This is a genomic window from Bacillus cereus group sp. N24 (genome assembly GCF_016483345.1).
In the GTDB taxonomy this organism is placed as follows: Bacteria; Bacillota; Bacilli; order Bacillales; family Bacillaceae_G; genus Bacillus_A; species Bacillus_A toyonensis.
Genome location: NZ_JAEHCA010000020.1, coordinates 1 through 57,671 on the forward strand (window position 1 = coordinate 1; position 57,671 = coordinate 57,671).

Below are 57,671 nucleotides of genomic sequence, written 5' to 3' on the forward strand. Positions count from 1 at the left end.
GAGGTTGAAAATCATCTATTAGCACATGATGCAGTACATGATGTAGCAATTGTATCTATGCCTGACGATTATTTAGGAGAACGTACTTGCGCTTTTGTAATAGCGCGCGGACAAGCTCCAACTGTAAGTGAATTAAAAACGTTTTTAAGAGAACGTGGTATAGCGGCTTATAAAATTCCAGATCGAATTGAATTTATTGAATCTTTCCCGCAAACAGGTGTTGGAAAAGTAAGCAAAAAAGAATTACGTAAAGTCATTGCTGAAAAACTTATTACAGTAAAACGATAAAACCTATTAAGATTCGAAAGAAAGTGATTAGATGGCAATCCCATCTATTTCAGTATATAAAACGCCAATGGAACCAGAACTACCAAAAAATAAAGTGCATTGGACACCATATCTGAAACGTGCAGTTCTTCTAATCCATGACATGCAAGAATATTTTCTCGATGCATATAGCGATAAAAAATCGCCAAAAGTAGAACTCATTTCAAATATTAAGGTGATTAGAGAAAGATGTAAAGAACTTGGTATACCAGTTGTTTATACAGCGTAACCTGGTGGGAAAACATTAGAACAACGAGAGTTATTACAAGATTTTTGGGGTGATGGTATTCCTGTTGGACCAGACAAAAAGAAAATTGTCGATGAACTTACTCCTGATGAAGATGATATATTCCTGACAAAATGGAGATATAGTGCATTTGAAAAGACAAATCTATTAGAAATTTTAAATAAACAGGGAAGAGATCAACTTATTATTTGCGGTATTTATGCGCATGTTGGTTGCCTTTTAACAGCTTGTGAAGTATTTATGGATGGTATAGAGCCATTTTTTGTAGCAGATGCAGTTGCTGATTTTCACTAGACCATCATAAACAAGCATTGGAGTATGCATCTAATAGATGTGCAGTAACTAAAACAAAAGACTTACTATTGAAGGATTTATATAAATTGAAGAAGGATAGTTCAGAATTCACATTACAAAATTTACGTCAATAAGTTGCTGACCTTCTTGAGGAATCGCCCTCTACTTTATTCGATGAGAAAATTTTATTAAATAGAGGATTGGATTCTATCAAAATTATGAGCTTTGTAGAAATGTTGCGCCGAAGAGGATTCGAAGTAACATTTATGGATTCAGCTGAAAGTCCAACTTTAAATGATTGGTTTTCTTAAAGTAGGTTAAAACCTTAATAGAAATTATTATTATATAGGTTATTAATAGTATCGGAATGTTATATTTTTTGAATTGCTAGCTGTAAAAAATATAACATTCTGAGTAGGCTTATGTGAGATAGTGTAAAAATTAGGATTAGTAATATCATATAAGTATAACTAAATTAAGCCCTAATATGGAAAAATGTCTGTAGGTAAATAACTGTATAGATTCATTTTTAGCTAAATTAAAGATAGGGTAAGTATATCAAAGGCGAGTTTAGCATTATTTTTCAATGCATTAAGAAAGTTTATAATCGTAAGCGTATTCAAGATAGAGTTACTTATAAAATCATCCATCAAGTTAAAAGAAAAGTGGATAAATAAAGTAGGTAAAATAATTTTTTATTATCATAGGATTTTAAATGAACCGTGATTTTATAAAAAACAAAAAAGTTAATATTTTTTTTAGATAATATTCTATTATCTAATGATAATCAATAAAGAGGAGTATGATATGAAGAATAATAAAAATAAAAGTGTTTTTGAATCAGATGTATTTAAGATTTATGGTTGGTTAATATCATATATAAAGCCATATAAATTTAATTTTATAATTCTGATCTTTTGTAGTTTGTTAATATCAATTAGTAGCCTTTTAATACCTAAAGCTATTCAATTTTTAATAGATAGCTCATTGGTAAATGAGAATTTAATGGAGTTTTATGTAATATTATTTGGGTGTATGTTAATTATTTTATTGATAAACTTTGTAATAATTCCGATTCAAAATACTAAACAACGTAAACTACAAGAGTATTGTTCTCGAGATTTACAATTACATATATTACAGCATTTAAGAAATTTAGATATATATTATTATGAAACTAATTCTTCTGGAAAACTTCTGTCAATTTTAAGTGCAGAGGTAAAAAATGTGCAAAAATTATATAGTTCGTTACTTCCCATGTTTATTAAGGAGCTATTATTTGCCATTATCTCTATAGGTTTTATGTTAATCACGAGTGTTAAATTAACATTAATCATAATTCCATTTCTATTATTATATTATTTATTTGGACCTTATTTTGAAAAAAAAGCATCTATTAGTGGGAAAAGCATGTCTAATGCTCGTATTGCATTAAATAAAAAGGCTTACGAGAGTATATCGGCCATTACAGAGTTAAAAGTTAATAATGTGCAGGAATGGGACTTGAATAATTTTTTGAATAAACATAATGATTTTAATAAAAGTCTAATAAGCATGTACTTTTTTTCTTTTTTAAGGGGTACGATTCGGAGAATTTCTTATTATTTAGGTGGAATTGCTTTAATTATAGTTGGGTATTTTTCAATTAGGAGTAATGATATTTCTTTGGGGATATTTGTAGCATTCTTTCTCTACTATTTTAACGCAATGCATAGAATTACAGCAGTAATAACATCTATGACCGAACAAAAAATATTAATTTACCAAGCTGAAAATTTATATAAATTTTTGGCTGAGAAGCCTAAAGTGAAAAATTTAGTTGTGTCATCTAATGAACTCGAGGATATTACCACAATAGAATTTAAAAATATAAAATTTGGTTATAATTCAAGTCAGCCTATATTAAATAACTTCAATTTAAAGATAACGAAAGGTGAGCGAGTTGTAATAGTGGGTAAGAGTGGTATAGGAAAAACCACTATTTTTAAATTGCTTTTGAGAGCATATGATTCAGAAAGTGGTTGTATTTACATAAATAGGAAAGATGGTAGTCAATTTTCACTATCAAGTATAAGAAATTCTATAGGATACGTACCTCAAGAAACATATTTATTTGGATCATCTGTTTTCGATAATATAAAATTTGCAAATCCAGAAGCTTCTGATGAACAAGTAATAGAAGCAGCGAAATTAGCTAATGCTCATGAGTTTATAAGCAAATTAAGTATGGGGTATAAAACGCTACTAGGTGAAAGAGGAATTAAATTATCCGGAGGACAGAAACAAAGAATTGCGTTAGCAAGAATGTTTGTGAAAAAATCAAATTTGATTTTATTAGACGAAGCAACTTCTTCGTTGGATAATAAAAATGAAGAAGAAATCTATTCTAAATTAAATAATCTATCAACAGAAACAACTGTTATTGCTATTGCTCATAGAATATCTTCTATAAAACATTTTAATCGTATTGTTGTTATTGATAATGGAGAAGTTGTAGAGTCCGGTACTTACGAGGAGCTAATCAGTAATCAGGGTTTTTTCACTAAATTAATAAATAGAGAAAATGAGTGTCTGGAGGTATAAATGAATAGTCTAGTTTGGATTTTTAAAAAAACACGTGGTAATAAATGGATTTATATATTTTCTATTCTATTGTTATTCTTAGAATCTGGCGCTTATATTTCCTCTACTGTTTTACAGCAAAGACTAATAGATAACGTATTTATAAATAAGGAGTATGATCAGTTTATATATGTCTTATCTTTAATTGCTATCTCATATATAAGCTATTCGCTACTTTTTACAATAAGTTCGTATGTCTTAGCCAAAAATATGTCCAACTTATTATTATCTTTATCAAGTAATTATTTTCAACATCTTTATAGTATAAAAACAGCGATTTTTCAAAAAAAGCGTACAGGGGAATATGTACATCACTTTACAGTTGATATAGGAAATGTAGGGCGTTTATTGGCATGGGATATTCCACGTTTACTTCAACAATTACTTAGCATAATACTATTAACTTTTATAATTGGTTCTACTAATATATATGTATTAATATTTATAATATTATTTAATCTTATTTATATATTATTTGCTAAACATTTAGCAAATAAATTTAAAAAGATGTCCAAAATAATTAATAAAAAAGAATCTAAAATTTTAGTTCGGTTAGAGGAATGTATATCTTCTACTAGAGAAGTACTTATTTTTAATAGGACAAAGTGGGAACAACAGACTTTAAATCGCTTATTTGAGCGTTATTATGTGCATGCTTTTAAAGAAGAAAATATTCGAAGCAAGCATTTATTTGCAAATGAATCACTAAAATGGGGAACAAGCCTAATCGTTCTCGCAATAGGTTCGTATAAAGTATATGTAGGGTCAATGTCAATAGGTACGTTGGTTATAATTTTTCAATTATCTTTACAATTAGCAGATGCAATAAAAGGGATATATGATTTAATCTATACGACAATGAGGCGTATAGCGTCTATTGATAATCTTAAGGAAGAATATAACAGAAATAATTGTCAAGAGAAAATTGAAAATAATATACTATTGCCCGAAGATAAAATCACTATAAGTCTAGAAGAAGCCTCTTATAAATATATCAATAATTCGAATTATTCAATAAGAAATTTATCTATGGAAATCCCTTATAGCAAAAAAATTGCACTTGTTGGATCAAGTGGATCAGGTAAATCAACTATAATTAATTTATTGTTAAAATTTGATTTCTTAAATTCAGGAGACATAAAAGCTAATAATTTATCAATAATGAAAATGGAAAATAATGAATGGTTTAAAAATATAGGTGTTGTTTTTCAAGAACCATATTTATTTTCAGATACTATACGAAACAATATACTTCTAGGGACTATTGTTTCGCCGCAGCGACTTGATGAGATTATCAAGGTTGTCTGTTTGGATGATTATATAAGGAGCTTGCCAGATGGTTATGAAACTGTTATAGGAGAAAGAGGTCTAACCCTTTCAGGAGGACAAAGGCAACGCTTAGCACTAGCTAGGGCATTAATAAAAAACCCTGATATATTAATTTTAGATGAAGCAACTTCAGCATTAGACATAAGTACTGAGGAGAAAATCGCGAAAAATATTGATAATATACGTAAAGATAAAACTACCATTATTGTTGCGCATAGGTTATCAACAATTGAAAACTCAGACATTATATATGTCTTGGAGAATGGGAAGCTTGTAGAAAAAGGGAATCACCAGGAACTGCTAAAAAATAATTCACTATATACAAAACTTATTCAAAAGGATATAACAACAAGTATAAATGCCTAAAAAACTCTAAAGAAATTGATTTAAATGTAGAAGACAAAAAAATACCATTACTTGATAAAGAACATCTTCTTATCTTTTTAAGTGAACACTTTTATAAAGAAGCAGTCTCTCATGGGTATTTTTTGCCCATCCCCCGAAAAGGGAGAATAAGACAAAAAATACCCAATAAAAAAAAGCCCCTATAGATTTGAAGTGCCCCTTGTCAATTAGACAGTATTTAAAAAGCACAACTAAGCAACCTGAGCCCTATATTTATATGGACTCAGGTTATTTAATTTCTTTTGAAATCTTTGGTAGTTATAAAAGTGCATATATTTGCGCACGGCAACTTTAACCTCATCAGCCTTGCGGAAAGAGTATAAATGGAAACACTCTGACTTGAAATGACTGAAGAAGATTTCTATACAAGTATTGTCCCAACAGTTTCCCTTTCGAGACATACTTGCCTTCATCTGATATTTTTTAAGTAATTGATTGTATTGACGGGATGTGTATTGAAACCCTTGATTACTATGTAAGAGGATCCATTTTACGTTTTGTTTTTTTCTTGCCTTTTTAAGTGTATCTAACACAAGTTTTAAGTCATTTCTACGACTGATTTCATAGGCAATAATTTCATTGTTGTACAAGTCTTTAATAGCGGATAAATATAATCTCTGTCCATTGAAATTTAAATAGGTAATGTCCGTTACCCATTTTTCATTCGTTTTTGAAGCTTGGAAATCCTTGTTCAGATGGTTATCTGAAATCACATAAGCTTCTTTCCGTAATAAGGTCGTTTTCTCCTAATAATGGATCTGATCCTTAATTCACTCATTAATCTCTGTACTCGCTTATGATTAATATGAAGATTATAGATGATTTTCAACCAGACTTGTACTTTTCTGTATCCATAAATTCCTCTAATCTTTTTATGACACTTTACTATCTTTTTCTTGATTTCGGCATTCTCCAATTGTTTTTCAGAAGGTGTTGCGTACCGCTTTATCCATTTGTAGTGTCCACTTCTAGTTACACTAGCAATATTGCATAGCATGGCAACAGTATAACCTTTTTTTGTCATCTCATGGATGACTTCAAATTTTTTCGTTTTGGGTACAATAACTAGTTACAATATTATTGATATCATTTTCATCAGTATGTATCCTCGCTTTCGAAAATTACTATTTATATTATTTTTTCGTATAACCTTTTATTTCCCTCTCATATCTTCTAACTACTCTGTAGAATGTAGAACTACTTAGTTATGTTAATCCTTCTCATAACAGCTGTAGCTGTGATTCTTCCTTCTTTCCATTCGTTATAAGCATCGATAAATACCTGGGGGGTGGGGGGAAGAGATCTTTTCCTAAGTGCTTTCCTTGTGACTTAACTAAAGCAATCCTTCAGCTTGACGTTGCCTAATGTCCTGGCGTTCTTTTTCAGCAAATGCTGAGAGAATGGTTGTGGTTGCCTTTTGAATAGTACTTTGAATGACATCATTTGTGGCATTACCGTTATAAGTTACGTTTATACATGGTTCTTTCAAGAACTCTAAATTTATTTTTTGTACCTTTTGACGTGTATTTTTCAACAGTTTTTCATATTCCTAAAAGATGTACATTATACAAGCTTTGATTCTTTAAGCAAACGTTTGATTAGTTTGATTAGTTTTATTTAAATATCTTATAAGTACGAATTAACATAGAAAATAATTTTGGCTGACTTTATAGTTAGATAAAAGCTGTAAAGTCAAAAAAGAGAATTTTATCAATTTATTACATAACATGTTCTAATAAAATACAAAAAACAAGCTGAAATTTATCTAGATGGATAATTAATTGAATATATGTAGAAAAAGATTTGTAAATATTATAAAATAATAATTGTTAGGACTTTCCATGATTGCTAAAATAAAGAATTATAAATAAGTATATGAATAGGAGGAAACATGAACTATATTCATCAGATACTTGATAATGTGGCAAGGAAATATAAAAAGAAAACGGCACTAATAACTAGAGACGAGGTTATTACATACCAGGAGGTACAAGAAAGAAGTTTTCAATTTGGTAATTTTTTATTACAACAAGGTATAGAAAAAGGGGATCGAATATTATTAAAACTACCAAATAGTATTGATTTAATCTGCTTATTAATGGGTATCTCTCGTGTTGGTGGTGTCTCTGTGATTATAAATTCGCAGACTACAAAATATAATTACGACTATATTGTTAGTGACTGTAATCCAAAATTAATAATTAGTGAAGAATATAATTCATCAAAAACATCTATAAATCCAATAATGTTGATGAATACTGTCAAAGAAGAAATAAAAAATTATGATAAACACAAATTGCTATCTGATGAGATTGAAGAAATGGACTTAGCATTATTGATTTATACTTCTGGAAGTACTGGGAGGCCCAAAGCCGTTGTTTCCCCCCATTCTAATGTTATATTTTGCACTAGAGCAATATCTGAAGTTTTAGAAATTAATGATTGTGATATAGTTGGTAATTTTTTACCCTTTTCCTTTGATTATGGCCTATACCAAATATTTTTAAGCTTTTATAATAAAGCGACTTTAGCATTGGGAGAAGTTAGTCTAGCTGGGGTCCAATTTGTAAAGTTCCTAAAGGAATGGAAAGTTACTATTTTACCTTCTGTTCCACATTTAACAGAGGGTCTAATTAAGCTGTTACCTAGATATTGTAACGATGTTCCGCTAAGAATTATTACTAATACTGGTGAGAGTTTGCCTTTATCATATATTTCAAAGCTTAAAGAGTTAATCCCTAATTGCAAAATTTATCCTATGTATGGTCTGACTGAATGTAAAAGGGTATCGATACTAAAACCACATGAAATTGCTATTAAACCCGGTTCGGTTGGAAAACCTTTACAAGGTGTTAAGTGCTATGTTGTTAATGAACAGGGTATTAGTTTAAAAATAGGAGAAATTGGTGAGTTAGTAGTAGAAGGTCCTAACGTCATGACAGGGTATTGGAACAATAACTCTCTTACTAATGAGAAATTTAAAAAGAACATCCATGGAGTAATTAATACCCTTTACACAGGAGATTCATTTAAAATAGATAACGATGGTTATCTCTATTTTATTGGAAGAACGGGTGACTATTATAAACAAAAAGGTTTTAGAATTAGTTCAAAAGAAATTGAAGATACAGTTTATAATCTCAATTTAGCAGAAATAGCTGTATTAATCCCGCCTGATGACCTGGTTAAAAAATCTATACTTTTTTTAAAAACAGATAAATCTATAAGTTATGTTAAGGAAATGCTTATGGAAAGAATAGAATCTTATAAAATACCAGATGAAATTTTAATTTTAAAAGAAATGCCTGTATCTGTAAATAAAAAAATTGATAAGTCAAAACTACGAGAGATTAGGAGTCAGATTTAGATGGTTGATTACAATTGTTTAGTTGAAGAATATGGTAGTCCATTGTACGTTTATAATTTAGCAGAATTAACTAAATCATATCAAAAATTAATAAATTCACTTCCTGATAAAAGTATAATTTATTACTCTCTAAAGGCAAATCCTAACCCTGAGATCACTAGACACTTAATCAATCTTGGATGTTATGCTGAAATCTCATCTATTGGTGAACTAGACACTGTATTGGATGTTGGTGGGTCTCCAGAGCATTGCTTATATACTGGTCCAGGAAAAACTAAAAAAGAGATACAATATGCACTTTCAAAGAATGTTAGTCATTTTTCTGTTGAATCATTCAATGAATTGGAAATAATTAATGATTTAACGAAGAATCATAGCAAATTAATAAATATTACTTTAAGAATAAATCCTTCGTTTAATGTTGGTAACGCTAGTATTAAAATGACCGGCATTCCCTCTCAATTCGGTTTTGATGAGGAGTGTCTTAATAGTGATATAATTAAATTGTTTAAGGGTAATAAAAATTTAAAGATAAATGGTTTTCATATTTATAATGGATCTAATTTTAATAATATAGATATACTGGTAGAGAATTATACTAATATATTGGAAACTATATTAAATTTGAAAAATAAATTATCTATTGATATTGAGTTTGTAGATTTTGGCGGGGGATTTGCAGCACCGTTTGGAAAAGATTTAGACCTACCAGATTATAAGGAATTGAAGGATAGTTTAGAGGCTTTATTAAATAAGCATTTTAAGGACAATCATAGGCCAACTATTGCGTTTGAATCAGGTAGATACTTAACAGCGACATGTGGTTGTTTAATAGGAACTGTGCAGTCTGTGAAGGAAAGCAAAGGTCGAAAATACTGTATCGTAGACTTTGGTATTAATCATCTTGGGGGAATGTCTGGATTAAGGAGAATACCTACCATAGAACTTAATATACTTAAATTAAATATATCTGTAGAAGATAACGCAAAAGTGGAAACTGTTACTATTGTTGGGCCATTATGTACACCGTTAGATTATTTGGCGAAAAATGTTAGTGTAAGTAAGTTACAACCAGGCGATGTTGTATTTGTACCTAATGTAGGAGCATATGGGTTGACTGCAAGCTTAATTGCCTTCTTAAGTAGAGAAATCCCCAAAGAAATAATAATTAAAAATCAAAGTGTGATATGTTCTCACACGTTAAAGATTGTTAGAGGAGTAGAGAATAATGGATAAAGTTTTTATAGAGATTATGAACACACACCTTCAAGAAGAATTAAATATTAATAATCAAAATAAAGATTTAAAAGAATTGGGATTAGATTCCTTAGCTTCTATTGAATTATTATTAGAAATTGAAGAAGCTTATGAAATAATCTTTCCTGATGAATTATTAACTGAAGACACATTTTCAAGTAGTCATAACTTATGGAGTATAGTCAGCAAGTTAAAAGGAGAGTGAGCGATTAGAAAAGTGGAAATTGATAAAAAAGAATATTTGATAGATAAAGCATGGAGAATAAGAGATTTATTAGTTAGTGAATCTGAAGAAGTTGATTTGTATAATAAATTCCCTGTTAATGGATTGAATTTTCTGAAAAAAAGTAACTTCATGAGCTTATTAATCCCTAAAGAATATAACGGGGATGAGATTAGTATAAAAGAGGCATCTGAGGTAGCTCAAATTTTAGGTAGCGGTTGTTTATCAACTTCAATGATATGGGGAATGCACTGTCAGCAGGTAATGACATTGGTTAAATATACAAATAATGAATCGAAAAAAGCGATACTTAATGAAATAGTTAAAGAACAGTTATACATAGCATCAGTAACATCTGAATATGGAAAAGGTGGGCATTTATTAACATCCCATTCTCCTTTAAATTGGATTTCAAAAGATAAATTTCATATTAATAGAGATGCACCTACAGTTACTGGTGGTGCCTATGCGGATGCTTATTTAATTACTACAAAAGCAGAAGAAGATGGTTTAGATTCTGAAGTTTCTTTAATTTATGCGCTTCGAACGGCATTGAAAATTAGTCAAGTTGGCAATTGGAATGCTATGGGAATGAAAGGAACTCAGAGTACGGCAATGCATATTAATGGTCTATTAAAGGATAAAAATATAGTGACTAAAGTTAAGTTTGAGGAAGTTGCTCAATATACATTAATACCAATGGCCCATATTATGTGGGTATCAAGTTGGTTAGGTGCTGCTAAAAATGGTTTTAAACAGCTAATAAAAATATTTAGAAAAAACAAGTCGATAAAGAAATATAATTCTGATATTATGATTTATCGTTTATCAGAGATCCGTTTATTGTTAGATACAGTTGATATATATCTAAATCATGTAGTTGACGTATATGAAGAAAATTACAATAGCAAACAATTAGATATATTGCGTACAAGGACTTTTAATATTCACTTAAATAATTTAAAAATTATAGGATCAGAAAACCTTTTTAAAGCAGTGGATAAATTAATTGAAGTAGCAGGTTTATATCATGGTTATTTGAAAAATTCAGAAACTACATTAGAGCGCACTTTTAGGGATTTAAGGGCAGCCTCTTTAATGTATCATAATGATCGTTTAAAGATTGCAAATGGAAAGATGTCGTTATTTGATTCGGATCTATTGCCCCGTAGATTAAGTTAGACAGTTAATCACTAAAAAATAAATTAAGTACCTAAGAATCCCTTGATTTTTAATAACAATATTTCAAGTGGTGCAATTTTCTTATCTTTAAATAGAAAAGAATTGAACATAATGACCTAGAGCGTGAAAAGGCTGCAAAGATTACTTAGAAAAGTACTTTGCAGCCCCATTATTTTACACCTATTAATATTAATGAAATATAGCAATACTTTTTTATTTCCGCATATGTTTTAGTGAACTATTCCAATTGCTTAAATAAATTCCTAAACTTGTTTTAAGCTTTAAATTAGCTACTGTATGCAGAGCTTCCCTACAATTAGGAACAGCAACTCCTAAACGACACTTTTCTAACATAGTTTTATCATTTTCTGCATCCCCAAAGGCAATTACATTATTTAGATTAATTCCCATAGGGTTAATTATTTTTTTTAAGCCCTCAGCTTTGCAAGAATTAGCTGGATATAATTTGATACCGCCAAGATACCGGATGTTATAACCGCTTAAATCAACGTTTTGAAATAAAATTTCTTCCATACTAATTTTATTAGTTTCATAGAATAGATGTATTTCTGTAACGTTATTAAGTTCGCTTAGTTCTTTAATATCTATGATTTTTATGGCATCCCTTGGAATCCTATAAATTAATTTATATTTCATTAGAGCTCTTTTAGAATTTGAATAAAGTAAACCATTAGATTCAATTACAAATGATGCATTAGCGTAATAATTATGTACTATAGATTTAACTGTTAAATTCGGTATGGATTTTAAAATCTTTATTTCATCTTTTAAGTAATTATAAATTACATTTCCATCATTAAGGACCAGGTTACTATTAAATAAGTTAAAGAAATTTTGAGAAACTCTCAAATTTTTAATCGATTGGACATTTCTCCCTGTAGCTATAAATAAACTTACACCGTTTAATTTAAGTAAAGTTAGCCCTTCCAAAACTCCTTCAAATAAAGTTTCATTTTTGTCAATTAGTGTACCATCTATATCAAAAACGGCTGTTTCATACTTATAATTCTCATTCATAGGATCTCCCTTTTATTTTTAAAATTGTTTTTAGTGAATAACAAATAATAGACAACTTAAAACTTTCCTCTAAATTACATTTTAGGGTTAATTAGTTCTTTATTTACCTTATAGATATCAAACATTCTTTCAATTAAGTTCCCATCACTGTAAACGAAAGCAAGATTATCACTATCATAGTGATAAACATTATTTAATAGTGTATCTTCTTTTACAATTAAGCTATTTAAAATCCAATCAAAAGAGGATGTATCAAATATTTTTTGAACATATCTAAGTGCAAAGAATATTTGGTTTTCAAAATTATATTTTTTTGCAAAAGCAAGTACCGAATTCCAATCTATTTCTTCTTTAGTAAGTAAATAATAGATGTCACATAATTTATATAAAAGCAAATCTTTATGCTTTTTAACATCCCTGTAACAAATAGCTTCTTTATAAAAGTGTTCTGCTAGAAATATTAGTAAACTTTCTTTATTCAACATAAATATCTTTTGACTATTTATCTCTACTTCAACTTTTTTTGCAAAAAGCTCATCAATAATATTGATGTTGTGATTTTTAGTCATCAAATTAACAGAAAAATGAAGATCAATTATGTGTTGAGTAAGAAAATGTTCACTATCCGCAACATTTTTTACAAGTGGAACTATCTCATGTGAACTAAGTTTTCTTACCAGTATTTTTTTACGATTGGGTTTTATTATTTTATTATGATGTATATATTCGCCTTGTTCATATCCAAGTGATAATATTATACTTTTAGCTCGCTCAATATCATTAGGATGAACCAAAATGTCATTATCATTAAAGTCACGAAGTCCAAAATCTTCATAAATATATTTAGATAAACTGATACCCTTTAATAGAACATATTCTATTTTGTTCTCCGTTAATGATTCACAGATTACAGATGTATATTTAAACTGTTCGTCTGCTCTGCATTTTTGTGAGGAATAAGCATTCTTAAGGTATTTGTATAATCTTGGGAAAGAGCATCGGTTACTATCTTCGTTAAAAAAGTATTGTTTTAAATTTAACCATGCTATTCCAGCCACACGATGCATTTCCAACATCCCAATAACTTTGTCCCACTCTAGGTTTTTATGAAGTAAATCCACTAAGTATTCTCTTTCATGTGAGTTTAGATCTTTTTTTGCTAATAATATAACCAATTTATATTCATCTCTTAAAGTTTTGTTATTCATGAATATCTCCTTTATTTTTTACATACTAAATACTTTATTGCTCATAATATTGGAATTTATTATTTGACCATTTTATGGTAATTTGTTTTTTTTACATTGTCAAACATTATTTTACTGAGTATAAAATGTCTCTTTATTACAACCAAAGCTTTCAAAAATTAATCTAATTAAGATGAAATTCTATAACTTTTTAAAGTTTAAAACAATCATTTCCATTTATTTACGTTAAAGATTATGATATAGATAAATTTGATTTTATATGAGAAGATTAATTTAAAATATATAATAATCTATATATTAAAATTAATTTGTTTGTTGACGATAGAAAAATTAATCTAAATGCCTTGGACTGCAAAATATATTTTCTTAAGTTGAACCATTTTTATCTTAGTATAATAATTTAACTAATTTGGTTTTGTTAATGTTTTCTAGAATGTTTTAAACAAAAAACTAACTAAATTAAGAAAGTTTTTAAAAAATTAACATTTGATATAATATGGAGCTCAAATTCAAAAATTAGATTAACTAAATTCACTATATTGAGGAGAAACAGCTATGTCAATTGATATTGAAATTAGTAAACTATTGAAGGACATAAGAGAAGAAATAATTAATAGAGGAAACTAAGCCTGAACAAATGAGATATTATGATAAAAAAGCAAGAAAATTTTTCTCTAAACCGTCATATGAAGGTTTAGACATCATTAACACTATGATTGATAGTGATAGCTATAATATCCCCGTACGGATATAAAAACCAATAATTCATGAGAACCTTCCACTGTTTGTATATTTTCACGGAGGGGGCTGGGATTTTAGTGATTTAGACAGCAGTGATTATATATGTAGCCATATATCTAGAGAGGTGAATTGCTTAGTATTATCGGTCTCTTATAGATTGGCCCCTGAATGTAACTACCCTATTCCATTAGAAGACTGTTATATGGTAGTTAAATGGTCATATAGAAATTTAAGCAAGTAACCTTTCATTTGGTGGGGAAAGCTCAGGTGCTAATTTAGCTGCAGCAGTTGCATTAAAACTAAGAGATAATAAGGATTTTAAACTAGCTTTTCAAATTCTCATAACTCCCGTGATAAAGTCTAACTACAATACTGAATCTTATAATATTAACTATAATTTTAATCTCACAAAAGAAAAGGTGGAGGTCTTTTGGAACCATTATTTAGAAGATGAGAGCCAAGGTCAAGAGTTGTACGCCTCCCCTTTATTAGCAAAAGCAAATGACCTCTCATTATCTCAGCTGAACTAGATCCGCTGAGAGATGATGGAAAGCTTTATGCATTACATCTAGAGAAAGCAAATATCCCAGTTGAATACCTTTGTTTTGATAGCTTAGTTCATAGCTTTATTCATATGGTAGAAAAGTCTAAACTTGCTAAGGAATCATTAGATAATATAATCGTTAAATTGAGAATTTTGATTTGCAATTAAAATTCTCAATTTTAAATTATGAAAATAAATTTTGAATCCTTATATTTATTTAAATATTTTTTTTAGAATTTTATTGAATAGTTGGTATTATAAGGATACAATGATTAAGTATGTTTATAATTTTTATATTCATATAAACCATAGCTTAGGGAGATAGACATTAATGAATACTTATAATATTACTTATCTCGATTGGGAAGTCTTCTTTCAAACTAAATATCCCTTATTAGTTGATTGGATAGAGGATTATTTTTCAAATGAAAAAATAATAAGAGATGTAGAGAGAGATAAATTAAAAGATAAGTGGATAATTACTTATGATGATACTCAAACTACATACGATTATTTGAGTGAAAATAATAAAGAGTACCACGAAGTAATAGTAGAAAATCAAGTGTTTTACGTATCTATAAGAAAAGGACAAAAAACTATAAATATAGTTTCAAATGACTATCTTTCTCATAATATGAATAATACTATTGATTATTTTGTTATGCGAATTATTAGAACACTAATACAAATTCTTGTTATAAAAGATGGGTATACATTCTTTCATTCAGCTTTTGCCGAAATAAATGGTAAAGGTATCGCAGTTACTGGAGATAAGTTTGCTGGAAAATCGACTACTTTGATTAACTTACTTCAAATGTTTACAGGTATTTTCGTATCTAACGACAAGGTGGCAATTAAAGGAAATGCGGAAAGTAGAATGAATGTTATCAGCTTTCCTATAGCAGCAGGGCTTCGTGTGGGAACAATATTGAAAAAATTTAATGGTGTTAGTTTAAAAACTAATAGAACAGATAACGAAGAATTCTTTTCTAAGTTTAACTCCCTTTCATTGGATGAAAAAACAATTAATGGGGGAATTGACAAATGTGATATTAAATTATATTTAAGTGTTAAAGAACTATCACAACTCTTAAATGTTAACTTTAAATTCGAGTCGAAAGTTGATATGATTATTAATCCATTTTACGATAAAAAATTAAAACATTTATCAATCAATGAACTAAAAGGCGAACAAAGAGATCAATTCCTTAATTCTCAAATTCTCGATACTATTTGTAACGAATATTTATTTTTAGAAAAAGAGCTATTAGGAACACCCAATAATAATTTGAAATTACAAAATAGTGTACCAGTATACAGATTAGGTTATAACGAATCATTAGAGAGTGAATTTCGGAATTTTATAGAAGGGAAATTATTAAACCATGGTTGTTGACAAGCAATTAAGTATAGGAGAACCCTCACCAGGCTCAATTTATGGAGATGAAGAAAGAGAAGCTATTTTGGAGGAATTAGAAAAGTTTTATTCTTGGAATCTACATGATTACAAAGATAAAATTTCAGAATTTGAAAATGCTTTTTCAAAATATATAGGGTGTAATTATTCAATTGCCATAAATGGAGGTGGTGCAGCCTTAGACTTGATATTAAAAGCTTTGGATTGTAAGCCCACCGACGAGATAGTTTCACCAGCAATTAATTTTCATGGAACACATTCTGCAATAATTAACACAGGAGCAAAATTAATTCTATGCGACTCTACTAATAATCTAAATATCTGCATAGATAGTTTGAAAAGAAAATTATCACCGAGAACTAAAGCTGTTGTTATAACTCATATGAATGGTCTAGGCTGTGATGAGAACGAGATACTGAAAGAATTAAATGATTATTCTTTGAAAACTGGTAAACAAATAAAATTAATTAGTGATTCCGCTCGATCTTGTGGAAGTGCAGTAAATGGTATAAAAACAGGAAATTTATCGTGGGCTACTTTCTTTAGTTTTCAAAGAAAAAAACAAATGAATACCTTGGGGGAAGGAGGAATGGTTACAACTAACGATTTAGATTTAGCAGAAAAAATTAAAGCGTACAGAAGTTTTGGTATGGGGAAAATATGGGGAAGTAATTTTAAAATGACTAACATTCAAGCTGCTATTGGAATAGAACAGTTAAAAAAGCTTGATTTTAATAACTCTTTAAGAAGAAATTTAGCTGTAAAAAGAACTGAAATTTTATCAAAAGAGTTTCCCGATTGGATTTTACCTGTAAATAATAATAAGTATTTTAATACCTACTATTTGTATTCTATAATACTCCCAAATTACATGAGTAAAGATGATAGGGATAATATTATGAATGTTCTATATGATAAATATGGCGTAGGAAGTTGCATAGCTAATAATGTTACATATAAAACAAATAATTTTATTAAACATAATGCAAGTTTCGATGGTTTGGAAAATTCTGAGGAAATAGCAGATAGACTTTTTTGTGTGATTATTCACCCTAACCTCACAGAAGAGCAGGAAATTTATATTACAGATTCTCTTATAAAGGTAGGTAAATTGTATGTCTAGGCAGCCCAAACAGGTTCTTGTTATTCCTTTTATCATAGATCAAGGGAATATAAAGTTTTGTATACTAAAAAGGGAGGATATGAATTGGTGGCAATTTGTATCAGGAGGCGCAGAGTTTGGGGAAAGCTTAGCAGAAAGTGCACTCAGAGAAGTCCAAGAGGAAATTGGAATTAGTTTCTCGAACAATGAATTAATGCACTTAGATACTTGCTGCAGCGTCCCTAAAAAATATTTTAAGGATAATGATAAATGGAATGATTTATATGTTGTATCTGAACATTCATTTGCAGTAAAACTATCAAATGAAGAAATTAGATTAAGTGATGAACACACTGAATTTAAGTGGGTTGCCTACGATGAAGCCGTGGAATTATTACAGTTTGATAGTAATAAAACTGCATTATGGGAGTTAAAAACGAGGTTGGAGGAAGTAAACAATGGCTAAATTAAAACAAATGATTAGAAATGATATTCCCCATGAATTTAATGAGATGAAAATACTAATGGAGCACCGAAAAAGATTAGAGTTAATTCTTCAAGGGGAAGTTTTACCACCGTATGAAGTGTTAATTCATCCTACTGCAACTTGTAATTTATCTTGCAAATGGTGCATAGGACAAAATGTTGATAATGAAGAAACAACAAATGTAAAAAATGCCTTAACTGTACCAGAAAATTTAATGAATTTAGCAAAGTCTCTTGTTAGTTATAAAAAAGAATATATTATTGATGGAAAGAAAGAAAAATTTGGAGTTGAAAAAGTGAGCTTTTCTGGAATAACAGGCGAGCCCATGATGGCTTCAAAGGCTTTAATTCCAACAATTGAATATTTGGCTACAAATGATATAAAAGTTGGGATGTTTTCCAACGGCCTATTAATTAATAAAAACAATATGGAAACTATACTTAAGATGAATTACATATTAGTTAGTCTAGACGCAGGGAATGGCTCTACATATGATTTCTTAAAAACTGAAGATAAAAAAACCAAAAATTTTGAAACAATACTTAATAACTTAAAGATGTTAATAGATAACAGAGAGAAATATAATTCCAATTTAGACGTTAACATCGGATTCATAGTTAATGCATACAACTACAAAGAAATGTATGATTTAGCAGGCATATTAAAGTCAATTGGAGTACATAATTTTAGAATAAAGACAGATATTGCTTCAAGATTGAATGTAGACGATGAAATGATTAAAGAAATTAAAAGAGATTTTGAACGTATTCGACAAGACTTTGAAGATGGCTACTTTAAATTGGTAACAATTCATAAATTAGAAGAGAATGATAAAATTAGAACTTTTAATAAATGTACAATAAATAAACTGGTTTCAAACGTAAGTTCTGATGGTAATGTTTATGCATGTAATTACCATCCGCCTATAGATGGCGTTAGATATGACAATGTCTTAAAATATGATTTTGAAACAATTTGGGAAAACGCTAATAAAGATTTTGACATAAAAGAATTATGTCCTAAGATGTGTGATCCTTTCAAGACTAGAGCTAATAATCTTTTAGATGCAATAACAGAAAGTGACGATATATCGACTGGTATTAATGAAGCACTCGAGATTTATGAATTTGAAAAAAAATGAATCAAGGTTATTCAGGAAATTTACTAGAAAAAAAAGGGGATAACGTAATCAAAACTTATAAAAAAGACAATGTTGAAACAGTACAGAAAATACTGGATTTCACTAATTATTGTGCTGAAAAAGGGTTTTGTAACTTCGCTACTTTAAAACATAATAATGACGGGACATGTCAAATAATATATAAGTTTATAGAGGGACATATAAAAGAAGTATCTATGCTTAACGCAAAGGATTATATTACATTAGGTGATTTTTTAGGGGATTTTCATAGAAAGGTTAATGATTATCCAAAGGGTAGGTTAATTAATAAAATCAAAAATATTGAACTAACTAAGGTTGTCAAAGATTTAAATAACCTCAAAGAGAACCTTTATACTAATGAATACAAAAAAATATTCATGTTAAATAAAGAAAAAATCGTCGCTGTTCAAAATATATTATTTACAAAGGATGTCATTCATGGTGACATGCATCTCAATAATATAATCCAAAGTGAAAATAAATTATTCCTTATTGATTATGACCAAGCTTCCTCTTTCCCAAGAATATATGAAGTGATGCGCTTTTTTTTCGAGTCAATCAATATTAGTCAAAATACTAAAGAGAATATTTTTCAAAACTTATTAATATATTTAAAATCATATAATGTACTCCAACATTTTTCTATTAAAGAGAAACAGTGGATGATTTCATTTTATTTCTCAATATTGTTGAAAGACTATTCTGTGTATGAAACAGACAATGTCCAATTTCAAACGAAAAGGTTAATAAGAATGAAATTTATCTCTACTCATTTTGATACTTTGAATAAAATAGTTTCTCTAATCTAAAAGTTTTCTTTAGTTAATTTTAGATGTTTCTCATATAAGGAGATAACTTACATTTTTTGAAATATATTTTCGTTTTTTGAATTAAATGAGCCGAGTTTTCTACTCTAAGAAAATTCGGCTTCTATTTTTTCATTATTAAAGGCTCAAGAATATTTAAAGAAGGATGAAAAGAAATACTTCAAGAGGGTTTAAAAGGTGTTGTGGATACTAAGACCGCAATAAGTAGTATTAATGGAGAAGAGGGGCAACTAATATATATAGGATATTCAATCAATGGATTTAGTAATGAGATTTTCATTTGAAGAAATCGTATATTTATTATGGCATAGTTATATACCTAGCCAAAGTCAACTCAATATTTTTTCTCAAACACTAAAAATATATAGAAAATCACCTTTATATGTATATAAATTAATTGAAAAGCTGCTCACAGAAATCGATATGCTGAGTAAAATTCGAACGGTTATTTCTTCTATTAATACAAATGAGATTAAATCTAGACCGACTATAGATGAGGCAATCCAATTAACTGCCGCGATGCCAGTTATTATAGCCAATTTGTATAGAAAAGAAAAAAATTTAGATTTTGTATTGCCAAGCCAAGAATTCAATCACATCGAAAATTATTTATATATGATAACTGGAAAAATACTTTCTTCTATCCATTCGAAAGTATTAGAGACTTATATGATATTAACAATGGAGCATGGACTAAATGCTTCAACGTTTGCGGCAAGAGTAATTACCTCAACAGAAACTGACATGGTTTCAGTGGTTTCCGGTGCATTAGGAGTTATGAAGGGAACATTACACGGTGGGGCTCTTTTAGTTGTTTTTAATATGTTAAATGAGATAAAAAAAATGAAATATGCAGAATCTTGGATGCGAAAAAAGTTGAAGGATAAAGAGCGAATAATGGGTTTTAGTCATTGAGTATATAAAACTAACGCCCCTAGAGGGCAAATGCTCAAAGAGATTATATCCCAATATAAAGAAAATGATACATACCTAGAATTTGCGCTTTATATTGAAAAATTAGCGCTACAACTCCTAAAGGAGTATAAACCAATAAAAAATTATATACAAATGTTGATTTTTATGCAGCCTTTATTACGAATACTATAAATATAGATCCAGTACTTTTCACACCAACTTTTAGGTTAGCCGAATTGTAGGATGGAATGCACATATTTTAGAGCAAAGTAGAGATAATACAATTTTCCGATCAGAATCATTATATATAGGAGATATTAAGAACTAAATATGAATAATTATTATAGGCAATTAAGAGAAAAAATAAAAAATCATAATGCAAAAGTAGGGGTTATTGGGTTAGGTTATGTTGGATTACCATTAGCAGTGGAGTTATCAAAATCTGGTTATGTTGTATATGGGATTGACCTAGATAATAAAAAGATAGATCAACTTTTAAATGGCAATTCTTATATTATGGACATTAGCAATGAAGAAATTGAATTTATTACAAAATCATGTAATTTTACTCCTACTAGTAATTTTGAAATCATTAAGGATTTAGACGCAGTGAGTATTTGTGTACCAACTCCTTTAACTAAGTTTCAGGAGCCAGATATGAGCTATATTATTGCTGCTATGAATGAAATTAAGAAATATATGCATAAAGGTCTACTAATTACGTTAGAAAGTACTACATATCCTGGAACTACTGAAGAACTAATTGAACAAGAATTAAATAATCAAGGCTATATAGTAGGAGATGATTATTTCTTATGTTTTTCTCCTGAACGTATAGATCCAGGAAATACGTATTATAATACAAGAAACACACCTAAAGTATTAGGTGGAACTACTAAAGGATGTACCAAATTGGGAGTAGATTTATATAGTAATTTTATTAATACTATAGTTCCCGTTTCATCGCCCAAAGTTGCAGAGATGAGTAAACTTCTTGAAAATACATTTCGCAGTGTTAATATAGCTTTTATTAATGAGATGGCTATGTTGTGTGATAAATTAGGGATTGATATTTGGGAAACAGTTGATGCAGCTAATACAAAGCCATTTGGATTTATGAAATTTACTCCTGGTCCAGGAATTGGTGGACATTGTATTCCACTGGATCCTATGTATTTAGCTTGGAAGGCGAAAGGCTCTAATTTCTTTAGTAGATTTATCGATACTGCACAGGAAATTAATAAACAAATGCCAGAATATGTTTATAACAAAGTGAGTAATGCTTTAAACACCCACCAAAAGCCTATAATGGGTTCAAGAGTATTGTTACTAGGCATGGCATATAAACCGGATATTGATGATTTACGCGAATCACCAGGTTTAGAAGTTTTTGAGTTATTAAGAGATAGTGGAGCTTGTGTTGAATATAATGACCCACATGCTCGCTCATTTACAGATAAATACGGGGAAAAAGTCTCTTCAGTTGAATTAAAATATTCAAGGCTATCTGAATATGATTGTATAATTTTAATTACTAATCATAAGGCATATGATAGCAATATGGTGGTTAAGAATAGTAAGCTAATAGTAGATACAAGAAACGCTTTTAAAGAGTTTGATGATCCGAAAATTATTAAAATAGGTGTAGATATTAAAAAATAGGTTCTGGTGTAAAGATTGTATTTATTTGAAAGAGGTATATAGATTCCTAATGAAATCTATTCTTATGCAGCCATTCCGAATAGTTGATGAATTAACTTCACTTCATTTTGGACAGACTTGTCCCGTAAAATAAGTTGGCCTTTTTTAATGATATGTATCGCTTCTATTCCTGAAAGAATAGATTTAGCTGTACGAAAAGATTTCAACCCTAGCATTGAACGAACTCTCTTTTTAATAAAACGATGATCTTGCTCTACAATGTTATTAAGGTATTTTACCTGCCTTATTTGGATGCCCACAGGCATCTTTTTCTCTGTCTTCAACTCTTCAATCGCTATAGGATAGGCCGGGTTTTTCTCCACTGTAATCACACGGGGCTTTGAAACATGGAAAGCCTGCAAAGCTTTCTTGAAAAAACGCTTTGCAGCCCTATGATCTCTTGTTTTGCTTAAATGAAAATCAATTGTATATCCTTTTGAATCAACAGCACGAGATAGGTACATCCATTGACCTTTGACTTTCACATAAGTCTCATCGACTCGCCAAGAATCATTGGTTGACTTAAAATGACGTCGTACTCGCTTATCTAATTCGGGACCATAATGATGAACCTATCGCATGATAGGTGTATGAGTCAGGGATAGCCCGCGTTCTTCCATCATTTCGACTAAATCACGAAAACTGAGGTTGTACCGTAGGTACCATCTCACGGTTAATAAAATAATATCCGGTTGATAATGTTTCCACTTGAATAGATTTTGCTTTTCCATACCAATCACATCTTTTTTTAGAGTAATAGTATCAGTATGTCCAAGTCTGAAAGACTTTTTTTAGATATTTTGAAGTTTTTGCACCAGAACCTATTGAACTATCCTGCACTGTTAGTTCAAAAATAATTAAACAACTTTATTATCTCTTAACATAAGAAAACAATTATTTACGAAGCCTTCTCTTTGCTTTTTTTCGTTGATTTGTTTGACTATATTTTTTTATATGAGTGCTTTTTTTCCTATTATAATTAGGTGACTTTAATATAAGAACAGAAATAGTAGAAAAAATGCAAAATATAAGGATTGCAATTATCCACAGATTAATGTCATATTCATATAGCTTACTAAAATACTTTTTGTCACGAGTAATATAGCTTACATTACTGTCAATTGATTCGAGGGTGTAGGGAATAACCCAAAAGAAACCAGTTATCATAACAAATGTTCCAAGTATGAAACTGAGTATATGTTTTATCATGTTCTGTTCTCCTTTAAGTATGTTTACTAGTATATATGGTTTTTGTGCAAAGATTGTCTTGATTTAAATTAATAAACATTCCTGTTAAGTTGATAGTGCATATGGTGATTTCATGGAAATGAGTAATTAAATTGAATACTTTAAAAAGCGTAGAAAGATTCAATTCCTACGCTTTTTTTTCTTAATAAATATTTATCGTGGTTCTAAATCTCTTATATAAGATTTTACAGCTTGCAATAAGAATTCTTCCTGTCCCATACCTGCATCCGCTGCCACTTGCACTATTTTTTGCTTGAATTCATGATCTGCATGAAAAGTTAATGGCTCTACATTACTTTTAAAGTAAATCCCTTCTACATGTGGAAGTATCGTGCCGGATATCATATGAGAATGTAAGTATTTAATCTCTTCTTGAAATTGTAATGGCTCTACTTGTAATACGAAAGGTTTAATTTCTAATTTGATAGTATCTGATGTAATAGTCAATCGCATATTTGTGACACCAAGTTCTTTATAAAATAAGTTAATTAGATTATAAGTAATGGAATTATATAATTGAGGCTTTTTAAATGAAAAAGATAAATACCCACGTTTTGTAATTACCGCTTGTTTTTGAAGAGGTTCAAAGGAATAATCATGTTCCTTATAAGTGGATAGTGGGAAAATTTCTTCATCCTCTGTAAGAATTTTTCCATCTGCTCCATTGACCTCTATTACCCTAGCTGTTTTTCCGGTATGTAGATGTCTTAATAATTGATATAGATATATATCTTCATCTTGAATCTTAGTGATGAATGTTTTTCGCTCCTTTGTTTTAGCTTTTTCATAATCAAGCATAAAAATCTCTAGCTCTTCTTCATCGATAAGATATACTTGTTTTCCTCGTTTTTCTACCATTGTCGCAGATAATTTTCCAGATTTGATGTATGTAAAGATAGTAGATGGTGCTACATTAAGAATTTCAGCCGCTTCTTTTGTGCTAAGGCCTTTAACTTCTGCTTTATTTTTTAAGCGTTCAATATCCTCCAAATAGAAAATCTTACTTCCAAATTGTTTCCAGTTATTTTTATATACACATTCTATTAATCCATCTTTTTCTTTCTTTAATATTGTCTGTACGGTTACTCCTAATAAGTCTGCTGCCTCTTTTGTCGTTACTGTAGGTTTTGTAATAAATAATAAATCCTGTGTCATGAAAGGATACCTCCTTAACTATTGTTTACTAGTATTTTAGATATGTTTATATCATATCAGAATATGATTTATACTTAAAATAAGAAATAGAATTTATTAAAGTTCTTATACATTATTATAATTTAAAAATAGCTGTAGTTTGTCTTATATTTTAATAAGTTTTTATAGTTGGTTTTATTATAAATGTAATTTTAATGTTAAATAATAAACCATTAAAAAATATCTATTTACTAATAAATTATAAAAAAATATAAACATAGGTAAATAGAGAAGAATATATGATTCTTACTGAAAGAAAATGAATTATCATTTGTATAATAGATAGAAGTGAAATAAAATAATACTTATAGGTAATAAAGAGAATTATATTCATAATCTTCAATAGGAGAGGTGAATTCGAATTATGGGTAATAACAATTCAAAAGAAAATATACCTACTATAAACAATCAAAGTAAGTATATGGATACATATGTAGAGAATATAAGTGGTATCATTCCATTTCTGCATAACAATGGTTATGTAGATAAGGTGGAAGAGAAGATGGAGGTTGCAGAAAAAGAGGGGAAGAGTAAGTATACGTATTTAAGTGATATAGAAGTCATTTATCATTTTGTACATTTACAAAAAGATATGGATGAAAAGAAGAATAGAAAAGAGGATACGAAAAAGAGTTATGTGTCCGAAATCTTGTCATTTTGTCAGTGCATGGTGCAGCATGCAGAGGAATTCGAATTGAATGGGGAAGAGGTGCAGCAAAATGACTCTTTACTAAAAACATTACAGCTCTGGCATATTCGTAAATATAATGCTTGGTTGAAGCGGGTAGAGAACGGTAGAAATGGTGCTACGTATGCGGTCGCAACACTTGCAAAGAAAACAGTGCTCATTCGTTCTTTTCTAAAACATCTTCACGTATTTTCTTACATTGAAAAGCCTCTTCATGAAGAACTGCAGCGCGCTAATGTAAATGAACAGGATCGGCCAAATCGAGACCTATCCTATGATGAAGTGATGAAAATTTTAGGGTTTTATAAAGAACAAGGGCATTTAGTAAACTATACAATTTTACTAGCTCTAGCAAGTACCGGCGCAAGAATTCAAGAATTGTGCACCGCGAGAGTGAAAGATTTACATTATGACGGAAAGTATTGGTTAAAAGTCACAGGAAAAGGGGATAAAGTACGTGAACTTTTCATTTCTGAGCATTTATTCCAATGTATTAGCGAAATGAGACGGAGAAGAGGATTCCAAACTATATTGGATCGGGGAGATGAATGTCCTTTATTCGTAAATCAAAGAGGGAATTTTTATAATCCAAAAACGTTATCAAATCAGGTAAAAGATATGATAAAAAAGACAAATTTAGATTTTCTAAAGTATCGTGAAAATCCTGTAACGGCACATACATTTCGTCATGCTTTTGCAATCATGGCAGTTGAACAAGGAAATGCGGATTTATATCATTTAATGCAGACACTTGGACACGAAAATATCCAAACAACAAAGATCTATTTAGAGAAGCACATGAAAAGAAAGAATAATGTGGGGACTTCATTTGCGGATATGTTGGTGTGAAATTTTAATATGAAAAATTGTTTAATTATGTCTTTTTTACATAATTAAATGCATAATATTTAACATGTAAGAAGATTTAATTATATAGTTACTCAATAATCTACACATTAAGAAATGGCCAAGAAAAATCAATAAAGGTAGAGTCCTGGCGTTCATTTAGAGAAGAAATGAATGTGTTAGGAATTCAGGATTCAGATGTGTTTCAAATTCAGTTAGTGGAATATGGTAAAGAGAGAACGAAAAAGAATTCTCCTAAAAATAATAGAAGAAAATAGTTTACTTACGTATAAATATTATAATTAAGCACATGTTATATACAAATATGGTGGAGGTGCAATTATGAATATTCAAAGACACGAAAGTAATACAAATGAAATTCTTATTTCTGCTGCAGCAAGTGCTATTGAACAAATGAAGTATGAAATTGCCCGTGAATTAGGAGTCACACTTGGACCAGATACATCGTCACGTGCAAATGGCTCTGTCGGTGGAGAAATTACAAAACGCTTAGTTCGAATGGCTGAAGAGCAATTATCAGGACAACACAGATTACATTAAGTCAAAATAATAAAAGGAAAAAGGATCCATAAAATGGATTCTTTTTTCCTTTTATTTACACTAAATCCGAAAATTAGTTTTTATAACTTAAAAACGAACTTCCAGATTCCTTTATAAGAGGTTTTGTTCAATAAGGGAATACAATAAGGGCTAATTTTAAAATAATCCATTACAAGTAGATTAAGAGCTGTTTAACATATTCTTATTATATTTTATTGTTTTTTTACTAGTTTATTAAAAACTTATAATTAGTGAAGTCATCGCTTTAATTTACCATTGATATTGATCGATAAATAGGAGGCACCATTTCCTACACGGTAGCCTTTAGAAAAAAGAAGCAACTTCTACTATGATTGATGTTGTATGAGCTTAGCATGATGATGTGATGTTACACCTATAATTAAGTTGAAAAATCTCTAGTTTTGTTAGCTTAATAGAGTTACGTTTGTACTATAATTAATAAGCTTCGTTAAAGTGCAGGGAAAAAGGAAGTGAAAAATATGGCTAAATACACTGAAGAGCAATTTATATATTTTACAACAAAATCAATCTATTTAGAGTCAATTAAAGGGAACCAGGAAACATATTGGGATGAATATAGAAAACTACAAGACTGGTTGCAAGAGCAGCAACTAAGTACCAGTTTTATTAGTTGGGTTGAAAAGAGGATGAAGAAATAGTTCTTAATTTATCCTTTAGAAGTATTCCTTATATCATCATGATGAAAATGTATTTAATAAATAGGGTAAGTTAGGCATCCAGAGGGATGCTTTTTCTTTTGGCATAGAAATCCCCTTGGTGACTATATTTTAAATATAATTAATAAATAAGGTATGTGAAATTTTATAATGTGTGTAGAGATTAGATTACATTACATTTAACACAATTAGGGAAGAATGGTATATAAGATGATGGATTAAATACATATACTTTTATAAAAATGGAGGAGTGTTATGAACGCAGTTTGTAAAGAGTTTAAGCAGACCATAAACGCATTAAGTGCTGCCAACACATATTTAGATTGCTTAGTACAAACCAAAACATATCTGCACTTTCTAATACTTATCATATTTTGTATTATTACTGTTTACATACCTTTTCCATCATTCATGCTTAATTATATAAATGAATTAGATATACTGATGCACTACATAATTAAATCTGTTTATTTTTCTTTTCCTATTTCATTCGTTTTCCTATTTATAATGAGGCATCAATGGTTTTTGTTTTCTAAAAAAATCACTTTCCAGCAAATAAAAATTTCTTTTTTCTGTGCTTTCATTATTTATGCTATTATGTTGTTATTTTTAGCCGTACTAATATCTTTTACAACATTCAAAGGAACATCTAATCCTATTGGGGATGAAGGGATTACTAATATGCTTCACAAAACGCCTGGGATTGCAATTCAATTAATCGGAGAAAACATTATGTTTGTATCTATATTGTTCTTTTGGCATAAGATCATACGCTCCTTCAAAATAAGCCCCATAGCTTCAATTGCAGCCTCTTTAATATTGTCTGGAAGCTCATTTGGATTACTCCATCTTTCTACGTATAACTATAATTGGGTACAATGTTTAACTATCATTGGAATACCAGCTATCGCTCAAATGATTTTCTTTCTAATATTTAAAAATATTCATATGGGATACATACTTCACTTCAATTACAATTTAATCATTATACTTTTTAACTATATAGCTTCAATTTAAAATAATTTACCGCTAAAAATAAAAGAAAAGGCACCCCTGCTGCAAGGTACCTTTTCTAAGGGGTATAACTCATTAGCTAAGCGGCCGTTGGTTAAATATACCGCTTAGGCTATTACATGAGTTATATTTTTATTATACATTGATCATACCAAAAATATTATCATTAGTGAAATTAACATTCATTATTTTGTAATTCTAAAGCTGCCACCATAATAGATATGTAACAACATGAAGTTGGCTACATAGTCGTACTAAAGCATCACTCGCTACCTGTTGACTAATCCAGACACAGATAGTAGCTAAATCATGACCTGAAAACTTACGTTTCCGTTGTGCAAATCTATGTTCTCTAGCAAGTTTTTCTATAAATGAAGGAGCAAGATGTTCATATAATTCTTCAGCAAACAATTATAGTTCACTTCGAATCAAAAGATTCATAATAAACGCCATCCTTCCTGTATATTTTCACAAAAAGAATAGCATTTTTTTACAATTGGAGGTATCTCAACCCCTTAAGTTGATGGGCATGGGTATCGCCAGTATTTTAAAAACATGCTAAGAAAAATACCCAGCAATAAAAGTTAGCTTTGTGTAATATCTATAGAAAATATTTGTTCAAATTTCTTTGTTCCATTAGGAGTGAGTTTGATTGCTCGTGACTTTGGTACTCTTTGAATCCAATTTAATTGTAATAACTTTTCTAATAACGCATTTCCTAGACATCCAGCAAGATGATGTTCTCTTTCTGTACAATCTAAGCAAGCCTTTGCAAATATTCTTCGGTTTTGTGTAATTTCATTAATATCAATACCGAGTTCTTTAAAAAATTCTTGACCAGTCTTTGTTATATGAAAGTATAGATCATTTTTAATTAAGTATCCTTTATCTAGTAGGGAATTTGTAATAGCCACACCTAACTTTCCGCCCAAATGATTATAGCAGGTACGAGCACGTCTAAATTCACTTGATTAAGATGATTGACGCAAGGGCTTGATTTTTTCTTGAGGACTAATTACAAGAAGTGATTCAAGAATTTTTGATATTTCTGAATTAAAAATTCTGTAATAACTATGTTTTCCATGTTTTTTTATAGAAAGGATTCCTTCTTCTTGCATTTTTGATAGATGATAGGTAGCTGTTTTAGGTTTTATCTTGGCAACATGAGCCAATTCACTAGCAGGATAGGCTTTACCGTCTAATAAATAGGATAATATATGTACTCTTGAATCAGAACGTAGTAATAAATCCACTTTAGAAATATCCATTTTTCACACTCCTAATAAAATAAGTAAATTTCCATGCTAATCTAATTTTCAAAATGGTAAAATTGTTACAAGATAGTATTTTAGGGGGAAGATAAAATGAATGACATGTTAATAAAGTCAAAGATATTTAATGATTATCATCAAGATTCTTCCATATTAATTTTACCAAACGCCTGGGATGTTATGAGTGCAAAGATATATGAAGACTTAAACTATAGAGCTATTGGAACAACTAGTGCAGGAATTGCAGCATCTTTAGGTTATAGTGATGGTGAGCAACTGCCATTTGAATCCATGCTTGATGTTATCGAGAAAATTACACAATCTGTAAATATTCCTGTCAGTGCAGATATAGAATCTGGATATGGCGAAACGATTGAGGAAGTATTAGAGAATGTAAGAAAAATTATAGCTAGCGGTGTTGTAGGGATAAACTTAGAAGATAGTAAAAAAAATCATATATATTCCTTATACGATACGACATATCAGCAAAAGAAAATTGAGAGTATTAAAAATGTGTCTATTTCAGAAGGGGTTCCTCTTTTTATAAATGCACGTACGGATGCATATATACTTAACAATAATAGAGTTGAAGAGACGATGAAACGTGCACAAGCATACAAAGATGCTGGCGCAGATGGAATTTTCATCCCTGGATTAGCCCAGAAAGAACATATTCACATGTTTACTAAAAAAATAAATTTACCACTTAATGTTTTGATTCATGACTCAACACCATCTATTCCAGATTTAGAATGTTTAAATGTTAGTAGAATAAGTTTTGGGTCTGGAGCATATAGAGCTACTATTTCTACTTTACGAAAACTTGCATCGGAAGTAATTACGAAAGGGCGGTATGAAACCATGACTAATGAAGTTATATCCTATGAAAATATGATGGATTTCTTCATAAAAACTAAATGATATTTAATTTAAGTGTTTATATTTTTAGTTGAGTAGGCTGTTGCAAAGCAGTTAGTTAAACAAAAACCGATTTATCCCTAGGTAAATCGGTTTTTGTTACTGAAAAAATTTTTAAGATTTTCGGTATCCTAAGAAGCATAAGATATTAAAGAGTAATAATCCGCCTGCAATAAACCATGAATATCGAAAGGCTTGGATAAGCCCATCTGTTCCTAAATAGCTTTGTGTACTCATGAATGTTGCAGCAACTGCTGCACCAAAGGCAATTGCAACATTTTGTAACATGCGTTGTATGGCTCCAATGGATCCTTGTTTTTCTTTTGAAACAGATGCCATGATTGAAGCGATATTTGCTGGTTGGAAAATGCCACCTCCAATACCGTATAGAAACAATACACTAGCTAATAGATACGGTGACCACTGTGCTTCAATAAAACTTAAGCCGACAAATGCTATAAACATAACCCCTAAACCTATGCTCATAAATAAGGTTGTTCCAAAGCGCCCCATGAACTTCCCAGCTATTCTTGAGAAGATTACTAGGCCAAGTGGAGCTGATAATAAAACAAAACCTGTTTGTAAAGGAGTTAATGACGTGAAATTTTGTAAAAAATATGGAGGGACGATAAAAATAATTGCTGATGCCACCCCAAATCCTATCGTTGCAAGTATTGGGACAATAAAGGTTGAATTAAGAAATAAATGTACATCTATAATAGGATGCTTAGTGTTGGATTCATGGAATATGAAAATACCTAATAAAATAATAGAAGCGATTATATATCCCCAAGTAGGTATACTTACCATTACTTTGTTTGCTCCATGGGATAAGCTGAAAAGAAATAACAAGGCACTTAAAGTAAAGTATATATTTCCTAACACATCAATAGGAGCTGGATGTTTTTCCTCTTTTATAAATCGAGAAATTTTATAACAAGCCCACAAACCTATTAAACATAATGGGATGTTAATCCAAAAAATCCATCGCCAACTTCCTAATGAAATGAAAAGCCCACCTGCTGTAGGACCTAAAATTGGTCCTAAGCCTATCATTACCCCTAAGGTACCTAATGCATGATTGCGATTTTCAGGACTGACAAGAGTTGTAATAAGTGCAGCAGATGTAGCCTGTAATGCAGCAGCACCAACACCCTGAATAGCACGAAATACAATTAATTGCCACATCTCTTGAGCTAATCCACATAGTATAGAGCTAATTAAAAATATGAAAAAACCATATAAACATATTCGAAAACGACCTACACGATCACTAATTTTTCCAAATAAAAGGATAGTTGCACTCAGTGCCATAACATATATGGTAACGCTCCATGCTGTTATAGTTACTGTTGAATGAAACTCTTTTTCTAAATAAGGTAGAGCAATATTAATAATCCCTGTATCTAAAGTTGATAAGAACATCCCGATACCAGCAATCAGAATGACTAATTTTTCACTAAAAAGGGGGAGTTTACGATTTATAACCAAATTTGTATTATCCATTAAATTGACACTACCTGTTCATTATGTTCTTGTTCATCTATTTGTGTGCTGGTTGATAAAACATCATTTATAATCATTTGTAAATGAAGCCATCCATCTTTTGTAGAAACAAGAATCTTATTGTTATGTTCACGAAATACACCAATACTTTGAATTTGTTGAGGATATTCTGTTCTTTCAGCACTTAAAATCCGGATTTTTTCATTATATTGATTAAATGCCAAAGCTCCTTGTGGATACCCAGCGCGAATAGTGCGGAGTATGGATTCTATATCCTGTTCCCAATTTACAAAATAATCTTCTTCTTTTGGTTGACTATAATAGGTTCGATTAGACAATAATTGCAATTTTGAAGTGAAATCATTATTTTTAATTTTTTGAAGAACTTGTTTTAGTAAAATAATGGATTGTTTAAAATGTGTCTCTCGAATTTCTAAAGCCGTTTCAGTCCCTGACATCACAACTGGCAATTGAGCTAAAATAGGACCGGCATCAATTTCTGGTACGACTTGGATACATGAAACGCCACCTTCTTTTTCTCCACTTTTAGCCATCCAGAAAAAAGGTGCTAATCCAGCATACCTAGGTAATGGGCTTGGGTGAAAATTTATAGTATCTTCTTTAAGAATAGATAAAATATCTTCTTTTAGGATTTTTTGGTAATTAGCAATAATAAAATAGTCAGCATTATAATTTTTTAATAATTCTACTGTGTTAGAATCATTCAGTTTATCCGGTCGTAACACGGGAATGCCAATGTCCTTGGCTTCTTTTTCTAAATCAACTTGATCAGGTTCTCCAATATAATAAGAACATAACTTTCCTTCGGGACTAGTTACAAGAGCTTCTACGGAAATAGAAGGCTCTTGTATTAATTCCTGAAGAAACGGTAAACCAAATTTTGAATTAACTTCTGAGAATAAAATGACTTTCGTTACAGGTCGAATCATTCAGACCACCACTTACCATGGACAATTTTAGATTGCCAAGCCATAGTATCAAACATAGCGTATCCTGGTAATTGTTGAGCACCTGGCAATTGATCAAGTTCTGTAATAGCTAATGCTAATCGTTCTGCTAAAACACCTTCTGCAAGCGGTGGGCATCCAGCAAAAATAGGCATTCTCTCTAAATCGATAAACCAATGGTCTAACATTTCTTTACTTGGATATGAAGGCATTTCAGGGATAAGGCGTTCCATAAGTCGTTTAATAACCTCTGGAGTCATTGCAGCATCTTCAGGAATATCATATACTTCTTCGATAGGCATAGAATCTTTTGTGTATTTATAAATATATGTACCATGAGCAACTGTAGGAACCTTTAACATGAATTTACAACGGTCTGATTTTCGAAAAGCACGATGTAATGCATATCGGTTACGAATTTCGTAAAAATCCATCTGGTCTAAAACGTAATCACAATCCTTCATAAATTCTTCAGCGCTTTCAGGAGTAATCCCCTCTGGATATACCTCTATGTTTACATCTTTCGTAAGATTGTAAGTCATTTCAGCAACAACTTCAGCTTTATTTTTTCCTAGATGATCCAGATCAGCACCCATTTGTCTATTCATATTCGTAACATCAAATGTATCTGGATCTGCAAGTTTTAGATTTCTTACTCCCATTCTAACAAGGCGTGCAGCAAGTGCTCCTCCAATACCACCAGTTCCTGCAATTCCAACAACAGCATCACGTAGTTTTTTCTGTCTTTGTACTTGTTCTTCCTCGGTGCTGCCTAACCATCCAAGGCTTCGGTTTACGCGCTCCCAATACATCTCGTTATCAAATGCTTCTGATTTGTACATAAGTCTTTCGTTTTGCTTTAACATAATAAATTTCCCCCTTAAGTGTTTTTACTTTCAATGTAATGATAAAATAAAATTATCTTAATAATCTATCGATTTCGTTTTTATCAAATCGTTTAAGGAGAGAGTATTAATATGGGAATTGAAATTATATTTCCTCCGTATATAGCAAATAACAAAGAAACGCTGTTACAACGCATTCAATTTTCTTTTTCACCTTTGAATGAAATGTTTCGAAGCATGCATGTATTAAACAATCCAAAACATCACGGGATTCACTTACCATGGGTTATTGAAGCTAAAAAAAACTTAACAAATGATATGCAGAAGGATCTACAATATTTTAATCTATGCTTTGAACTAGGAGTTCCACCCACGCTTCTTCCTGGAATCTACAAATCTGTATTCACAATTGAAGAGGAGATAGAATTACTTGCTAAAAAATTAACTGTTAAAAATGCTCGTAAAATTCTACATGAGTTAACACTTGTCTTTGAACACAGGGAAAATCGATTTATACCTAGTTTAGCTAAAGGGATTGAATGGACAGATTTTTCTTTCAGTAATAAGAGTGATATACTCGAGGATTTAAAGAGGCGACCACTCCTTGTATTCCGTAGGTTGCTAAATTTTCTAACAGATTATTATCAAACAATTTTCTCGGCTATATGGGAAGATTTAAAGAGTGAATTATTAAATGAAATTGTAGAGCAAACTACCTTACTAAAAACAAAAGGATTTTCAGCATTTATTGCTTCTTTATCCTCAGAGCGCATTTCTTGGATTGATAATAAAAATAAATTGTATCTTCACAAACCATTTAAAACAATTTATCAGATGAAAAGTGATAAATCTATTATTTTTATGCCTAGCTATTTTGTTTGGCCTCATTTTTTTGTAGACGAAATAAAAGAGGGGGTTGTTATTGTTTATGATTCTTCAGTAGCAAGAGAACAGGCATTCCCAGAACAACCGATTGAAAAAATGGTAGATATTTATCGAGCTTTAGGGGAACCTTCTAGACTGCAAATTTTGAGGATATTACAGGAACGTTCATTAACCACCCAATCCTTGGCACAAATTTGTCATTTAAGCGAGGGTGCGGTTTCTAGGCACCTTCAAGTACTAAAAAAGGCGAAATTGGTTACCAGTAAAAAAGATGGGAAATATGTATTATATAAAAGTCAAAAAAATATTATTCAAATTCTATCAAAGCTAATTATGGAAGCTACGGTAACCTAATGGTACACAAATATATATCAAAATCTAATTTCAAAGCACAAATGATATGTTCAAAAGATGGTCTGAAGAAAAATTAGATGTAATTATAGAGAGTTATGGTAAATGGGAGATTATCAACTTTATAGGCGAAATATTTAAAACCTTTTATTGAATAATAGTTTCTTCAAATAAAGAAAAAACATCTGAAAAGAATGCACTATTTATTAAAGGTTGTATTTCTTGTCCCGACATTTTTAGACATGAAATGTCGGTTATTATTGTTTGTTATGTATTAAAGTAAATATTTGAAAGGAAGTAAACTTATGGATTGGCTAGAAAGAATGAATAATGCATTAGAATACATTGAAAATAGCTTGGATGAAGACATAGATTATAAGAAAATTGCAAAGGCAGCTAGTTGCTCTGAGTTTCATTTCTCCAGAATGTTTTCATCAATTTCAGGTGTATCACTTTCAGAATATATTAGACGAAGACGGTTAACTCTTGCAGCATTTGAAATTCAAAAAGGCGATATTAGAATTATTGATGCAGCTATTAAATATGGTTATGTTTCTTCTGATGCTTTCTCACGTGCTTTTAAAAAAATGCATGGAATAACTCCTTCTAACGCTCGTAATAAAGGAGTACAGTTAAAAGCTTTCCCGAAAATTTCCTTTCAAATTTCTATAAAAGGAGATACCGAGATGGAGTACAGGATTGAAAATCTTGATTTCGAACTAAGAATTGTAGGCAAGAGTAAGCTCGTAAAGACAAGTAGTGCATTTAAAAAAATCCCTACACTTTGGAACAATGCGAAAAAAGATGGGTTTATGCAAGAATTGATAGATATGTCATGGGAAAATCCGAAATGAAAACTGGAAAGTCTTTTGGGAGTTTGTGGAAAAGATACTACCATAACAGATGAGGAGTTTTCCTACTTTATGGGAGTACGATACGATGGGGAAGCACCAAATGATATGGAAACCCTTGTTATTCCTGTGAGTACATGGGCAGTTTTCCCAAACATAGTGGATGTATGGAAACGTTTATACTCTGAGTGGGTTCCAACTTCTAAGTATGAACTAGCAAATTTACCATGTATAGAATGCTATTACGGCCCAAAACATAAACCAAGGCATGAACTTTGGGTTCCTGTTATACCAAAATAAAATTTGAATTATTATTCGTATAGTAAAATAATAACGCTAAATTCAGGATATTAAGCGTTTTTGATATATGAGAATGGATATTATATGAAATTTAATATTTAATTCTCACGAAAAAATAATTTATCAATCATAACAAAAGCATACTCCAAGTAGTGCTTTTGTTATGATTCATTTTTTTGTATGAAGTCCGACTGTTTCCACAGCCTTCTTCAATTGACCAAGACATTATATATGCTGGAAGAAAGATACTCCCATCATATATAATGCACTTTCACATCTAGATGTTCCAAATAATTATAACTTAACTCATCGAAACAAAAAGGCACCATCACAAGAGAGGCCAGTTGACGTGAAATTCGTTAAAGGAAGTTAAAAATTTTTAGTTTATTGCTCAATTAAAGTACCCCGCTAGTTAAAGATTATTGTACAAATCTCCTTGTGCCAACTCTTCATCAATAGATTGAGTTCTAAAAATCTATAGGATCCATTTACCAGCGTAAACATAGTATTTTTTTAATAAGCCTTCGAAGGTTACGTCAGTAGCATGACTTTCTTTGTTTTCTATGGTTAACATGTTATTTAAAACCTCACTTTCAATTTAATGCCTGTAGTATATAGAAACCAGAAAAGTGGATTTTGTAACAGTTTTTCTAGTTTTTTATTATGTACTTAAAAAGGATTTCATTTAATTAAAAGGGAAATGCAATAAAAGCTACTGAAAAAGCTCAAAACTAGTTCTTTATTAGTAGTTTTCTATATATGTACAAAAAATAGATAGTTTGCCTCTGAAATGTTTGAAAACATACAATTTTTTGTTTATGGTAATCCAAATTTATAAAACAATTAGTTACTGTATTTTATAAGTAGTTTTGATTTTTGACGTACATTTAATTATTTAATCTAAATAATATAATTAAATTGATTCCCAATCATATAGTTAGTATACTAACTATATGATTGGCATGCTAACTAAAGGGGATATACATGGATAATTTAGGATATTTATTAAATAAAGTAAGTGTAATGACAAAAACGGAATTAACAAATCAATTAAAAGAATATAAGGTAACCGCTCAACAATGGGCCGTTTTAAAGGATATTTCGCTTCATCCAACTGGAACAACACCTGCTATGATTGCAGAAAGATTATTTGCTGACCGCCCAACAGTAACAGGAATTATTCAAAGGTTATTGCAAAAAGATTGGATTCTTACTAAGCATAATCCAAATGACAAACGCTCACACCTAGTATTTTTAACAGATAAAGCAAATTCATTACTAAATGAATTAGAGCATATCAGTAATGATGTAATTAGGATCTCTATAAAAGATATTCCAAAAGACGAGATAGAAATAACAATCGGTGTTTTACAAAATATGATTCAAAATTTAAAACTAAAATAAAGGATGATAAAAATGATTTTAGTGACAGGTGCTACAGGTCATGTAGGAAAAGAGGTTGTAAAGACGTTAATGCAAAAAAATGTTGATTTTCAGGTGGCAACTCGTAGAAAAGAAAGTAAGGGAGTTTATTTTGATTTTGAAACCCCCTCATCCATAAAACCTGCTTTAAGTGGGATTACAAAATTATTTCTTCTACGTCCCCCTCACCTTGCTGATGCCAAGAAGTATTTTCAACCTGTTATAGATACTGCAAAAGAAGTAGGGATTAATCATATTGTATTCTTATCATTGTTAGGTGTAGAAAAAAATCCAATTGTACCGCATTCTAAAATTGAAAAAATCATAAAAGATTCTGGAGTTCCTTATACATTTTTAAGACCTAGCTTTTTCATGCAAAATCTATTATCCCAACATGGTGATGAATTAAGAAATGAAAAAATTATTGAAGTGCCAGCGGGAAATGGGAAAACAAGTTTTATTGATGTAAGAGATATTGGTGAGGTTACTGCAAAAGTATTAATTGAAGATGGACATAAATTCAAGGCTTATGATTTAACTGGAAGTGAAGCATTGACATATTATGAAGTTGCTGAAACTATTTCAAAAGAAACAAAAGAAAGCATTATATATACAAATCCTAGTATTTTTAAGTTTAGAAAAAGAATGATGCAAAAAGGTTTGAAGAATGATTTCATAATGGTGATGATTGGTATTTATACTACAGCACGATTAGGTTTGGCTAAAAAAGTCACTTTAGATTTAGAACAGCTACTCCAAAGAAAGCCAACTAATCTAAAACAATTTGTTCATGACTATAGAGATCAAATCATTTAATTTTTGAATTAGTTACCCTTATCCTCTAGATATTAGAGAATAAGGGTATATTTATTTAAATTGATTACATATAGTATTTTATAAGTTAACTATTTTCCTCGTTACTCAAATGAATATATCTTTTTTATATTTAGTAATGAAAAACAAAATAAACTTTATAATATAGAAAGGTATGATAAGAATGTTTTTCATAGCTACTCTTACTAATATTTATGAAATAGAAGATAATTATCACATAACCTGTATGGTAGATAGTAATTCGGGCTTCCAATTTCATATTCGAAAAAGTAGTGTTTACGGCAACCCTTAGATTGGAGCACCTATTTGTGGTCACTATGATGAGAATAAACAAATAACTAATCTGTTTATTGAATAAAATGCATAGATATCGATTTTATTGAGTTAATATCATCAAGTTTTTTAGCTTGATAGCAATGAGGTCCTGCCGACAAAACGCGAATTTCGTACGCTAAGGTTACAACTACTGATGTAACAAGGATTGTATAATAAGGACCGAAAATAGTCGTTTAGGCATACGGCAACGATTACTTCTTTTTTGAGCCACTCAACAATTTTTATGGTTTTCAATTCGTTTTTTCCGGAACACGTAATGTCTAAGTTTAATTCCATCTTACCGGATACAAAAATCTAAAAAATTAGGTACATTTAATTCATTGGCCTTCTACAGGAAATGATAACATTTTTCAATACGTAACTAAGAAGATTCTGGCGCCAAAATTTCAGAGCAATTGCACCAGAATCACAGAAACTATTAGACCAGTTTAGATCTATAAAAATAAAAAAAGATTCATTATCCTGGAGTAAGAAAGTAAAAAAATGGAATCATAAAAGGTGAATTTCAAATAATGCTAATGTTTTATAAAAACATTGTATACGAAGGGATGTACCATTTATGATTGACGAGAAAACAATTCAAATTGTGCAGTCAACAGCTCCAGTATTAAAAGAACATAGTACAGAAATAGGTAAAAGGTTTTACGAGCTTTTATTCGAGAAAGCTCCTGATTTAAATAATATCTTTAATCAAACCAATCAGAAAAGAGGTCTCCAACAGAAAGCTTTAGGATACGCTGTTTATGCAGCCGGGGAGTACATCACCAACCTAGATGCGATAAAACCTGTAATTGAACGAATTTCTCAAAAACACCGAGCTATCGGGATTAAAGCCGAACAATATCCTGTAGTAGGAGAAACTTTGTTACAAGCAGTAAAAGATGTTCTTGGGGATGCTGCAACAGATGAAATTATAGATGCATGGGGAAAAGCATATGGTTATATTGCTAATGCTTTTATTGAGGTTGAAAAAAATCTGTACAAAGAAGCAAAAAGCCAACCAGGGGGATGGGACGGGTACCGCAATTTTATTGTGGATAAAAAGGAAATAGAAAGTAATGAAGTTACCTCGTTTTATCTAACACCTGAAGATGGCAAAGTTATTGCAGCATATAAAGCTGGACAATACCTTACCATTAAAGCAAAAATTCCTGGAGAAAAGTATATTCACATTCGCCATTACAGTCTTTCCGAAGCTCCTGGTAAAGATTATTACCGCATAAGTGTAAAACGGGAAAATGAACACGAAATGTCACCTGATGGAATTGTATCGAGTTACTTACATAAACAAATTCAAATGGGAGATTCGCTCTCAATTTCTGCTCCTGCTGGCGATTTTATTCTTAAAGAAGATGACTTGCCTGTAGTTTTAATTAGTGGAGGTATCGGGATTACTCCTTTATTAAGTATGTTAGAATATCTTACTCAGAAAGAATCGAAACAGAACATCACTTTTATTCATTCCACTCTTAATAGTAAGACACACGCTTTTCATGAGGAAATAAAGCAATTGGCTACTGAAAATGAAAATATAAAATTATTGGTTTGTTACGACTCACCAACAGAGGAGGACAAAGCTTCCAACAACTTTGATAAAGAAGGATATATTAACTTAAACTTCTTAAAGTCAAACATTGCTACCAAGGAAGCAAATTTTTATATATGCGGTTCTCTTCCTTTTATGGAAGCTATTATTAAAATTTTGCATGAATGGGAAGTCCCAAAGGAATTGATTCATTATGAATCGTTTAGCCCCGTTGCAATTTTAGGTGAGTAATTAATACTGGATAGGGCTATAGCATGTAAATAGTTTTTTGCGATACTTCAATAATGAAGTATCGTTTTTCTTGTATAGCTAAAGCACTACTATAGATTCTAATGTAATGTTGAAAAATGATTCCATAAGAAGCGTATTCCTGAAGGAATAAAAGTTTACTCTGGTACTAATAGCAATTCCCTTGATGTTTATATTCAAGAAGCAGGTATGGCACACCTTTCTCTTGTCAAATTTCCATTAACCCCCATTAACTTTGTGGTTGCCCATTTCATAGATAGGAAATGGGCAATATATGTAAGTTAGGCATAGAAAGTATTATAAATAATGTATAAAATGATAATAAAGTTACTTGCATTTGATATAAAGATTATAAAAGCCTTACTACAAATAAATTGTAGTAAGGCTTTTTAAAATTGTTTCTGTAGTGCTTAAAGTAACCACTTTATTATTTTTGAAAGGGCTTTATAATTCATTTAACACTTAATAGAACGGCTTTTTTTATAGTGGAATCCTTAGCGTATTTGTTCTATTTAGGAGTATTAAAAAAGCTTTATTTGATGGGCATTTTATGAGATACCCACAAGAACAGGTTTCATTAAAACCCTATTTGTCTCTTTCAAATGAGTACATTCTTTGCGCAAGAACTAGATTTACTATTAATAAAAAAATCCCGTCATTGGATTATCACAAAACAACATACACAATAGTAAAGGGATAGCATATTGTATAATGATAAATAAATTTTATATAAGATAACTATATATATTCCTATAATAAAGTATACCCGCAGGAGGTAGTTATATGTTTGATAAAAACGAAATACTTCAAGCTAATGCATTGAATCCAAATTTAATCGGTCCTACACTGCCACCAATTACATCATTTACTCTACCTACAGGCCCAACAGGAGGGACAGGCCCAACAGGAGCAACAGGTCCAACAGGTCTAACAGGTCCAACAGGAGCAACTGAAGGTTGTCTTTGTGATTGCTGTGTTTTACCTATGCAGAATGTTTTACAACAACTTATTGGTGAAACAGTGCTTCTTGGCACTATTGCAGATGCACCAAACGTCCCACCACTTTTCTTTTTATTTACTATCACTTCCGTAAATGATTTTTTAGTTACAGTTACAGATGGTTCCACATCCTTTGTAGTCAATATTTCTGATGTAACAGGGGTGGGATTTTTACCGCCAGGACCATCTATAACATTACTTCCACCTGTAGACTTAGGATGCGAATGTGATTGTCGCGAAAGACCGATTAGGGAATTGTTAGGTACGTTTATTGGTACTACGGTGAATCTTTTAGCAAGTACTGGTTCTACTGCAGCAGATTTTAACGTAGAACAAACAGGCCTTGGTATAGTTCTAGGTACTTTACCTATAAGTCCAACTACAATTGTTAGGTTTGCTATTTCAACCTGCAAAATTACAGCTGTGAATATTCTCTGAAATTTAAAGGTGCATAATAAAAAATAGCATTAAATGCCTAGCAACTTAAGAATTGCAGAATTACCCCAAAATGAAAAAATGATTTTTTAGTTACAAGTTAGCGCAAAATCATGTTTTGGGGATACTCTAAAATTTTAGCTTGATAGCAATGTGGTGCTCCCCCCTACAATCCTATTTTTTGATGAACTAAACTTAGTAGGTGCCCAGGGGATTGTTCGTTACATCCACCTGCATCTTGATATGGTTGATGGCAAAATTAGAGAACAATTTTTCTCCCATTATTGCTTTTTTCGTCATTTATGGAATGCTTGTTTAGTATATCAACACTGTTCCTCATTATTAAATATATATTCTTTGTCATTACAAATAACATAAATTTCAGAAATAATTACATACTAAGCATAGTGCTTCATGAATTTATAATTAAATTCATATCTTTTAAAAAGGCCCTAGTTATGAACTAAATTTAAATTTTTTATTCCTATCTCCAGAAGATGTATAAAATAAAGAATTAATATAGGTTCTTTATTTTATAAGCAAACTATCCATATAGAGATATATAAATTTCAGAGTAATCTTACTTCTCATTAACAAAAGCTTTTTCATAATATAAGTTACTATAATACTACAAACAACTAATTAAACTAAACCTATAATGTTTTAATCACTATCATCTTGACAAAAGAAGGATTAATATGAATTTTTTTGATAAAAATTATAAATCTGGATTCTGTAGGGATTCATGTCTGTTTCCAAATAAACGATTAGTAACTTTTCTTGTTTTGTAGTTATTTACTTTCTTGCTTCCTGTATATAGCATTACAATTACATTCCGTTTTTTATCTTTTTTCTTCGTATTAACACTTTTATTGTTTTTATTATATATAGAATAAAGTGGAGGAATCGTGAAAATGAAATACCTTCCCCAAATTATTGTGATTATGCTTGTAGCTGGATCTATCAGTGGTTGCTCTGAGTTAACAGAAATAGAAGAAAGAGGATTTGTAGTAGGGGCTGCTTACGATATTGTGAAGAAAAAACAATCGAATCCAATCATGAAAGGGACGTATCAGGTGGTACTCCCTCAGGTAACGCAACAAGGAGGTCAAGGTGGTGGAGATAGTAATAATTATATTAATGTGGGTGCAAAAGCTGATAGTGTGTTTGAACAAATACGAATTATCGCTAAAAAAATTAGTCGTACATTGTTTTTTTCGCATATACAAGTGATTATTTTTTCTGAAGAGTTACTCTCGAATCCAAATATTTTACAGAATACGTTAGATGTATATATTCGAGATCATGAAATGAGACGAAATATCCGTCTATTTGTTTCTGAGAAAAATGCAGAAGCTGTCTTGAATCAAAGTGTAAAACCCGAAAATTTACCAGCACAGTATATTGATATGTTAGCTGAACATCCCCCGAAAAATGCTCATATGGTTGAGGCAGCAAGAATTGGGGATGTGCAGGAAAAAATTACTTCAAAACGAAGTTTTGTATTACCTATTTTAAAGTTAACAAAACAAGGGATACAAATGGAAGGGGCTGCACTGTTTCGTGGAAAGGATAACAAGTATGTTGGGATGTTAAGTGGAGAACAAACAATGGGGATGAACTACCTGATAGGTAGAAAAATTAGAGGTTTTTTTACCATACGTAAAAAGAATCAGCTTATTACATATGAAATTCATAAATTACAACGTAACATTAGGGTATTTACTGAAGATACTATGCAACCGGAGTTTGATGTTCATTTATCCTTGGAAGGTACACTGGCAGAGTTACACTTTAGTAATCATAAACAACTTATAAATGAGAAGAATTTGGAGAAGGAGATTTCAAAGGAAATAAAAAAGCACATCCAAAAATCAATAAAGCTTATTCAAAAAAATATAAAGTAGATGTTTTGGAACTTGGAGAAGTATATAAGCGGCATAATTATAAAGAATGGAAGAAAATAAGTAAGGATTGGGATCAAGGTAAAAATTATTTTAGTGATGCTCAGGTTAATGTTCATGTTCATTCAATAATTGAACATTCAGGTTCAGCTTTACCCAAGAAAGTGAAATGAGCTAATTTGATTCGTTACTGAATTAGATATTAGCTGCCAAATATCAATAGCAGCTATACTCAGTGTTATATATTTTATTTTCATAACTCCGATTGCTTCATATATATTACCTGTATTTCTTACATAAATCATATCAGTGAACAAACCTTACACTATTCCGTCCAATTTCACCTTTTACTTTTCTTACTATTTTCTTTTCAACTGAATAATTTTTTTTCATAGGTTTGAAATAGATTAAGTAACTGGGGGTACCATGTCAAAAAAGCTTGTAATTTGGATATTATCCAAATCACAAGCTTTTTATTTTTTATTTAATTACTGCCACCAAATCCAAGCCCAAAAGTAATTTCTTATATTTTGAGAAGTAATGCGAATGAAGCGTTCGCCGTCAAAGAAGCAATTTAAATTTGGAAGTGTTTCATCTGGATTTTCTGGAACAAAGGTGACTATGTTTTCGTTACTTGTAACGGTTACTGTAATTGGTGGGTCGGTAGGCGAGACTTGAAGTTGTAACGAAATATTGGCCGTATTTTTAAATTCATTATTAACAGGTGGACTTATTACTTGTACTGTGAATAACACGATAATTGCTTCGTTTGGCTCTAAATTAGTGGCAACTAGGAAACCGATATTCGGATTCGCTAGTGGAGAACGTTCCCCATTAATGAAGACAGTGCTGTTTATAAATTGTAAACCTGCTGGAATGGTATCTTGTAACGAAATATTTGAGAGTGAAATTTCGGAAGTATTTGTAATACGTACCGTGTAATCAAAATATTGATTTAAATAAGCTGAGCTGACGGAAGCATTTTTCGTGACTGTTGCAGTTACAAATTGCACTGTTATACGAACAAGATTTGAATTAACAATGAAAGTAATAATTGGATCCTGTGGCGTCAATTGGAATGCTGCTGTAACTGTTGCGGAATTGATAATTGTACTGTTTGAAGGGATAGAAGTGACGAGAACTTGAAATGTTATCGTTGCTACTGTATCTGCAGATAAAGAACCAATATTAATACCGGTGTCTGGACTAATATTTGGAACGGGAGTACCATTAATCGTTACGCTGTTTTCTATAAATGTTGTACCGGCTGGAATGCTGTCTATAACGGAAGTATTTACTGTAGGGATTGGAGAATCATTAAATACCTCTAACGTGAACGTAATACTATCTCCTATAACGACAATAGATTTATCAGCTGTTTTTTTAATGCTAATCATTGGCTCAATTAGTGTTGTTGTAACGGTATTGGTTTGCTTTGTAATTGTAATAGGCGGTTCATCTGGATTAATGGTAAAAGTATAGGAAACAGAAGCATCATTATTAATTGTAGATTGAAGAGTATAAGAAGATATTGTTACTTGGAACCTAATAATAACAGAGTCATTAGGTGCGAGATTTTCTAACGTAATACCACTTTCAGGATTCTCATTAGGTTGATTGATTCCGTTAATCGTAACACTACCAATAACAAATGTCGTATCTGCTGGTGCTGTGTCTACTAAAAGAAGGTCTTCGATAATGATATTACCATTATTAGTAATCGTGATGGTATACGTTAAAGTTTGACCGGGTAAGGCACTTGTGAAATCAACAGCTTTTATCGCAATGACATTATCATTTTGGACAGTAGTTGTGACGGTGTTTGTTGTAGTCGTATTTGTAACAGGTACGTTATTTGGGTTGACTATATAGTTAAAAGTAGTAATTGCGTTGTTGTTTAGTTCATTTGGTGTTGGAATAGAAGTCACAGTTACTTGGAATGAAACGATAGCATCTTCACCAATAGTTATAGTACCAATTGGTATGCCGCTTACTGGAGTCACTCCTGGAAGAGTTTCTCCGTTTACAATGACGCTATTTTCTATAAACGTAGTACCTTGAGGAATAATATCTTGAATGATTACATCATTTACTGCAACATTACCGGTTTGATTTAGTGTAATCGTATACGTTAACGTATCACCAACCGTTGCAAATGCAAGGTCAACAGCTTTATTACTATTCAAATTTGCGTGATTAATTTCTGTTGCGGCAGCTGATGAAATAATAGTTTCGGTAATAGGTGGTCGATCTGGTACCGTGTATTCATATTCAATTGTACTCGTGTTAGAGATTGGATTTGTTTGTGGAATCGAAGTAACCCGTACTTGGAATAGAATGGTTGCTGTCGTATTAGGCGGAATGTTATCAATTTGTATACCGTTAAGAGGGTTGTCATTTGGCCGAGCGTTGCCGTTCACGATAACACTATTCTCTATAAAGCTCGTATTTGCTGGGATGATATCTGTAACAATAATGTTTTCGACTTGTATATTTCCGTTATTTATGATGGAAATTGTATAAGGGATGATAGTTTGTAAGTCAGCATATTGGATAGGCGTTGTTTTTGTCGCAATTACATTAGCAGAAATAACTTCAGTGAAAGTAATATTGCTAGTCGATATTTGTTCTTCCACGTTTATTGTATAACGAGAAGTTGATTGATTTTGAACATGGCCGCTAGTAGGAAGAGCTACGACGGTAACAGAAAATGTGACTGGGATAGAAATGTTAGGAGCAATCGTTCCTACAAGTATACCTGCACTTGGGTTGGCGTTAAGCTGAGGAATGTTATTTACTAAAACGCTACCGTCAATAAAGGTTGTTCCATCAGGTATATTGTCTGTAAATACAACAGCAGTGGCACCCGTATTCCCTGTATTCGTTAAAGTTGTTGTATAAGTTAAAATGTCACCAATTGTTACAGAGGTCAGATTAACCGTTTTCAGTGAAACGATATCAGCATCATTAATTTGAACGAAAGTAGTATTGGAAGTAGTAGATTTTTGAATTGGTGCAAAGTCAGGATTGAAAATAAAGTCGTAGACGATGTTTGCAGTATTAGGTGTTGGATTTACAGTAGGTAAATTCGTAACGGAAACTTGGAATGTTATTGTAGTCATTTGACCTGCTGCGACATTAGGAATGGAAAAGCCGATATTCGGATCTGCTGCAGGAAGTACAGTATTATTAACTATTACACTTCCTGGAATAAATACTGTTCCATCCTCTATCGTATCTGTAAAAAAGATGGAGTTAGTTGTAGCCGATCCATTATTTTGAATGAATACTGTATATTCAATGGTTTCATCAATAGTAGCTAATACAGTATTAGCAGATTTTGTAGCAATAAGAATAGCATCAATAAATTGTATGTTTGTAGCATTGGAAGAGGTCGTTTCTGAAATTGGTGGTGTGCTTGGGTCTGGTCGATACTCATAGTGAATGACGGCGATATTATTAATGTTATTTTGTAGCGGTATAGAAACTACGCTTACTTGGAACGTAACAATAATCGTATTATTTGGAAGAATTATATCAAGATTGATACCGGTAATTGGATTTTCGTTAGGTCTTGGTACGCCATCTACAAGAATGCTATTTGGAATGAATGTGGTGCCAGCAGCAATTGCGTCAATTAGGAGAGTGTTTGTAATAGGTACTGTACCAGCGTTTGTAACTGCGACTGTATATGTGATGATTTGACCTATGCGTGTAATAGATCTGTTAGCGGATTTAATTGCACTCACATTTGCAGTCCGCACTTCAGTATTTACTGCATTTGATAATGATCTACGCTGAATAATCGGAGAACTAGGGTCAATTTGGTATTCATACGAAGTGTCTGAAATGTTAATGACTGTGTTGCCCTCTGGTATATTTGTAAGTTGTACTTGGAATGAAATAGTGACTGTTTCATTTGGTTGTATGGTGCCGAGGGTTACTCCATTTTCAGGGTTCACACCAGGCTGAATAACATTATTTATTGATAAGCTATCTTCAATGAATATAGTACCTTCTGGAATGTTGTCAATGAACAACGTATTGTTAGCTGGAACAGTTCCTATATTTTGTAGTGTATTTGTGTAGGTAATATTTTGCCCGATGGATACGAAAGTAACATCCGCCTGTTTAACAGAAATAATATTTGCATTTTGAAGTGATGTTGTAACAATATTAGAATTTGCAGAGCGATTCACTGGTGGAGCTGTAGGAATACTTACATATTGGTAATTTACAGATGATTGATTTACAATTTCGGTTTCAGTAGGTGGATTATTTGTTTGTACTTGAAATAGTATCGTTTTGGAACTATTTGGTGGAATCGTTCCAATTGGTATGCCGTTTTCTGGATTTGCATCAGGCTGAAGTACACCGTTAATTGTGACACTGTCTGGAACGAATGTAGTCCCAGCTGGAATAGCATCTGTAAAAGTAATATTTATTGCGTCAACATTTCCGGTATTTTTCACTTCAGAAATATAAAGTATAGTTCCGCCAATATCTACAGTGATTGGATTGGACGTTTTTGTAACTGTCAATTGTGCTTGCACGAAATTTGTAATGACAATATTACTTGTAGATGTTTCAGTAATAGGCGGTTGCCCTGGGTCTGGTTGAATTGTATATGTTGTATTAGATTGATTTGTAATCGATTGTTGCGAGAATGAATCGTTAATAAGAATTTGGAACGAAATAAGGTGAGTAGCGTTTGCTACTAGGTTAGGCAAAGTAACACCTGCATTTGGATTTGCACCAAGTATAGCTGTTCCGTTAAGTGTAAAACTATTTTCTACGAATGTAGTCCCTTCTGGAAGCGTATCTGAAAATATGAGATTAGTAGCTGGAATATTTCCGGTATTTTCTAGCGTTATCGTATAGGTCAAAATGTCACCGGTTGTTGCTTGTTGTGCATTGACAGCTTTTAAAGAAAGAATATTCGCATCTGAAATTTGTGTGAAAGCTGGATTAGACGTAATTGTTCGCGCGATGATAGGAGCAGCTGGATCGGCGATAAAAGTATAGTCAATACGGGCTATATTAGAAATTGGATTCACGCTTGGAATGGATTGGACGATAACTTGGAATGTGACGGTGACGATTACTGAAGGTGCAATGGCGTTTAAGGAGATTCCTATGTTTGGATCAGCACCTGGGGCTGAAACGCCATTTATGGTTACGCTATTCGGAATAAATGCAGTTCCTTCTGGGACCAAATCTGTTAAAGTAACTGTATTTGCAGTTGTATTTCCGTTATTTTGAACGACTACAGTGTAAGTGATTGTACCGTCAGTAGATTGTACGAGAGAATCTGTATTTTTAATTACAGATAGCGATGCATCAACGACAGCTGTATTTACCGTATTAGATGAAGATGTTGCTGTAACTGGAGGTTGACTTGGGTCGACAATATAAGTGTAACTTGTAAGTGCTTGATTTATAATCGTTCCTTGCGGTGGAATAGAACTTGCAAGAAATTGGAACGTAATAGTAGCAGAATCACCTGGTGCGATAATACCAACTGGAATACCGAGAGTTGGACTTGCATCTGGAAGTGAAATCCCGTTAAGCGTGACACTATTTGGAACAAATAATGCCCCTTCAGGAACTCCATTAATGAGTAATACAGAATTTGCAGGGAAGTTTCCAGTATTCGTTAATGTTGCTGTATACGTAATGATATCTCCAATAGATACGATTGTACGATTTGCTTCTAAAACAGTTGTAACAGTAGCGTTATTAATTTGTGTGGAAGCACTATTAGAAGTTATTGTACCTGTAACAGGAGGAGAGGCCGGATTAACTATAAATTCGTATTGAATAGATGCAACGTTTGTAATTGGGTTCGAAGGTGGAGTAGATGTAACGATGACTTGGAAAGTAACGGTTAAGGAACTACCCGCGTTAACGGTTCCGATATTCACTCCATTATTTGGATTTGCACCTGGAATAGTACTTCCATTGACAGTGAAACTATTTTCAACAAAAGTCGTTCCTACTGGAATCGAATCTGAGAAATTTACATTCGTAGCGTTTGTATTACCGCTATTTTGAATTAAAACTGTATAAGTGATCGTATCGCCGATATTCGCAAAGGCAGTATTAGCAGTTTTTACAGCTGAAAGTATTGCTGAATTAATAGAAGTAACGAAGACGTTCGTTTCCACATTGCCAGGCTGAGCTTGTAATGCATTTCCTACATTGTATTGGAAGTTTACAAATCCTAAGTTTTGGAGTTCGGGTGTGAATGTTGTTGGGTTGCTTACAATTTGAACTTGGAATACGATTGTTACAGTTTGATTTGGAATGATCGTATTTATGCCAATACCGTCAATGATAGAAGCAGATGCTAATGGGGTGCCATCAACAATAACTGATCCTGCAACAAATTGTGTCCACGATGGTATCGGGTCTGAGAAAATAACGTTATTAGCAGGAATATTTCCAGTATTCGTAATCGTAGTTGTATACGTAATCGTATCACCAATCGTTGCAAAAGCTTTATCTCCGATTTTAGTAGTAGTTAAAATAGCACTTTCAATTGTTGTTGTAACACTATTTGAAGTAATGTTTTTTGAAACAGGAGGATTAGCTGGATTGACGATGTGTTGGAAACTAACACTAGCTTGATTGGTAATTGGATTTATAGGCGGAATTTCATCGGCACTAATATGAAATGTTACAATGACAGATTCGTTTGGCCCAATATCACCAATTGGAACGCCTGTAATTAGGTCTGCATTTGGGATGGTAGTTCCGTTAAGTGTAAAACTATTCGGTTCAAAGGAAGTTCCGTCTGGAATTAGGTCGGTAAAAATAACATTCGTCGCACTAACATTTCCGCTATTTGTAATCGTAACGGAGTAGACAATATCTTGCCCAATATCTACTGTTTCCACATTTGAATTTTTTTGTGCAGTAAGGATAGCACTATTAACTTGTGTTGTCGTTGTATTAGATTGATTAGAAGTTGAAATGAACGGCTGATTTGGATCAACAATATAACGGTAAGTGGTAAGAGCCGAATTAGAAATAGGATTGTTGATTGGGAGGGTTGAAACGATGGCTTGGAATGTGACGATTGATGTGTTTCCACCATTAATGGAACCGATATTTACACCAGTAGATAAATCAGCGTTTGGAATGGTTTGCCCATTAACTGTGAAACTGTTTGGAACGAAAATTAAATTGCTGTCAAGAATATCGATAACAGTTACGTCCGTTGCAGCCGCATTCCCGGTGTTAGGGAGGTTAAGTGTAAATGTTATTGTATTACCAACATCCGCAAAAGTAAGGTTTGCTGTTTTTGTACTAATAATAGTCGCATTGTTTATTTGAAGAAGTGTCGTGTTAGAATTAGCTGTACTTGAAACGGGAGGACTATTTGGATCAACAGTAAACTCATAATTCGTGGATGCGGTATTCGGTGCTGGATTAATAGGTGGAATGTTGTTCACCACAACTTGAAAGACGATACTATATATTTCATTAGGCGGAAGTGTTGCAAGTAATACACCGGTATTTGGATTCGCGTCAGGTTGTAAAACACTATCAACAGTTAATGTGTTAGGAACAAATGTGAGTCCGCTCGGTAATACGTCTGTGAATACAATGTTGGCTGCATCTGTATTTCCTATATTCGAAATAGAAGTAGTGTAAAAAGCAGTTTGCCCGACGTCTATAAAGGATACACTTTCGTTTTTCGTCATGGATAATATAGCTTCGTTAATTTGAGTTGAAACAGGATTGCTAATTGAAATTTCTGCATCAGGCGGTGAGACTAATTGATACGATGTTGATGAGAAATTTACAACTGGGTTTTCGGTTGGTAATGACGTTACAGTAACTTGGAACGAAACTGTTACTGTAGTCCCAGCTGTTATAGTTCCGATATTTACACCGTTCACTGGATTTGCGCCACTTTGAGGAATTCCATTAATAGAAAATGTGTCTACAATAAATGCTGTTCCGCTCGGTACGGTATCAGTGAATATAACATTTTGTGCGGATGAGTTTCCGTCATTTGTTAAATCAGCAGTATAAGTGAGTGTGTCCCCAATACGACTAAAGGATTTATCGACTTGTTTTAATGAAAGAATGGTAGCTGTATTAATCGTAGTAAACACTGTGTTTGAAGTAACATTCCTTGAAACAATAGGGGCATTAGGATCAGCGATAAATGTGTAAGAAGCACTGGAAGAATTGGCAATAGGATTTTGAACAGGGTTAGAAGTAGCGGTAACTTGAAATGCTATTGATATTGAGCTGTTTGGAGCAATTGCTCCAATCGTTATACCTGTATTAGGAGTAAGACCAATTTGTGTGATACCATCTATTGTAACGCTATCAGTAATAAACATTGTACCATCTGGTATAAGATCAGTGAACGTAATATTCGTTGCATCTGTATTACCGTTATTCGTTAAAATTGTCGTATAGGTAATGGTATCACCTAGTGTTACAAGCGTTTGATCGACTGATTTAATCATCGTAATCATAGCATCTAATACAGGGTTTGTAACAATATTCGTTGAAGTAGAAGTTGTAACAGGAGTTCCGTTTGGATCAACAGTATAAGAATATAAAATCGTATCGTTACCCATAATCGAGCTTGAAGGGGGAACAGAAATAACATTTACTTGGAAAGTAACGGTTACGGTTTCACCAGGAGCGATATTTGGTATGTTTACTCCAAGCGTTGGTTGTGCACCCAGCTGTTGTATGCCATTTATTGTGACCGAATCTGGTACAAAAGTAGTACTAGGAGGAATGACACTTGTAAAAGTTATATTTGTAGCGGGTGTATTTCCTATATTCGTAATAGTCGTTGTATACGTAAGTGTATCCCCGACGGAAATAATAGATTTATCAACACTTTTTGTTGTAGTTAATATTGCACTATTAATGGTTGTTGAAACTGTATTTGATATAATTGTTTGTAATGCAGAAGGTTGACTAGGATCAACTACATGTTCAAATTGTGCGGAACTAAAATTAGAAATTGGATTTATACTTGGAATGTTTGTAACAAGTACATTAAGAGTAATAACGGCCGTTCCACTTGGATTTATATTTTCAATCTGAATGCCGTTAGCTGGATTTCCAATTTGCTGTGTACCAGAATCATTTGTTAAAGTTCCGGAAATAAATGTTGTTCCTTCAGGTAAAATATCTGTGAAAATTATATTTTGTGAAGTGACATTTCCAGGGTTACTTAATGTAATTGTATAAGAAATTGTATCGCCAATCGTAGCGAAAGTTTTATCAACAGATTTGATTGCCACAACTTCCCCAGAATTTATTTGTGTCGAAACAGAATTAGATGTCGTACTTCGTGAAACAAGTGGTAAATTAGGTCCTGTCATAAATTGATAATCAATGGAAGATCCATTTACAACCGGTGAGTTTGGACCTCCAGGTCCGATTGTGAAAATTGGATTTGGAATGCTAACTACTTGCACACGGAAGGTGACGTTTATAAAATCTCCTGCAATAATATCCCCAATTGGTATCCCGTTCGCTGGATTTACTCCAGGTAATAAAACTCCGCCTACTCGAACGCTATCTTCTATAAATACTGTATTATTTGGAATCGAATCTGTAAAAGTGATATTCGTAGCAGTTGTGTTCCCGATATTTTCTAATAAAACTGTATACGTTAAAAATGAATTTCCAGGTGCGATGTCAGAATATAGTCGATCCACGCTTTTCGTTGCTTGGATGATTGCTTCGTTAACTTGCACTAAAGTTGGATTACTTGTAGCTGTTTCTGTCACCGGAGGCTGGGTAGGATCAACAATGATAGAATAAGTTGTGCTAGATTGGTTCAATGTTGGATTTGTAGCTGGTATTGAGCCAACGATAGCTTGAAAGCTAATTATTATCGTTCCTCCAACTGGAATTGCGTCTAAAGAAATCCCGCTATCTGGCCTAAATCCAAGTTGTGGGATGGAGTTAATTTGTACGCTATCAGGAACGAATGAAAGTTCAGGTGGTAATATATCGATAAAAACAGGTGTGTTTGCGGTAGTATTTCCGCCATTAGTGAGAGTAGTTGTATACGTAATTGTATCGCCAACAGCAGCAAATGCACTGCTTGCAGTTTTTAAAGCAATAACAGAAGCAGAATTTACTTGTGTAAAAGTGGTATTGGATTGAATTGTCCGAGACACAGGAGGTTCATTTATATCTACAATAAAGCTATATTGAAGAGATGATTGGTTTGGAATTGGATTAGGGTTTGGAAGCGTTGTAATGTTTACTTGAAAACTGAGTGTAATCGATGCATTTGCATTCAAGTTACCAATATTGATACCGTTTTGTGGATTTGCATTCGGGACGGTTACACCGTTTATTTTAAAACTATTTGGGACAAAGGCAGTACCGTTTGGAATTGTATCTGTAAAAACAATGTTGTTCGCAGTAGTATTTCCTGTGTTTGTAACAGATGAAGTAAATGTAATCGTATCACCAATTGTAGCGAAAGTTGTACTAGCATTTTTATTTATTACTAGGGTAGCATCAATAATCGGTGTAACTGTCGTGTTTGTAACGGTACTACCAACAGCTGGTGTTTCAGTTGGATTCACTGCATATTCGTAATTTACAAGGGCGTTATTTGTTAAAGTTCCACTAGGGGGAATAGAGAGGATTTTCACTTGGAATGTAATAAAAGTAGTGCCTCCTGGTGAAATATCGTCTAAATGAATACCTAAGGAAGGATCTAATCCAGGTTGAGATACGTTATTTATCGTAACGGAATTTGGGATGAAGGAGGCGCCTGATCCAAGGCCATCAATTAAAACAGTGGCGCTAGCAGGGATATTTCCTGTGTTCGTAACTGCAATCGTATAGGTTACGATATCACCAATTGCAGCTGTCGACGTATTTACTGACTTCGTAGCGATGATAGTAGCATTGTTAATTTGAGTTGTTATTACGTTACTTAGCGTATTGGCGGATGCTGGAGGTAAGTTCGGGTCTACGACATATTGGTACGTTGTGTTACTTTGATTTGGGATTGGATTCGGATTCGGGATGGAATTTACTTGCACTTGGAACGAAATTATCGTATTTGTATTCGGGTTTATTGGATCAATTGCTATGCCATTAGCTGGATTTGCATTAGAGAGTGGAGTACCATTTACTGTTACACTATTTGGAATAAAAGACGTCCCGCTTGGAATAGCATCGGTAAATACTATATTTGATGCAAGTGTGTTTCCGTTATTCGTTAAAGTGGTCGTATACGTAATAATATCATTTACGTTCGCAAACTGTTTATCAGCAGATTTTGCAGCGGTAATAGAGGCGTTATTAATAGTTGTCTGTACAGTGTTAGATGCCACCATCTGCATGACAGTTGGTTTGGATGGGTCGTACGTGTATTGGAAAGTAGTGCCTGATTGATTTGTAATCGGATTTAAAGCAGGAATAGTTGGTACAAAAACTTGGAATGCAACAGTACGTGATGAATTTGCTCCTATCGTACCAATAAGAATGCCGTTAGCAGGATTTGCATTAGCTATAGGGACACCGTTAATCGTTACAGTATTAGGAAGGAAGATGGTACCAGCTGGAATGATATCTGTAAACGTTACATTAGAGGCAGGGATATTGCCGTTATTCGTTAAAATCGTAGCATAAGTTATGACTTCACCAACATCAGCAAAATTTGTGCTTGTTAGTTTCGTAGCTACAATATTAGCAGTATTAATTTGTGTAGCTACAATATTGCTAGTAGCATTTCTAACAACAGCAGGTAAATTTGGATCTGCGATAAAGCTATATTGAAGTGCAGCACTGTTTTGAACTGGATTTGGTGAAGGTAAAATATTTGCACTAATTTGGAAAAAAATTGTTGTAATGCCGCCTGCTGGAATCGTACCAACTTGAAGACCAGCACTTGGATCCGCACCTAGTTGTAAAGCACCGCCTATAAAAATACTATTTGGTACGAGAGTTGTGTCAGGAGGTAATATATCGGTAACAACCACATTATTCGCAGTAGTATTTCCAGGGTTAGCTAAAGCAATTGTATATGTGATCGGTTGCCCAACATCGGCGATAGTTAAATCTACATCTTTGAAAATAATTACGTTTGCTAAGTTAATTTGTGTACTGACAGTATTACTTAAAGATGTTTCTATAATTGGCGGATCGCCTGGATTTAGAATAAAGCTATATTGTGTACTAGATGAATTTATTGTTGGGTTTTGGGTTGGTAAAGAGGTGACAGTTACTTGATAAGAAACAGTAATTTCACCGTTAGCAGGAATGGAAGGTAACGGAACACCAATGTTCGGATCTGCATTATTTTGTAGCACATCATTAATAAGGAAAGTGTTTGGAATAAAGGTAGTTCCGTCTGGATTCGTATCAACGAAAGTAGGACCATCAGCGGAAACACTTCCTGCATTCGACAAAGTAACGGTATAAGTTAATATATCCCCTACGGTAGCGAACGCTCGATCCACTGCTTTGTCTGAAATGACATTTGCGTCATTCACTTGAGTAAATGTAGTGGTTGAAGTTGTGTTCTTACTTACAGGGGAAGCATTTGGATCCACAATAAAGTTATAGGCAATAGAAGCGCTATTTGAAATAGGATTTGGATTTGGTATGCTAGTTATTAATACTTGGAATGAAGCTGTGATTGTAGTACCGGCATTAATACTACCAATAGTAATGCTAGTTGGTGTAATGCCTGGCTGAGTAATGCCGTTAACTATGACACTGTTCGGTACAAAGGCAGTACCATTTGCAATTGAATCGGATAGTACTACATTGTTCGCCGCAACATTTCCATCGTTTGTAAGAGAAAAGGTATAAGTTAATACATCTCCAACTTCCGCAAATGTTTTATCTACAGACTTAGTAGCATGAAGATTTGCTAGTCTAATTGTTGATGTAACAGAATTAGAATTTGCTGTTTTTGAAGTTGGTGGCAGACTTGGATTTACAGTATATAGATAAGAAGCGAAAGCATTATTAATGATAGGATTTTGGGCGGTAATATTGATGACTGTTACTTGGAAAGAAAGAGTAAAAGTAGCTCCGCCAGGAATTGTGCCGATAGGTAAAGCAACGAGAGAATCTACATTTTGCAAAACTCCGTTTAATGTTACAGTACCAGGAGTCAATATCGTTCCATTTGGAAGTGGATCTGTTAGTTGCACGTTAGTTGCAGCTGTATTTCCACTGTTTGTAATGAGGATTGTATAACTTATCGTTTCGCCAATTGTGGCAAATTGTTTATTTGTTGATTTTGTTAATGTTACATTCGCATTGTTAATTTGAGTGGAAACGAGATTCGAAGAAATGTTTTTTGTAACGGGTGATTGGCTAGGATTGACGGTATATTGATAAGAAGCGCTTGAACCATTAGATACGAAATTCGACGCTGGA

38 protein-coding genes and 8 pseudogenes (1 of these 46 running past the window's edge) are annotated in these 57,671 nt (G+C 32.0%); 31 read left to right on the plus strand and 15 right to left on the minus strand.

What is annotated here, in order from left to right; genetic code table 11:
- From JDS95_RS22995 to JDS95_RS23010, 4 genes and pseudogenes are all read left to right on the plus strand, one after another.
- A partial coding sequence (locus tag JDS95_RS22995) for an AMP-binding enzyme (protein ID WP_472926262.1) occupies positions 1 to 288 on the plus strand: 288 nt, incomplete at its 5' end.
- Positions 289 to 319: 31 nt separating this feature from the next.
- Positions 320 to 1,179 (plus strand): annotated as a pseudogene (locus tag JDS95_RS23000) (isochorismatase family protein).
- Positions 1,180 to 1,675: 496 nt separating this feature from the next.
- Positions 1,676 to 3,451 (plus strand): ABC transporter ATP-binding protein, encoded by a 1,776-nt coding sequence (locus tag JDS95_RS23005; RefSeq protein WP_000794519.1) that lies wholly within the window; start codon positions 1,676 to 1,678, stop codon positions 3,449 to 3,451.
- Positions 3,452 to 5,185, plus strand: a complete 1,734-nt coding sequence (locus JDS95_RS23010) for an ABC transporter ATP-binding protein (RefSeq protein ID WP_097825633.1) — start codon at positions 3,452 to 3,454, stop codon at positions 5,183 to 5,185. It abuts the gene before it with no gap.
- Positions 5,186 to 5,415: 230 nt separating this feature from the next.
- Here the strand turns inward: JDS95_RS23010 and JDS95_RS23015 are convergent.
- The 3 genes and pseudogenes from JDS95_RS23015 to JDS95_RS31865 all read right to left on the minus strand — a co-directional run.
- Positions 5,416 to 5,940, minus strand: a pseudogene (locus JDS95_RS23015) (IS3 family transposase); the annotation flags it as partial.
- The gene (locus tag JDS95_RS32005) at positions 5,934 to 6,248 is read right to left on the minus strand and encodes an IS3 family transposase (RefSeq protein ID WP_097825632.1); all 315 of its coding nucleotides are present in this window, start codon (positions 6,246 to 6,248) and stop codon (positions 5,934 to 5,936) included. The pseudogene JDS95_RS23015 and the gene JDS95_RS32005, both read right to left, overlap by 7 nt.
- 109 nt (positions 6,249 to 6,357) lie before the next feature.
- Positions 6,358 to 6,734, minus strand: a pseudogene (locus JDS95_RS31865) (recombinase family protein); the annotation flags it as partial.
- 381 nt (positions 6,735 to 7,115) lie between these two features.
- On the opposite strand from JDS95_RS31865, the gene JDS95_RS23030 reads away from it, so the two are divergent.
- Genes JDS95_RS23030 through JDS95_RS23045 form a run of 4 tightly spaced genes read left to right on the plus strand, consistent with a single transcriptional unit; the run spans position 7,116 to position 11,253 of the window.
- Positions 7,116 to 8,591, plus strand: coding sequence for a class I adenylate-forming enzyme family protein (locus tag JDS95_RS23030; RefSeq protein ID WP_097825631.1), 1,476 nt, complete (start codon positions 7,116 to 7,118; stop codon positions 8,589 to 8,591).
- Complete coding sequence (locus JDS95_RS23035) at positions 8,592 to 9,827, plus strand: type III PLP-dependent enzyme domain-containing protein (protein WP_000228823.1); 1,236 nt, start codon at positions 8,592 to 8,594, stop codon at positions 9,825 to 9,827.
- Positions 9,820 to 10,053: a phosphopantetheine-binding protein gene (locus JDS95_RS23040; protein WP_000361951.1), complete on the plus strand. Its 234-nt coding sequence runs from the start codon at positions 9,820 to 9,822 to the stop codon at positions 10,051 to 10,053. The genes JDS95_RS23035 and JDS95_RS23040 overlap by 8 nt, the downstream gene beginning before the upstream one ends.
- A 12-nt stretch (positions 10,054 to 10,065) precedes the next feature.
- Complete coding sequence (locus JDS95_RS23045) at positions 10,066 to 11,253, plus strand: acyl-CoA dehydrogenase family protein (RefSeq protein WP_000401834.1); 1,188 nt, start codon at positions 10,066 to 10,068, stop codon at positions 11,251 to 11,253.
- Between the two features lie 213 nt (positions 11,254 to 11,466).
- Here JDS95_RS23045 and JDS95_RS23050 read toward each other — a convergent pair whose 3' ends face one another.
- Together JDS95_RS23050 and JDS95_RS23055 are read right to left on the minus strand one after the other, a co-directional pair.
- Positions 11,467 to 12,291, minus strand: a complete 825-nt coding sequence (locus JDS95_RS23050; protein WP_001005136.1) for an HAD-IIB family hydrolase — start codon at positions 12,289 to 12,291, stop codon at positions 11,467 to 11,469.
- A gap of 74 nt (positions 12,292 to 12,365) precedes the next feature.
- Positions 12,366 to 13,499, minus strand: a complete 1,134-nt coding sequence (locus JDS95_RS23055; protein WP_001060875.1) for a nucleotidyltransferase domain-containing protein — start codon at positions 13,497 to 13,499, stop codon at positions 12,366 to 12,368.
- Between the two features lie 781 nt (positions 13,500 to 14,280).
- Between JDS95_RS23055 and JDS95_RS32010 the strand changes: the two genes are divergently transcribed.
- From JDS95_RS32010 to JDS95_RS23110, 10 genes and pseudogenes are all read left to right on the plus strand, one after another.
- Positions 14,281 to 14,481 carry an alpha/beta hydrolase fold domain-containing protein gene (locus tag JDS95_RS32010; protein ID WP_206773907.1) on the plus strand — a complete coding sequence of 67 codons (201 nt, stop codon included), beginning with the start codon at positions 14,281 to 14,283 and terminating at the stop codon, positions 14,479 to 14,481.
- Between the two features lie 7 nt (positions 14,482 to 14,488).
- A pseudogene (locus JDS95_RS32015) lies at positions 14,489 to 14,952 on the plus strand (alpha/beta hydrolase fold domain-containing protein); the annotation flags it as partial.
- 163 nt (positions 14,953 to 15,115) lie between these two features.
- The gene (locus tag JDS95_RS23075) at positions 15,116 to 16,180 is read left to right on the plus strand and encodes a hypothetical protein (RefSeq protein WP_097825628.1); all 1,065 of its coding nucleotides are present in this window, start codon (positions 15,116 to 15,118) and stop codon (positions 16,178 to 16,180) included.
- Positions 16,170 to 17,324 (plus strand): DegT/DnrJ/EryC1/StrS family aminotransferase, encoded by a 1,155-nt coding sequence (locus JDS95_RS23080; protein ID WP_000259579.1) that lies wholly within the window; start codon positions 16,170 to 16,172, stop codon positions 17,322 to 17,324. Before JDS95_RS23075 ends, JDS95_RS23080 begins: the two co-directional genes overlap by 11 nt.
- Positions 17,317 to 17,769 carry an NUDIX hydrolase gene (locus JDS95_RS23085; RefSeq protein WP_000089904.1) on the plus strand — a complete coding sequence of 151 codons (453 nt, stop codon included), beginning with the start codon at positions 17,317 to 17,319 and terminating at the stop codon, positions 17,767 to 17,769. Before JDS95_RS23080 ends, JDS95_RS23085 begins: the two co-directional genes overlap by 8 nt.
- Positions 17,762 to 18,931, plus strand: a complete 1,170-nt coding sequence (locus JDS95_RS23090; RefSeq protein ID WP_001096351.1) for a radical SAM/SPASM domain-containing protein — start codon at positions 17,762 to 17,764, stop codon at positions 18,929 to 18,931. The genes JDS95_RS23085 and JDS95_RS23090 overlap by 8 nt, the downstream gene beginning before the upstream one ends.
- On the plus strand, positions 18,928 to 19,761 hold the full coding sequence (locus tag JDS95_RS23095) for a phosphotransferase (RefSeq protein ID WP_001071506.1): 834 nt from the start codon (positions 18,928 to 18,930) through the stop codon (positions 19,759 to 19,761). Before JDS95_RS23090 ends, JDS95_RS23095 begins: the two co-directional genes overlap by 4 nt.
- A gap of 273 nt (positions 19,762 to 20,034) precedes the next feature.
- Positions 20,035 to 20,694 carry a citrate/2-methylcitrate synthase gene (locus tag JDS95_RS23100; RefSeq protein ID WP_097825627.1) on the plus strand — a complete coding sequence of 220 codons (660 nt, stop codon included), beginning with the start codon at positions 20,035 to 20,037 and terminating at the stop codon, positions 20,692 to 20,694.
- A gap of 176 nt (positions 20,695 to 20,870) precedes the next feature.
- Entirely contained in the window at positions 20,871 to 20,936 is a 66-nt protein-coding gene (locus JDS95_RS32020; protein ID WP_353830767.1) for a hypothetical protein, read from the plus strand.
- Between the two features lie 88 nt (positions 20,937 to 21,024).
- Positions 21,025 to 22,356: a nucleotide sugar dehydrogenase gene (locus JDS95_RS23110; RefSeq protein WP_097825626.1), complete on the plus strand. Its 1,332-nt coding sequence runs from the start codon at positions 21,025 to 21,027 to the stop codon at positions 22,354 to 22,356.
- Positions 22,357 to 22,418: 62 nt separating this feature from the next.
- Here the strand turns inward: JDS95_RS23110 and JDS95_RS23115 are convergent.
- The 3 genes and pseudogenes from JDS95_RS23115 to JDS95_RS23120 all read right to left on the minus strand — a co-directional run bounded on the left by JDS95_RS23115 (position 22,419) and on the right by JDS95_RS23120 (position 24,798).
- Positions 22,419 to 23,126: pseudogene (locus JDS95_RS23115) on the minus strand (IS6 family transposase).
- A gap of 163 nt (positions 23,127 to 23,289) precedes the next feature.
- Positions 23,290 to 23,604, minus strand: a complete 315-nt coding sequence (locus JDS95_RS31200) for a hypothetical protein (RefSeq protein ID WP_000589780.1) — start codon at positions 23,602 to 23,604, stop codon at positions 23,290 to 23,292.
- A gap of 192 nt (positions 23,605 to 23,796) precedes the next feature.
- On the minus strand, positions 23,797 to 24,798 hold the full coding sequence (locus JDS95_RS23120; RefSeq protein ID WP_097825625.1) for a helix-turn-helix domain-containing protein: 1,002 nt from the start codon (positions 24,796 to 24,798) through the stop codon (positions 23,797 to 23,799).
- Positions 24,799 to 25,201: 403 nt separating this feature from the next.
- Between JDS95_RS23120 and JDS95_RS23125 the strand changes: the two genes are divergently transcribed.
- The 5 genes from JDS95_RS23125 to JDS95_RS23140 all read left to right on the plus strand — a co-directional run bounded on the left by JDS95_RS23125 (position 25,202) and on the right by JDS95_RS23140 (position 28,647).
- Positions 25,202 to 26,374 (plus strand): tyrosine-type recombinase/integrase, encoded by a 1,173-nt coding sequence (locus tag JDS95_RS23125; protein ID WP_000527886.1) that lies wholly within the window; start codon positions 25,202 to 25,204, stop codon positions 26,372 to 26,374.
- Between the two features lie 95 nt (positions 26,375 to 26,469).
- Positions 26,470 to 26,649 carry a hypothetical protein gene (locus JDS95_RS31870; protein ID WP_226534347.1) on the plus strand — a complete coding sequence of 60 codons (180 nt, stop codon included), beginning with the start codon at positions 26,470 to 26,472 and terminating at the stop codon, positions 26,647 to 26,649.
- A 64-nt stretch (positions 26,650 to 26,713) separates the two neighbouring features.
- The gene (locus tag JDS95_RS23130) at positions 26,714 to 26,932 is read left to right on the plus strand and encodes an alpha/beta-type small acid-soluble spore protein (protein WP_001025757.1); all 219 of its coding nucleotides are present in this window, start codon (positions 26,714 to 26,716) and stop codon (positions 26,930 to 26,932) included.
- A 500-nt stretch (positions 26,933 to 27,432) separates the two neighbouring features.
- Positions 27,433 to 27,612, plus strand: a complete 180-nt coding sequence (locus JDS95_RS23135; protein ID WP_001151985.1) for a hypothetical protein — start codon at positions 27,433 to 27,435, stop codon at positions 27,610 to 27,612.
- Positions 27,613 to 27,885: 273 nt separating this feature from the next.
- Entirely contained in the window at positions 27,886 to 28,647 is a 762-nt protein-coding gene (locus tag JDS95_RS23140) for a hypothetical protein (protein WP_000994665.1), read from the plus strand.
- Positions 28,648 to 28,866: 219 nt separating this feature from the next.
- Here JDS95_RS23140 and JDS95_RS23145 read toward each other — a convergent pair.
- From JDS95_RS23145 to JDS95_RS31210, 3 genes and pseudogenes are all read right to left on the minus strand, one after another.
- A pseudogene (locus tag JDS95_RS23145) lies at positions 28,867 to 29,055 on the minus strand (IS4 family transposase); the annotation flags it as partial.
- Positions 29,056 to 29,228: 173 nt separating this feature from the next.
- Positions 29,229 to 29,558: a hypothetical protein gene (locus JDS95_RS31205; RefSeq protein WP_001018788.1), complete on the minus strand. Its 330-nt coding sequence runs from the start codon at positions 29,556 to 29,558 to the stop codon at positions 29,229 to 29,231.
- 57 nt (positions 29,559 to 29,615) lie between these two features.
- Positions 29,616 to 29,912 carry an ArsR/SmtB family transcription factor gene (locus tag JDS95_RS31210; RefSeq protein WP_000355293.1) on the minus strand — a complete coding sequence of 99 codons (297 nt, stop codon included), beginning with the start codon at positions 29,910 to 29,912 and terminating at the stop codon, positions 29,616 to 29,618.
- 96 nt (positions 29,913 to 30,008) lie between these two features.
- Between JDS95_RS31210 and JDS95_RS23155 the strand changes: the two genes are divergently transcribed.
- Positions 30,009 to 30,836 (plus strand): isocitrate lyase/PEP mutase family protein, encoded by an 828-nt coding sequence (locus JDS95_RS23155; protein WP_000999229.1) that lies wholly within the window; start codon positions 30,009 to 30,011, stop codon positions 30,834 to 30,836.
- A gap of 111 nt (positions 30,837 to 30,947) precedes the next feature.
- On the opposite strand, the gene JDS95_RS23160 is transcribed toward JDS95_RS23155, so the two are convergent.
- Genes JDS95_RS23160 through JDS95_RS23170 form a run of 3 tightly spaced genes read right to left on the minus strand, consistent with a single transcriptional unit; the run spans position 30,948 to position 34,173 of the window.
- Positions 30,948 to 32,339 (minus strand): MFS transporter, encoded by a 1,392-nt coding sequence (locus JDS95_RS23160; protein ID WP_000370707.1) that lies wholly within the window; start codon positions 32,337 to 32,339, stop codon positions 30,948 to 30,950.
- Entirely contained in the window at positions 32,339 to 33,289 is a 951-nt protein-coding gene (locus JDS95_RS23165; RefSeq protein ID WP_000620927.1) for a methionyl-tRNA formyltransferase, read from the minus strand. Before JDS95_RS23165 ends, JDS95_RS23160 begins: the two co-directional genes overlap by 1 nt.
- Positions 33,286 to 34,173, minus strand: coding sequence for a ThiF family adenylyltransferase (locus tag JDS95_RS23170; RefSeq protein WP_000917706.1), 888 nt, complete (start codon positions 34,171 to 34,173; stop codon positions 33,286 to 33,288). Before JDS95_RS23170 ends, JDS95_RS23165 begins: the two co-directional genes overlap by 4 nt.
- A gap of 111 nt (positions 34,174 to 34,284) precedes the next feature.
- Here JDS95_RS23170 and JDS95_RS23175 point away from each other — a divergent pair, with 111 nt between their 5' ends.
- The 7 genes and pseudogenes from JDS95_RS23175 (at position 34,285) to JDS95_RS23205 (ending at position 44,437) form a co-directional block, all read left to right on the plus strand.
- Positions 34,285 to 35,391: an ArsR/SmtB family transcription factor gene (locus tag JDS95_RS23175; protein WP_000510645.1), complete on the plus strand. Its 1,107-nt coding sequence runs from the start codon at positions 34,285 to 34,287 to the stop codon at positions 35,389 to 35,391.
- Positions 35,392 to 35,693: 302 nt separating this feature from the next.
- Positions 35,694 to 36,539: pseudogene (locus tag JDS95_RS23180) on the plus strand (AraC family transcriptional regulator).
- Positions 36,540 to 37,523: 984 nt separating this feature from the next.
- Positions 37,524 to 37,943, plus strand: coding sequence for a MarR family winged helix-turn-helix transcriptional regulator (locus tag JDS95_RS23185; protein ID WP_000369269.1), 420 nt, complete (start codon positions 37,524 to 37,526; stop codon positions 37,941 to 37,943).
- A gap of 12 nt (positions 37,944 to 37,955) precedes the next feature.
- Positions 37,956 to 38,777: an SDR family oxidoreductase gene (locus JDS95_RS23190; RefSeq protein WP_000604770.1), complete on the plus strand. Its 822-nt coding sequence runs from the start codon at positions 37,956 to 37,958 to the stop codon at positions 38,775 to 38,777.
- Positions 38,778 to 39,690: 913 nt separating this feature from the next.
- On the plus strand, positions 39,691 to 40,908 hold the full coding sequence (gene hmpA, locus JDS95_RS23195; protein WP_000564626.1) for an NO-inducible flavohemoprotein: 1,218 nt from the start codon (positions 39,691 to 39,693) through the stop codon (positions 40,906 to 40,908).
- Between the two features lie 801 nt (positions 40,909 to 41,709).
- Positions 41,710 to 42,363, plus strand: coding sequence for an exosporium leader peptide-containing protein (locus JDS95_RS23200; protein ID WP_000459796.1), 654 nt, complete (start codon positions 41,710 to 41,712; stop codon positions 42,361 to 42,363).
- A gap of 911 nt (positions 42,364 to 43,274) precedes the next feature.
- Positions 43,275 to 44,437: pseudogene (locus tag JDS95_RS23205) on the plus strand (Ger(x)C family spore germination protein).
- Between the two features lie 315 nt (positions 44,438 to 44,752).
- Here the strand turns inward: JDS95_RS23205 and JDS95_RS23210 are convergent.
- On the minus strand, positions 44,753 to 57,671 hold the 3' portion of the coding sequence (locus tag JDS95_RS23210; protein ID WP_098016217.1) for a beta strand repeat-containing protein. The gene runs 2,114 nt beyond the window's last position; only the last 12,919 of its 15,033 coding nucleotides appear in the window; its start codon lies beyond the right edge, outside the window; it ends in the stop codon at positions 44,753 to 44,755.

Excerpts from the sequence above, each read along its gene's own strand:
- JDS95_RS23005 (WP_000794519.1), top strand. The coding sequence starts at position 1,676 with ATGAAGAATAATAAAAATAAAAGTGTTTTTGAATCAGATGTATTTAAG.
- JDS95_RS23010 (WP_097825633.1), top strand. The coding sequence starts at position 3,452 with ATGAATAGTCTAGTTTGGATTTTTAAAAAAACACGTGGTAATAAATGG.
- JDS95_RS32005 (WP_097825632.1), bottom strand. The coding sequence starts at position 6,248 with ATGACAAAAAAAGGTTATACTGTTGCCATGCTATGCAATATTGCTAGT.
- JDS95_RS23030 (WP_097825631.1), top strand. The coding sequence starts at position 7,116 with ATGAACTATATTCATCAGATACTTGATAATGTGGCAAGGAAATATAAA.
- JDS95_RS23035 (WP_000228823.1), top strand. The coding sequence starts at position 8,592 with ATGGTTGATTACAATTGTTTAGTTGAAGAATATGGTAGTCCATTGTAC.
- JDS95_RS23040 (WP_000361951.1), top strand. The coding sequence starts at position 9,820 with ATGGATAAAGTTTTTATAGAGATTATGAACACACACCTTCAAGAAGAA.
- JDS95_RS23050 (WP_001005136.1), bottom strand. The coding sequence starts at position 12,291 with ATGAATGAGAATTATAAGTATGAAACAGCCGTTTTTGATATAGATGGT.
- JDS95_RS23055 (WP_001060875.1), bottom strand. The coding sequence starts at position 13,499 with ATGAATAACAAAACTTTAAGAGATGAATATAAATTGGTTATATTATTA.
- JDS95_RS23075 (WP_097825628.1), top strand. The coding sequence starts at position 15,116 with ATGAATACTTATAATATTACTTATCTCGATTGGGAAGTCTTCTTTCAA.
- JDS95_RS23080 (WP_000259579.1), top strand. The coding sequence starts at position 16,170 with ATGGTTGTTGACAAGCAATTAAGTATAGGAGAACCCTCACCAGGCTCA.
- JDS95_RS23085 (WP_000089904.1), top strand. The coding sequence starts at position 17,317 with ATGTCTAGGCAGCCCAAACAGGTTCTTGTTATTCCTTTTATCATAGAT.
- JDS95_RS23090 (WP_001096351.1), top strand. The coding sequence starts at position 17,762 with ATGGCTAAATTAAAACAAATGATTAGAAATGATATTCCCCATGAATTT.
- JDS95_RS23095 (WP_001071506.1), top strand. The coding sequence starts at position 18,928 with ATGAATCAAGGTTATTCAGGAAATTTACTAGAAAAAAAAGGGGATAAC.
- JDS95_RS23100 (WP_097825627.1), top strand. The coding sequence starts at position 20,035 with ATGGATTTAGTAATGAGATTTTCATTTGAAGAAATCGTATATTTATTA.
- JDS95_RS23110 (WP_097825626.1), top strand. The coding sequence starts at position 21,025 with ATGAATAATTATTATAGGCAATTAAGAGAAAAAATAAAAAATCATAAT.
- JDS95_RS31200 (WP_000589780.1), bottom strand. The coding sequence starts at position 23,604 with ATGATAAAACATATACTCAGTTTCATACTTGGAACATTTGTTATGATA.
- JDS95_RS23120 (WP_097825625.1), bottom strand. The coding sequence starts at position 24,798 with ATGACACAGGATTTATTATTTATTACAAAACCTACAGTAACGACAAAA.
- JDS95_RS23125 (WP_000527886.1), top strand. The coding sequence starts at position 25,202 with ATGGGTAATAACAATTCAAAAGAAAATATACCTACTATAAACAATCAA.
- JDS95_RS23130 (WP_001025757.1), top strand. The coding sequence starts at position 26,714 with ATGAATATTCAAAGACACGAAAGTAATACAAATGAAATTCTTATTTCT.
- JDS95_RS23135 (WP_001151985.1), top strand. The coding sequence starts at position 27,433 with ATGGCTAAATACACTGAAGAGCAATTTATATATTTTACAACAAAATCA.
- JDS95_RS23140 (WP_000994665.1), top strand. The coding sequence starts at position 27,886 with ATGAACGCAGTTTGTAAAGAGTTTAAGCAGACCATAAACGCATTAAGT.
- JDS95_RS31210 (WP_000355293.1), bottom strand. The coding sequence starts at position 29,912 with ATGGATATTTCTAAAGTGGATTTATTACTACGTTCTGATTCAAGAGTA.
- JDS95_RS23155 (WP_000999229.1), top strand. The coding sequence starts at position 30,009 with ATGAATGACATGTTAATAAAGTCAAAGATATTTAATGATTATCATCAA.
- JDS95_RS23160 (WP_000370707.1), bottom strand. The coding sequence starts at position 32,339 with ATGGATAATACAAATTTGGTTATAAATCGTAAACTCCCCCTTTTTAGT.
- JDS95_RS23165 (WP_000620927.1), bottom strand. The coding sequence starts at position 33,289 with ATGATTCGACCTGTAACGAAAGTCATTTTATTCTCAGAAGTTAATTCA.
- JDS95_RS23170 (WP_000917706.1), bottom strand. The coding sequence starts at position 34,173 with ATGTTAAAGCAAAACGAAAGACTTATGTACAAATCAGAAGCATTTGAT.
- JDS95_RS23175 (WP_000510645.1), top strand. The coding sequence starts at position 34,285 with ATGGGAATTGAAATTATATTTCCTCCGTATATAGCAAATAACAAAGAA.
- JDS95_RS23185 (WP_000369269.1), top strand. The coding sequence starts at position 37,524 with ATGGATAATTTAGGATATTTATTAAATAAAGTAAGTGTAATGACAAAA.
- JDS95_RS23190 (WP_000604770.1), top strand. The coding sequence starts at position 37,956 with ATGATTTTAGTGACAGGTGCTACAGGTCATGTAGGAAAAGAGGTTGTA.
- hmpA (WP_000564626.1), top strand. The coding sequence starts at position 39,691 with ATGATTGACGAGAAAACAATTCAAATTGTGCAGTCAACAGCTCCAGTA.
- JDS95_RS23200 (WP_000459796.1), top strand. The coding sequence starts at position 41,710 with ATGTTTGATAAAAACGAAATACTTCAAGCTAATGCATTGAATCCAAAT.